General features: G+C 68.7%; 58 protein-coding genes and 1 tRNA gene (2 of these 59 only partly in view). 26 read left to right on the plus strand and 33 right to left on the minus strand.

What is annotated here, in order from left to right; all coding sequences use genetic code 11:
* From BM009_RS10965 to BM009_RS11000, 8 genes are all read right to left on the minus strand, one after another.
* On the minus strand, positions 1–1,293 hold the 5' portion of the coding sequence (locus BM009_RS10965) for a S41 family peptidase (protein WP_093296134.1). 36 nt of this gene lie to the left of the window's left edge; only the first 1,293 of its 1,329 coding nucleotides appear in the window; its start codon is at positions 1,291–1,293; the stop codon falls past the left edge of the window.
* Positions 1,294–1,358: 65 nt separating this feature from the next.
* Positions 1,359–2,519, minus strand: a complete 1,161-nt coding sequence (locus BM009_RS10970; protein ID WP_093296135.1) for a murein hydrolase activator EnvC family protein — start codon at positions 2,517–2,519, stop codon at positions 1,359–1,361.
* Positions 2,519–2,941: a 23S rRNA (pseudouridine(1915)-N(3))-methyltransferase RlmH gene (locus BM009_RS10975; protein ID WP_093296137.1), complete on the minus strand. Its 423-nt coding sequence runs from the start codon at positions 2,939–2,941 to the stop codon at positions 2,519–2,521. Before BM009_RS10975 ends, BM009_RS10970 begins: the two co-directional genes overlap by 1 nt.
* Before the next feature lie 24 nt (positions 2,942–2,965).
* A complete protein-coding gene (rsfS, locus tag BM009_RS10980) occupies positions 2,966–3,319 on the minus strand; it encodes a ribosome silencing factor (protein WP_093296138.1) in 354 nt (117 codons plus the stop codon).
* 26 nt (positions 3,320–3,345) lie between these two features.
* The gene (locus BM009_RS10985; protein ID WP_093296140.1) at positions 3,346–4,005 is read right to left on the minus strand and encodes a nicotinate-nucleotide adenylyltransferase; all 660 of its coding nucleotides are present in this window, start codon (positions 4,003–4,005) and stop codon (positions 3,346–3,348) included.
* On the minus strand, positions 4,002–4,286 hold the full coding sequence (locus BM009_RS10990; protein WP_093296141.1) for a type II toxin-antitoxin system RelE/ParE family toxin: 285 nt from the start codon (positions 4,284–4,286) through the stop codon (positions 4,002–4,004). Before BM009_RS10990 ends, BM009_RS10985 begins: the two co-directional genes overlap by 4 nt.
* Complete coding sequence (locus BM009_RS10995) at positions 4,287–4,538, minus strand: CopG family ribbon-helix-helix protein (RefSeq protein ID WP_093296143.1); 252 nt, start codon at positions 4,536–4,538, stop codon at positions 4,287–4,289. It abuts the gene before it with no gap.
* Positions 4,539–4,569: 31 nt separating this feature from the next.
* Entirely contained in the window at positions 4,570–5,838 is a 1,269-nt protein-coding gene (locus BM009_RS11000; protein WP_093296145.1) for a glutamate-5-semialdehyde dehydrogenase, read from the minus strand.
* 48 nt (positions 5,839–5,886) lie between these two features.
* Here BM009_RS11000 and BM009_RS11005 point away from each other — a divergent pair, with 48 nt between their 5' ends.
* Entirely contained in the window at positions 5,887–6,966 is a 1,080-nt protein-coding gene (locus tag BM009_RS11005; RefSeq protein WP_093296146.1) for a DUF3667 domain-containing protein, read from the plus strand.
* A gap of 155 nt (positions 6,967–7,121) precedes the next feature.
* Here BM009_RS11005 and cyoD read toward each other — a convergent pair whose 3' ends face one another.
* The 9 genes from cyoD to pdxH are packed head-to-tail and all read right to left on the minus strand — an operon-like array spanning position 7,122 to position 14,651.
* Positions 7,122–7,511, minus strand: a complete 390-nt coding sequence (gene cyoD / locus BM009_RS11010) for a cytochrome o ubiquinol oxidase subunit IV (RefSeq protein WP_093296148.1) — start codon at positions 7,509–7,511, stop codon at positions 7,122–7,124.
* Positions 7,508–8,155, minus strand: coding sequence for a cytochrome o ubiquinol oxidase subunit III (cyoC, locus tag BM009_RS11015; RefSeq protein WP_093296150.1), 648 nt, complete (start codon positions 8,153–8,155; stop codon positions 7,508–7,510). The genes cyoD and cyoC overlap by 4 nt, the downstream gene beginning before the upstream one ends.
* Positions 8,152–10,161 (minus strand): cbb3-type cytochrome c oxidase subunit I, encoded by a 2,010-nt coding sequence (locus BM009_RS11020; RefSeq protein WP_093296151.1) that lies wholly within the window; start codon positions 10,159–10,161, stop codon positions 8,152–8,154. Before BM009_RS11020 ends, cyoC begins: the two co-directional genes overlap by 4 nt.
* A 2-nt stretch (positions 10,162–10,163) precedes the next feature.
* Complete coding sequence (gene cyoA, locus BM009_RS11025) at positions 10,164–11,054, minus strand: ubiquinol oxidase subunit II (RefSeq protein WP_093296153.1); 891 nt, start codon at positions 11,052–11,054, stop codon at positions 10,164–10,166.
* Positions 11,047–11,658, minus strand: a complete 612-nt coding sequence (locus BM009_RS11030) for a cysteine hydrolase family protein (protein WP_093296154.1) — start codon at positions 11,656–11,658, stop codon at positions 11,047–11,049. The genes cyoA and BM009_RS11030 overlap by 8 nt, the downstream gene beginning before the upstream one ends.
* A 23-nt stretch (positions 11,659–11,681) precedes the next feature.
* Positions 11,682–11,861, minus strand: coding sequence for a hypothetical protein (locus BM009_RS11035; RefSeq protein WP_093296156.1), 180 nt, complete (start codon positions 11,859–11,861; stop codon positions 11,682–11,684).
* Positions 11,862–11,918: 57 nt separating this feature from the next.
* Positions 11,919–13,088: an MFS transporter gene (locus tag BM009_RS11040; protein WP_093296157.1), complete on the minus strand. Its 1,170-nt coding sequence runs from the start codon at positions 13,086–13,088 to the stop codon at positions 11,919–11,921.
* Positions 13,089–13,143: 55 nt separating this feature from the next.
* Positions 13,144–14,076: a cation diffusion facilitator family transporter gene (locus BM009_RS11045; protein WP_093296159.1), complete on the minus strand. Its 933-nt coding sequence runs from the start codon at positions 14,074–14,076 to the stop codon at positions 13,144–13,146.
* Positions 14,073–14,651, minus strand: coding sequence for a pyridoxamine 5'-phosphate oxidase (gene pdxH / locus BM009_RS11050; protein ID WP_093296160.1), 579 nt, complete (start codon positions 14,649–14,651; stop codon positions 14,073–14,075). The genes BM009_RS11045 and pdxH overlap by 4 nt, the downstream gene beginning before the upstream one ends.
* Before the next feature lie 97 nt (positions 14,652–14,748).
* On the opposite strand from pdxH, the gene BM009_RS11055 reads away from it, so the two are divergent.
* The 8 genes from BM009_RS11055 to BM009_RS11090 all read left to right on the plus strand — a co-directional run bounded on the left by BM009_RS11055 (position 14,749) and on the right by BM009_RS11090 (position 27,238).
* Positions 14,749–15,615, plus strand: a complete 867-nt coding sequence (locus BM009_RS11055; protein ID WP_093296162.1) for a non-homologous end joining protein Ku — start codon at positions 14,749–14,751, stop codon at positions 15,613–15,615.
* Positions 15,608–18,160 (plus strand): DNA ligase D, encoded by a 2,553-nt coding sequence (gene ligD / locus BM009_RS11060; RefSeq protein WP_093296164.1) that lies wholly within the window; start codon positions 15,608–15,610, stop codon positions 18,158–18,160. The genes BM009_RS11055 and ligD overlap by 8 nt, the downstream gene beginning before the upstream one ends.
* A 60-nt stretch (positions 18,161–18,220) precedes the next feature.
* Positions 18,221–18,796 (plus strand): RNA polymerase sigma factor, encoded by a 576-nt coding sequence (locus BM009_RS11065; RefSeq protein ID WP_254772252.1) that lies wholly within the window; start codon positions 18,221–18,223, stop codon positions 18,794–18,796.
* Positions 18,762–19,715 (plus strand): FecR family protein, encoded by a 954-nt coding sequence (locus BM009_RS11070; protein ID WP_254772253.1) that lies wholly within the window; start codon positions 18,762–18,764, stop codon positions 19,713–19,715. Before BM009_RS11065 ends, BM009_RS11070 begins: the two co-directional genes overlap by 35 nt.
* Positions 19,716–19,793: 78 nt before the next feature.
* Entirely contained in the window at positions 19,794–22,568 is a 2,775-nt protein-coding gene (locus BM009_RS11075; RefSeq protein WP_093296168.1) for a TonB-dependent receptor, read from the plus strand.
* 14 nt (positions 22,569–22,582) lie between these two features.
* Positions 22,583–23,791 carry a histidine-type phosphatase gene (locus BM009_RS11080; RefSeq protein WP_093296169.1) on the plus strand — a complete coding sequence of 403 codons (1,209 nt, stop codon included), beginning with the start codon at positions 22,583–22,585 and terminating at the stop codon, positions 23,789–23,791.
* 76 nt (positions 23,792–23,867) lie between these two features.
* The gene (locus BM009_RS11085) at positions 23,868–26,348 is read left to right on the plus strand and encodes a circularly permuted type 2 ATP-grasp protein (protein ID WP_093296171.1); all 2,481 of its coding nucleotides are present in this window, start codon (positions 23,868–23,870) and stop codon (positions 26,346–26,348) included.
* The gene (locus BM009_RS11090; protein ID WP_093296173.1) at positions 26,348–27,238 is read left to right on the plus strand and encodes a transglutaminase family protein; all 891 of its coding nucleotides are present in this window, start codon (positions 26,348–26,350) and stop codon (positions 27,236–27,238) included. The genes BM009_RS11085 and BM009_RS11090 overlap by 1 nt, the downstream gene beginning before the upstream one ends.
* A gap of 147 nt (positions 27,239–27,385) precedes the next feature.
* Here BM009_RS11090 and BM009_RS11095 read toward each other — a convergent pair whose 3' ends face one another.
* The gene (locus tag BM009_RS11095) at positions 27,386–28,618 is read right to left on the minus strand and encodes a phospholipase D-like domain-containing protein (RefSeq protein WP_175487984.1); all 1,233 of its coding nucleotides are present in this window, start codon (positions 28,616–28,618) and stop codon (positions 27,386–27,388) included.
* 150 nt (positions 28,619–28,768) lie between these two features.
* On the opposite strand from BM009_RS11095, the gene rpoZ reads away from it, so the two are divergent.
* Positions 28,769–29,113 (plus strand): DNA-directed RNA polymerase subunit omega, encoded by a 345-nt coding sequence (rpoZ, locus tag BM009_RS11100; RefSeq protein ID WP_093296175.1) that lies wholly within the window; start codon positions 28,769–28,771, stop codon positions 29,111–29,113.
* Positions 29,114–29,172: 59 nt separating this feature from the next.
* Here rpoZ and BM009_RS11105 read toward each other — a convergent pair whose 3' ends face one another.
* The 3 genes from BM009_RS11105 to BM009_RS11115 all read right to left on the minus strand — a co-directional run bounded on the left by BM009_RS11105 (position 29,173) and on the right by BM009_RS11115 (position 31,591).
* Positions 29,173–29,688 carry a DUF4269 domain-containing protein gene (locus BM009_RS11105; RefSeq protein ID WP_093296177.1) on the minus strand — a complete coding sequence of 172 codons (516 nt, stop codon included), beginning with the start codon at positions 29,686–29,688 and terminating at the stop codon, positions 29,173–29,175.
* A gap of 151 nt (positions 29,689–29,839) precedes the next feature.
* Entirely contained in the window at positions 29,840–30,532 is a 693-nt protein-coding gene (locus BM009_RS11110) for an RlmE family RNA methyltransferase (protein WP_093296179.1), read from the minus strand.
* An 18-nt stretch (positions 30,533–30,550) separates the two neighbouring features.
* The gene (locus BM009_RS11115) at positions 30,551–31,591 is read right to left on the minus strand and encodes a Ppx/GppA phosphatase family protein (RefSeq protein WP_093296180.1); all 1,041 of its coding nucleotides are present in this window, start codon (positions 31,589–31,591) and stop codon (positions 30,551–30,553) included.
* A 179-nt stretch (positions 31,592–31,770) separates the two neighbouring features.
* Between BM009_RS11115 and BM009_RS11120 the strand changes: the two genes are divergently transcribed.
* Positions 31,771–31,844 (plus strand) — tRNA-Gln (locus BM009_RS11120).
* Between the two features lie 81 nt (positions 31,845–31,925).
* Here the strand turns inward: BM009_RS11120 and BM009_RS11125 are convergent.
* Both BM009_RS11125 and BM009_RS11130 read right to left on the minus strand, forming a co-directional pair.
* Positions 31,926–33,215 carry an MFS transporter gene (locus BM009_RS11125; protein ID WP_093296569.1) on the minus strand — a complete coding sequence of 430 codons (1,290 nt, stop codon included), beginning with the start codon at positions 33,213–33,215 and terminating at the stop codon, positions 31,926–31,928.
* Entirely contained in the window at positions 33,212–33,535 is a 324-nt protein-coding gene (locus tag BM009_RS11130; RefSeq protein ID WP_093296182.1) for an antibiotic biosynthesis monooxygenase family protein, read from the minus strand. Before BM009_RS11130 ends, BM009_RS11125 begins: the two co-directional genes overlap by 4 nt.
* A gap of 64 nt (positions 33,536–33,599) precedes the next feature.
* On the opposite strand from BM009_RS11130, the gene BM009_RS11135 reads away from it, so the two are divergent.
* Positions 33,600–34,352 carry a sulfite exporter TauE/SafE family protein gene (locus BM009_RS11135; RefSeq protein WP_093296184.1) on the plus strand — a complete coding sequence of 251 codons (753 nt, stop codon included), beginning with the start codon at positions 33,600–33,602 and terminating at the stop codon, positions 34,350–34,352.
* Positions 34,353–34,534: 182 nt separating this feature from the next.
* Here BM009_RS11135 and BM009_RS11140 read toward each other — a convergent pair whose 3' ends face one another.
* Entirely contained in the window at positions 34,535–35,470 is a 936-nt protein-coding gene (locus tag BM009_RS11140) for a ribose-phosphate pyrophosphokinase (protein ID WP_093296186.1), read from the minus strand.
* A gap of 200 nt (positions 35,471–35,670) precedes the next feature.
* On the opposite strand from BM009_RS11140, the gene BM009_RS11145 reads away from it, so the two are divergent.
* The 8 genes from BM009_RS11145 to BM009_RS11180 all read left to right on the plus strand — a co-directional run bounded on the left by BM009_RS11145 (position 35,671) and on the right by BM009_RS11180 (position 41,188).
* Positions 35,671–36,342, plus strand: coding sequence for an energy transducer TonB (locus BM009_RS11145; protein ID WP_093296571.1), 672 nt, complete (start codon positions 35,671–35,673; stop codon positions 36,340–36,342).
* A 73-nt stretch (positions 36,343–36,415) separates the two neighbouring features.
* The gene (locus BM009_RS11150) at positions 36,416–36,763 is read left to right on the plus strand and encodes a hypothetical protein (RefSeq protein ID WP_093296188.1); all 348 of its coding nucleotides are present in this window, start codon (positions 36,416–36,418) and stop codon (positions 36,761–36,763) included.
* 229 nt (positions 36,764–36,992) lie between these two features.
* Complete coding sequence (gene ribD / locus BM009_RS11155) at positions 36,993–37,940, plus strand: bifunctional diaminohydroxyphosphoribosylaminopyrimidine deaminase/5-amino-6-(5-phosphoribosylamino)uracil reductase RibD (protein ID WP_093296189.1); 948 nt, start codon at positions 36,993–36,995, stop codon at positions 37,938–37,940.
* Complete coding sequence (locus tag BM009_RS11160) at positions 37,940–38,548, plus strand: riboflavin synthase (RefSeq protein ID WP_093296191.1); 609 nt, start codon at positions 37,940–37,942, stop codon at positions 38,546–38,548. Before ribD ends, BM009_RS11160 begins: the two co-directional genes overlap by 1 nt.
* The gene (gene ribB, locus BM009_RS11165; RefSeq protein ID WP_093296192.1) at positions 38,535–39,671 is read left to right on the plus strand and encodes a 3,4-dihydroxy-2-butanone-4-phosphate synthase; all 1,137 of its coding nucleotides are present in this window, start codon (positions 38,535–38,537) and stop codon (positions 39,669–39,671) included. Before BM009_RS11160 ends, ribB begins: the two co-directional genes overlap by 14 nt.
* Positions 39,671–40,090 carry a 6,7-dimethyl-8-ribityllumazine synthase gene (gene ribH, locus BM009_RS11170; protein ID WP_093296194.1) on the plus strand — a complete coding sequence of 140 codons (420 nt, stop codon included), beginning with the start codon at positions 39,671–39,673 and terminating at the stop codon, positions 40,088–40,090. Before ribB ends, ribH begins: the two co-directional genes overlap by 1 nt.
* A complete protein-coding gene (locus BM009_RS11175; protein ID WP_093296195.1) occupies positions 40,090–40,635 on the plus strand; it encodes a GNAT family N-acetyltransferase in 546 nt (181 codons plus the stop codon). The genes ribH and BM009_RS11175 overlap by 1 nt, the downstream gene beginning before the upstream one ends.
* A 181-nt stretch (positions 40,636–40,816) precedes the next feature.
* Positions 40,817–41,188 carry a hypothetical protein gene (locus BM009_RS11180; RefSeq protein ID WP_254772254.1) on the plus strand — a complete coding sequence of 124 codons (372 nt, stop codon included), beginning with the start codon at positions 40,817–40,819 and terminating at the stop codon, positions 41,186–41,188.
* On the opposite strand, the gene BM009_RS11185 is transcribed toward BM009_RS11180, so the two are convergent.
* Positions 41,176–42,291, minus strand: coding sequence for an alkene reductase (locus BM009_RS11185; protein ID WP_093296197.1), 1,116 nt, complete (start codon positions 42,289–42,291; stop codon positions 41,176–41,178). The genes BM009_RS11180 and BM009_RS11185 overlap by 13 nt on opposite strands.
* Before the next feature lie 54 nt (positions 42,292–42,345).
* On the opposite strand from BM009_RS11185, the gene BM009_RS11190 reads away from it, so the two are divergent.
* Together BM009_RS11190 and BM009_RS11195 are read left to right on the plus strand one after the other, a co-directional pair.
* Complete coding sequence (locus BM009_RS11190; RefSeq protein ID WP_093296198.1) at positions 42,346–43,251, plus strand: DMT family transporter; 906 nt, start codon at positions 42,346–42,348, stop codon at positions 43,249–43,251.
* A gap of 40 nt (positions 43,252–43,291) precedes the next feature.
* A complete protein-coding gene (locus BM009_RS11195; protein ID WP_093296199.1) occupies positions 43,292–43,948 on the plus strand; it encodes a COQ9 family protein in 657 nt (218 codons plus the stop codon).
* Here BM009_RS11195 and BM009_RS11200 read toward each other — a convergent pair.
* Genes BM009_RS11200 through hemC form a run of 6 tightly spaced genes read right to left on the minus strand, consistent with a single transcriptional unit; the run spans position 43,933 to position 49,239 of the window.
* The gene (locus tag BM009_RS11200) at positions 43,933–45,051 is read right to left on the minus strand and encodes a CaiB/BaiF CoA transferase family protein (RefSeq protein WP_093296200.1); all 1,119 of its coding nucleotides are present in this window, start codon (positions 45,049–45,051) and stop codon (positions 43,933–43,935) included. The two genes, BM009_RS11195 and BM009_RS11200, sit on opposite strands and share 16 nt — an antisense overlap.
* The gene (locus BM009_RS11205) at positions 45,048–45,566 is read right to left on the minus strand and encodes a GNAT family N-acetyltransferase (RefSeq protein ID WP_093296201.1); all 519 of its coding nucleotides are present in this window, start codon (positions 45,564–45,566) and stop codon (positions 45,048–45,050) included. Before BM009_RS11205 ends, BM009_RS11200 begins: the two co-directional genes overlap by 4 nt.
* The gene (locus BM009_RS11210) at positions 45,566–46,750 is read right to left on the minus strand and encodes an acyl-CoA dehydrogenase (RefSeq protein WP_093296203.1); all 1,185 of its coding nucleotides are present in this window, start codon (positions 46,748–46,750) and stop codon (positions 45,566–45,568) included. Before BM009_RS11210 ends, BM009_RS11205 begins: the two co-directional genes overlap by 1 nt.
* Before the next feature lies 1 nt (position 46,751).
* On the minus strand, positions 46,752–47,642 hold the full coding sequence (locus BM009_RS11215) for a hypothetical protein (RefSeq protein ID WP_093296204.1): 891 nt from the start codon (positions 47,640–47,642) through the stop codon (positions 46,752–46,754).
* A 32-nt stretch (positions 47,643–47,674) separates the two neighbouring features.
* Positions 47,675–48,337 carry a uroporphyrinogen-III synthase gene (locus tag BM009_RS11220; RefSeq protein WP_093296206.1) on the minus strand — a complete coding sequence of 221 codons (663 nt, stop codon included), beginning with the start codon at positions 48,335–48,337 and terminating at the stop codon, positions 47,675–47,677.
* Entirely contained in the window at positions 48,334–49,239 is a 906-nt protein-coding gene (hemC, locus tag BM009_RS11225; protein ID WP_093296207.1) for a hydroxymethylbilane synthase, read from the minus strand. Before hemC ends, BM009_RS11220 begins: the two co-directional genes overlap by 4 nt.
* A gap of 105 nt (positions 49,240–49,344) precedes the next feature.
* Here hemC and tsaD point away from each other — a divergent pair, with 105 nt between their 5' ends.
* Both tsaD and BM009_RS11235 read left to right on the plus strand, forming a co-directional pair.
* Entirely contained in the window at positions 49,345–50,370 is a 1,026-nt protein-coding gene (gene tsaD / locus BM009_RS11230) for a tRNA (adenosine(37)-N6)-threonylcarbamoyltransferase complex transferase subunit TsaD (protein WP_093296209.1), read from the plus strand.
* Complete coding sequence (locus BM009_RS11235; protein ID WP_093296211.1) at positions 50,367–51,344, plus strand: NAD(P)H-dependent glycerol-3-phosphate dehydrogenase; 978 nt, start codon at positions 50,367–50,369, stop codon at positions 51,342–51,344. The genes tsaD and BM009_RS11235 overlap by 4 nt, the downstream gene beginning before the upstream one ends.
* A 121-nt stretch (positions 51,345–51,465) precedes the next feature.
* Here the strand turns inward: BM009_RS11235 and BM009_RS11240 are convergent, their stop codons facing one another.
* Positions 51,466–51,867, minus strand: coding sequence for a DUF1489 family protein (locus BM009_RS11240; RefSeq protein ID WP_093296213.1), 402 nt, complete (start codon positions 51,865–51,867; stop codon positions 51,466–51,468).
* A gap of 36 nt (positions 51,868–51,903) precedes the next feature.
* Positions 51,904–53,307, minus strand: a complete 1,404-nt coding sequence (gene mgtE / locus BM009_RS11245; RefSeq protein WP_093296215.1) for a magnesium transporter — start codon at positions 53,305–53,307, stop codon at positions 51,904–51,906.
* Between the two features lie 117 nt (positions 53,308–53,424).
* On the opposite strand from mgtE, the gene BM009_RS11250 reads away from it, so the two are divergent.
* Positions 53,425–53,880, plus strand: coding sequence for a peptidylprolyl isomerase (locus BM009_RS11250; RefSeq protein ID WP_093296216.1), 456 nt, complete (start codon positions 53,425–53,427; stop codon positions 53,878–53,880).
* A 403-nt stretch (positions 53,881–54,283) separates the two neighbouring features.
* On the plus strand, positions 54,284–55,286 hold the 5' portion of the coding sequence (gene sucC, locus BM009_RS11255; RefSeq protein WP_093296218.1) for an ADP-forming succinate--CoA ligase subunit beta. It continues 197 nt past the right edge of the window; 1,003 of the gene's 1,200 nt are visible here — the first part of the coding sequence; the start codon lies at positions 54,284–54,286; its stop codon lies off the right edge, out of view.

Consider the following 55,286-nt stretch of genomic DNA (forward strand, 5'->3'; position numbering starts at 1 on the left):
GCGGGCGAGCGTCTGCACCGCATAGTTCAGCTGGAAGTCAGTGATGCCCTTCTTCTTCAGCTCGTCGGCGGTGGCGGTGAAGCGCGGATCGGGGGTGTCGTCCGACTCCAGCACGCCGTCGTCCACCTTCTCCATGTTGATCAGGTGGCGCCGCAGATCGGCCTCGCGCAGCTCGGGCCGCGACTTGTAGTCGGGATCGCTCAGCTGCGGCACGGCGATGTCGGGCTTGATGCCGCCTTCCTGCACCGAGTGGCCCGAAGGCGTGAAATAGCGCGCGGTGGTGAGGCGCAGCGCGGCGTGCGGGCCCATCGGCAGGATGGTCTGCACCGATCCCTTGCCGAAGCTGCGCACGCCCAGCACCAGCGCACGGTGATGGTCCTGCAGCGCGCCGGCGACGATCTCGGAGGCCGAGGCGGTGCCGGCATCGGTCAGCACGATCACCGGCAGCCCCTTGGCGAGATCGCCCGGGAACACGCTCTCGGCATAATAGCGCTCGATATCGGTCTTCTCGCGGCCGCGCTGCGAGACGATCTCGCCATGGTTGAGGAACACGTCCGAGACGCCGATCGCCTCGGTCAGCAGCCCGCCGCCATTGTTGCGCAGATCGAGGATATAGCCGAGCGGCTTGTGGCCCAGCTTCTTGTCGATCTCCTGGATCGCCAGCGCGGTGTCGCCGCCGGTATGCGCGGTGAAGGTGCTGATCCGGATGATGCCGATGCCGTCCTTGACGTCCGCCTTCACCGACTTCTGGGTGATGATCTCGCGCGTCAGGGTGAATTGCAGCGGCTTGTCGGCGCCGGGGCGCACGATGGTGAGCGCGATCTTGGTGCCCGGCTTGCCGCGCATCTGGGTGATCGCCTCGTCCAGGCTGCCGCCGACGATGAACTTGCCGTCAAGATGGGTGATATAGTCGCCCGCCTTGATGCCGGCGCGCGCGGCGGGGCCATCGTCGTTGGGAGCGATCACCTTCACCGCGCCGTCCTGCTGGGTGACGGTAAGGCCGAGGCCGCCGTAATTGCCCTCGGTCTGGATCTTGAGATTGTCGAAATCGAGCCCGTCGGCATAGCTGCTGTGCGGATCGAGCGCCGCGAGCATGCCTTCGATGGCGCCCTTCACCAGCGTCTTGTCGTCGACCTTCTCGACGTAATTCGCCTTCACGGTGTTGTAGACTTCCATGAAGGTGTCGAGCTCGCGATAGCTGCTGGTATCGACCCCCGCCATGGCCCCGGATGTGATGGGAATGATCGCAAGTGCGCCGACGGCGGCGGAAACCTGTAGAAACGAACGCAGCATCAAGAGACTTTCCGGAAGGGCGACCCTGGTAATGTAGGCGAGGATAACGGGATTTGCACGCGGTGTCAGTCGAGCAATTGGGTCAGGTCCAGCGGCTGCCCGCGTCGGCGGAGTTCGACCGTGATGCGGGGGCCGGCGGTGCCGAGGGTTGCGCCTTGTTCCACCTTCGCGCCGGGGCGGACGCTGAGCGTGGAAATGCCGGAGATCAGGCTGGTCCAGCCCTTGCCATGATCGACGATCACGACCTGGCCATAGCTGGCGAACGGCGCGGCATAGGCGATGGTGCCGGCGGCGGGCGCGACGACGGCCGATCCCGGCCGCACCGCGAAGCTGGGACCGCGGGCGCGAACGCCGGCGGGGGAAATCTCGCCGAAGCCGGTGACGAGTTGGCCGCTGACGGGGAGGCGATAGGGTCCGGGGCCGCTCGCGCGGTCGGCCGAGGTGCCGGGGCGGGGCAGTGGGCCGCTCAGGACCAGCAGGTCCGAGCGGATTTGGGCGGCACTCAGGCTTCGGTCCTGCTCGGCGGCGAGGTCGCGCGCCTTCTCGCCCAGCGCCAGCGCGCGATCCGATTCCACCAACGCGTCGCGGCCTAGCGACATGGCCCGCAGCCGATGTTCGGATTCGAGCTGGAGCGCGGCAAGGCGGCGGGATTCGAGGGCAGCGCGACGGGTCTGCAGTTCCGCGACAGCCTTGCCGGCAGCGACGCGCAGCGCACGCGAGCGGTCCAGATCCGCGCGCACGCCGGCGCTCCGGGCCTCGATTGCCGGCAGCAGGCTGGCCAGCGTCGCGCGAACATGGACGAGGTCCTGCGCCGATCCCGGCTGGGCGAGCGCCAGCACCGCCGGGCGCCGGGCCATCGCCTGCAGTGCGGCGACGAGTTCGATCGCGGGCCGCTGGCGTTCGGCAAAGGCGGTGCGCTGGCGGGCGAGCAGCCGGTCGAGCAGCGCCACGCGCGCCTCGGCGGCGGCCTGCTCGGCTTCGGCCGCCTTGATCCGCTGCGCCGCAGCTGCCTGCTCGGCACGCGCGCGGGATTCGCTGTCGCGTTCGCCGGCAGCGGCGCGGTCGAGTTCGGCCGCGCGTCGTTCCGCGGCCTGCGCTGCCTGGGACGCCTCCGTCACCGCGCGCGCGGATTGCTGGGTGGCATCGGGCTGCGGCTGGGCGAGCACGCCGGTCAAACCGATCGCGACCAGCGCCGCCGCGATGCCGAGGCCGCGCGCCGGGCCCATCAGCCTTCGCGGTGATAGGGATGGTTGGCGAGGATCGAGACGGCGCGCCAGAGCTGCTCGGCAAGCATCGCCCGTGCCATCATGTGCGGCCAGGTCGCCTTGCCGAAGCTGAGCAGCAGGTCCGCCGCCTGCCGATCGGCATCGTCGAAACCGTCCGCCGCGCCGATCAGGAAGCGCGTCTCGCGCACCCCATCGTCGCGCCAGGCACCGAGCCTTGTCGCGAAGGTCTTGGAGGGCAGGTTCTCGCCGAGTTCGTCTAGCATCACGACGCGGGTGCCGGGGTTCAGCACCGGCATCTTGCCGCCGGTATCGGGCAGTTCGGTGACGCGCGTCCCCCAGGTCACCCGCTTCAGATAGCGGTCGACCAGTTCGGCCTCGGGGCTGCGCCCGATCCGGCCGCGCGCGACGATGTGCAGCAGCATTGCGCGCAGACCTTCGGGATCAGATCAGGCCTGGCCCTCGAACGACCACATCCGCTCGAGATTGTAGAAGCTGCGCACTTCCGGGCGGAACAGGTGGACGATCACGTCGCCCGCATCGATCAGCACCCAGTCGGCGGCCGGCAGGCCCTCGACGCGGGGCGTGCGGCCCTGCTCGGCCTTGATCTTGTCGGCCAGCTTCATCGCCATCGAGGCGACCTGCCGGGTCGAGCGGCCCGATGCGATCACCATGTAATCGGCAATGCTGCTCTTGCCGGCGAGCGGGATCGAGACGGTTTCCACCGCCTGATCGTCCTCCAGCGAGGTGAGCACGAGCCTATGCAGCGCTTCGACGCTGTCGGCGTCGTTCGAACGCTGCATATTGGGGGAAGTGGCCAAGGTTGCTCCTAGTCTAGCGACGGTTTGTGCGAAGTGGGTGGAGACGGCGCCGGGCTCTCCTGTTCCAACTGCGGAGAAGACCCGAGGAATCGCCGGTGCCAGGCAGGATCGGCAGCCCGAAGGCGTGTTGCCGACGTCGGATCGGGGCGGAAGCGCAACAGCACAAGTGCCGGCAATCTCCATCGCGTCCAATGTTTCGCCTGGCCTGCGGGCCGCACAGCGCGCCGCAGCCAACCCATTGCAGGACTTGCATGGGCGCCCTTGTCATACCCCGGACGCGCGATAACCGCAATCGGAACCTGACGGGCGATGTGCCGCCACCGTTCCCAGCGGTGGAACTGCGCCAGATTGTCCGCGCCCATCAGCCAGATGAAGCGGTGATTCGGATAGAGCCGGGGCAGCTTGGTGAGCGTGTCGGCGGTATAGCGAGTCTTCATCCGCTTCTCGATCGCGGTGACCCGGATCGGCGCGTGCCGCGCTACCGCGCGGGCGGCGGCCATGCGCGCCTGGAACGGCGCCATGCCGGCCTTTTCCTTGAGCGGATTGCCGGGCGAAACCATCCACCACACTTCGTCCAGATCCAGCGCACGCAGGGCGTGCAGCGACAGCCGCCGGTGCCCGCGATGCGCCGGATTGAACGAGCCCCCGAGAAGTCCGATGCGTTTCATTGCCGTCCCGCGAGATCGCGCGCGCCATGCAGGACGCGGAGCACACGGATGTGATCGGGTGCGACCCGATAAAAAAGCAGATAGGGGGTCTTAGGCACGCGCCATTTGCGACGCCCGCGGATCGTGAGCGGCCCCGCCTCGGGCAACTGCGCAAGGAACGCGCCCGCGGCGACGATGCGTTCGACCAGTTCGACGCCCAGTGCCGGATCGCTGGCTTGATGATGGCGCACGATCGCGTCGAGATCCGCCAGGGCGAGGTTCGCCCATCGAAGGTCCGCCACTCAGGCCGCCGTACCGCGCCGCAGTTCGGCTACCCATTCCTCCATCTGCGCCTGCGTCCGGAATTCGCCGCGATCGATCTGCCGCTCGGCTTCGTCTAGCGAATCCAGCAACTGCGTCTCTGCGACGACGAATGCCTCGATCGCCTGCGAGACCACCCACGACCGCGAACGATCCATCCGCTCGGCCAGACGATCTAGCTGATCCGAAATCGCTTCCGGAACGCGGCCCGTGATGACGGCGGTCTTGCTCATGCTTCTAATGTATACAAGCGATACAGAGCCTTCAAGGCCGCGCCTGGCCGGTGCCGAGCACCAGCCACTTGTAGGTGGTGAGCCCCTCCAGCGCCACCGGGCCGCGCGCGTGCAGGCGGCCGGTGGAGATGCCGATCTCGGCCCCCAGCCCAAACTCCCCGCCATCAGCGAACTGGGTGGAGGCGTTCCACATCACGATCGCGCTATCGACGCCGTTCAGGAACCGCGCGGCCGTGTCGGCGTCCTCGGTGATGATCGCGTCGGTATGGTGCGAGCTGTGCGCGGCGATGTGCGCCATCGCCCCCTCGACGCCGTCGACCAGCTTCACGGAGAGGATCGCGTCGAGATATTCGGTGTCCCAATCTTCATCGGCCGCGGGCTGGACGCGGGGATCGAGCGCCTGCACCTCGGCATCCCCACGCAGTTCGCAGCCGGCATCGGCCAGCGCGGCGAGGATCGGGCTGGGATCGGCGAAGCCGCGATCGATCAGCAGCGTCTCGGTCGCCCCGCAGATGCCGGTGCGGCGCATCTTGGCGTTGACCACCAGCGCCTCTGCCATCGCCGGATCGGCGGCGCGGTCGACATAGCTGTGGTTGATCCCGTCGAGATGGGCGAGCACCGGCACGCGCGCCTCGGCCTGGACGCGCGCGACCAGGCTCTTGCCGCCGCGGGGCACGACCATGTCGATCAGCCCCTCGGCGGTGAGCATCGCGCCGACGGCCGCACGATCGGTCACCGGCACCAGCTGGATCGCGTCGGCGGGCAAGCCGGCCTGGGTGAGTCCCTGCACCAGTGCCGCATGGATCGCGCGGTTGCTGCGGATCGCCTCGGAGCCGCCGCGCAGGATCGCGGCGTTGCCCGACATCAGGCACAAGGCGCCGGCATCGGCGGTGACGTTGGGGCGGCTCTCGTAGATGATGCCGATCACCCCGATCGGCACGCGCACGCGCTTGAGAACCAGACCATTGGGTCGGCTCCGCTCGTCCAGCGTGCTGCCGACCGGATCCTCCAGCCCGGCGACCGCCTCGATGCCGCCCGCCATGCCTTCGATCCGCTTGGCATCGAGCAATAGCCGGTCGAGCATCGCATCGGACAGGCCGTTCGCCTTGCCTGCCGCCATGTCCTCGGCATTGGCAGCGAGGATCGCGTCCTGCAACGCGCGGATCGCTGCGGCGGCAGACCGCAGTGCCTGCGCCTTGGCCGGGCTTGGCAGCGCCGCCAGCACCGTGGCGGCGGCCCGGGCGCGGCGGCCCATGTCGGCGATCAGCATCTGGGTGTCGGGCGTGTCGATATCGGCCATGTTGCGGATGCTAGCATGCGGCTCGCGAAGCTGATAGCCTCAGGGCCCATGGGGGAAATCGACGCAGCCGGCGAACTGGTAATGGGGGGCTTGCTCGGCCGTGCGGTGGAGCCGCACACCGGGGAAAGCCATGGGCATGGGCATGGCACGATCTGCCTGAATTGCGGGACCGCACTGATCGGCCCGCATTGCCACGAATGCGGGCAATCGGGGCACGTCCACCGATCGCTGGGCGCGATCGGGCACGAGCTGCTCCACGGCGTCGCGCATTTCGAGGGCAAGATGTGGCGCACCCTGCCGCTGCTCGCCTGGCGGCCGGGCGACCTGACCCGCCGCTACATCGCGGGCGAGCGCGCGCGCTTCGTCTCGCCGATGGCGATGTTCCTGTTCTCGATCTTCACGATGTTCGCGATCTTCCAGATCCTCGGCATCTCGACACCGACGGACCTGGAGACGCCGACGGCGCGCCCGACCGCCGCCCTCCAACGCGCGCTGAAGCATAGCGAGGAAGGGCGTGCGAAGGACATTGCCAAGCGCGACAAGCTCGCCGCGGACGACAGCGATCGCGCCGATCTGGACAAGGATATCGCCAAGGCGGATCGCGAGATCGCAGCGATCAAGGCCGCCACCGCGCAAATCGCCCCGATCGAAGCCGTCGCGGGAGACGACGACTCCATCAAGCACGTCAACACCGGCTGGTACACGCTCGATCACGGCGTCGAGAAGTGGCAGAAGAACCCCGCCCTGATGCTCTACAAGCTGCAGTCGAGCATCTACAAATTCTCCTGGCTGCTGATCCCGCTCTCGATCCCGTTCGTATGGCTGCTGTTCTTCTGGAAACGGCAGTACAAGCTGTACGATCATGCGGTGTTCGTCACCTACTCGATCGCGGCGATGTCGATGCTGTTCATCGGCGTCACCCTGCTCGCCGCAATGCGCGTGCCCAGCGACGTTCTGGTCTGGATCGCCCTGCTCGTGCCGCCGATTCACATCTGCCGGCAGCTGAAGCAAGCCTATGGCCTGGGATGGCGCTCGGCGATCTTCCGGACCAGCCTGTTGCTGTGGTTCATCACCATCATCGCCACCCTGTTCCTGCTGATCCTGGCGCTGCTTGGAATCATGGGGTGAGCGATCCCTCCTCAATCCTCCCCCGCAAGGGGGAGGTGGCAGGCCGAAGGCCTGACGGAGGGGGAGGAAGCACGACGGTCTGGGAGGTTCTGGCATCCTCCCCCTCCGTCGCCTTCGGCGACACCTCCCCCTGGCGGGGGAGGATTATAGGGCACTTACGGAAACCCGTGCATCTGCCGGCCCATCGGCATCATGTTGTGGTCGAGGTGCCCCAGAATCCACACCGACCCGCCGATCAGCAGCAGCACGACCAGCGTCCCGAAGGCGAGCGCCAGCACGTTGTTGGTGTTGTCCGGTCCGCTCGACACATGCAGGAAGAAGACGAGGTGGATGCCCATCTGCGCGATGGCGAGCACCACCAAGGCCATCGGCACCGCCGGCCGCCAGACCACGGGCAGGTTGACCATCGCGAACGCTGCCGCCGTCAGCAGCGCGGCGAGGCCCAGCCCCACCACATAGCCGGTCGTGCCGCCGGCGAACTCCTCGCCTTCCGCGGCTTCGTCGCCGGGCGCGGTATCGCCGCTGTCGGTTTCGCGCTCGCTCATGGCGCCACTCCCATCAGATAGACCATGGTGAAGATGCCGACCCAGACGATGTCGAGCGCATGCCAGAACAGGTTGAAGCACATCAGCCGCCGCTGGATCTGCGGCCGGAAACCCTTCACCCATAGCTGCGCCATCATCGTGCCGAGCCAGAGCAGCCCCACCGCGATGTGCAGCCCGTGCAGCCCGACCAGCCCGTAAAAGGCGGACAGAAAGGCGCTGCGCTGCGGGCCGGCGCCCTTGCCGATCATCTCGGCGAATTCGGTCAACTCCAGCCCGAGGAACACCGCGCCGAGCAGCCCGGTGGCCAGCAGCCAGAGCTGCGCCGGCAGCAGCTTCCGCTTCTCCGCCGCGACCCCGGCAAGCCCGCAGGTGAAGCTGGAGAGGAGCAGCGCCGCCGTCTCCATCGCCACGCGGGCCTGCCCGAACAATTCATGCGGGGTCGGCCCGCCGGCGGTCTGCTTGGCGAGCACCGCATAGGCGGCGAAGAAGCCCGAGAAGAGGATGATGTCGCTGAGCAGGTAGATCCAGAAGCCATAGCCCACCGTGGTGCGCTTGCTCGCCGGACCGCCCTCGCCGCGGCCGGTATTGCTGTCGCCCCCGCCGCCGCGACCGATGCGATAGGGATCGTGCGCCTGGGCGGTCATGCCGGCTGCTCCCGATTCTCCTCAAGCCATTTCTGGCGCGAGGCGCGGCGGGCGCGGTCGATCCGCGCAACTTCCTCGGCGGGGATCTCCGTCTCCTCCTCGTCGCGCCAGGCGAAGACCACGAAGGTTGCATAGGCGCCGACAAAGCCGAGCGCCGCCAGCCACCAGATCATCCAGATCATCGCAAAGCCGATCAGCGTCGCGAAGAAGGCGGTGACGACCCCGGTGGCGCTGTTGCGGGGCATCTCGATCGCTTCATATTTCGGCTCGTCGGCAAGGCCCTGGCTCTCGATCGCCTGCTGTTTGATCGTCCAATAGGGCTCCTCGCCATGCACCTTGGGCAGCACCGCGAAGTTGAACGCGGGCGGCGGCGAGGTCGTCGCCCATTCCAGCGAGCGGCCGTCCCACGGGTCGCCGGTCTCGTCGCGCAGCGCCTCGCGGTTGCGGATGCTGACCACGATCTGGACGATCTGCGAGGCCACCCCGAGGATCATCACCCCGATCCCCGCCACCGAGACGTAGAGCCACGGCGCCCATTCGGTGAAATCGATATGCTGCAGGCGCCGGGTCATGCCCTCCAGCCCCAGCACGTAGAGCGCGCCGAACACGATCAGGAAGCCGGCGAGCGTCAGCCAGAACGCCATCTTCCCCCAGAACTCGTCGAGCCGGAAGCCGAACGCCTTGGGGAACCAGTAGGTGATGCCGGCGAACGCGCCGAAGATCACGCCCGAGTTGATCACGTTGTGGAAGTGCGCGACCAGGAACATCGAATTGTGCAGCATGAAGTCGGCCGGCGGCACCGCCAGCAGCACGCCGGTCATGCCGCCGATGATGAAGGTCATCATGAAGGCGAGCGACCACAGCATCGGCGTGGGGAAGCGCAGGCGGCCGCCATACATGGTGAACAGCCAGTTGTAGATCTTCACCCCGGTGCCGACCGCGATGATGCTGGTGGCGATGCCGAAGGCGGCGTTGACGTCCGCGCCCGCCCCCATGGTGAAGAAATGGTGCAGCCACACCGTGAAGGAGACGACGACGATGAACAGCGTCGCCGCGACCATCGAGCGATAGCCGAACAGCGGCTTGGACGAGAAGGTGGAGAAGATCTCGGAGAAGATGCCGAACGCCGGCAGGATGAGGATATAGACCTCCGGATGCCCCCAGGCCCAGATGAGGTTCACGAACATCATCATGTTGCCGCCGGCTTCGTTGGTGAAGAAGTGGAAGCCGAGATAGCGGTCCAGCGCCAGCATCCCCAGCGTGGCGGTGAGGATCGGGAAGGCGGCGACGATCAGCATGTTGGCGCCGAGCGCCGTCCAGCAGAACATCGGCATCCGCAGATAGCCCATGCCCGGCGCGCGCAGCTTGAGGATCGTCGTCACCAGGTTGATGCCCGACATCAGGGTGCCCACGCCCGAGATCTGGATCGCCCAGACATAGTAATCGACGCCGACGCCGGGCGAGTAGGTCGTCTCGCTCAAGGGCGCATAGGGCAGCCAGCCGGTGCGCGCGAACTCGCCGATCACCAGGCTCATGTTGACGAGAAGCGCGCCCGAGGCGGTGAGCCAGAAGCTGGTCGAGTTGAGCGTCGGGAAAGCCACGTCACGCACGCCGAGCTGGAGCGGCACGACGAAGTTCATCAGCCCGATCACCACCGGCATCGCGCCGAAGAAGATCATGATCGTGCCGTGCGCGGAGAAGATCTGGTCGTAATGCTCGGGCGGCAAATAGCCTTGGGCGTGGCCAATCGCGCTCGCCTGCTGGGTGCGCATCATGATCGCGTCGACGAAGCCGCGCAGCAGCATCACCAGTCCGAGCAGCACGTACATCACGCCGATCCGCTTGTGATCGACCGAGGTGATCCATTCCTTCCAGAGGTACGGCCAATGGCCCTTCACCGTGATCCAGCCGAGCACCGCGAACAGCGCCAGCGCCACCCCGCCAGCGGCAATCAGCGGGATCGGCTGGCTGAACGGAATCGCGGACCAGGTGAGCTTACCGAGCATCGTCACTCCGCCGTTCCGGGGGAAATCTGGGGTTGGCCGTCGCGGCCCTGTTCGGGGCCCGGCGCGGGCGGGAGGTGTTGCGCGACGATCATGTCGAACAGGCCCGGCTGCACCACACCCCAGTGCTTGGCGGGTTCGTGCTGGCTCTGGCGGGCGAGCACACGATAGGCGCGACCGTCGAGCAGCCCGCCGGCCGCCTTCACCCCCGCCACCCAGCGCGTGAAGTCCGCCACGGGAACGGCCTGAAGCCGGAAGTTCATGTCCGAAAAGCCGTCGCCGCTGAAATGCGCACTCTGGCCGTAATAGCTACCCGGCTGGTCGGCCTGCAGGTGCAGCGTCGTCGCCATGCCGTTCATCGTGTAGATCTGGCTGCCCAGCCGCGGCACGAAGAAGCTGTTCATCACGCTCGCGGACGTCAGCCGGAAGCGGATTGGCACGCCTGCTGGTACCACCGCGCCATTCAACGTGGCGATGCCCTGCGCGGGATAGACGAACAGCCATTTCCAATCGAGCGACACCACCTGCACCTCGAGCGGCGGCGTCTTCTCCGCGAGCGGCTTGGCGGGATCGAGCGCATGGCTGCCGATCCAGATCAGCCCGCTGAGGAACAGGATGGTCAGCAGCGGGATCGACCAGACGATCAGCTCGATGCGGCCCGAATAGACGAACTCGGGGCGATACTTCGCCTTGCCGTTGCCCGCGCGGAACCACCAGGCGAAGGCAAGCGTGGCGATCATCGTGGGGATGATGATCGCCAGCATGATCGCCAGCGAATCGAGCAGGATGGTGCGATTGTTCGCGCCGATCGGCCCGCCGGGACGCAGGATGCTCGCGCCGCTGCAGCCGCCGAGCAGCAGCAACAGCGGCAGGAGGCGCGCGCCGCGCTTAGCCATGCTGCGCCTCGGCGAGCCATTCATCGGGGGAATGGGCGGTGGTGGCGGCGATGTCGGCGCCCATGCTCTGGGCGATGATCTCCAGTGCCCAGCGGCCGCGATCGTCGTCCTGCGTCGCCACCGCGTCCTCGGGCACCCACAGCGCATAGTCGCGCATGTGCGCATCGCCCGCGGTGAACAGCACGCAGATGTCGGTCGCGACCCCGGTCAGCACCAGCCGCCGCACGCCCAGCTTGGGGAGCAGCACCGGCAGGTTGGTGGCGTAGAAGCCGGAGAATTGCGGCTTGAGCACGAAATAGTCGCAGTCGCGCGGCTTGATCCTGGCCAGGCCATCGGCGGCGCCATCGAACGCCTTCGCGATCAGCCGCGACTTTTCCGAATGCCATTCGCCGAAATTGTCGTTGACGTAGACCGTCGGCAGATCGGCGGCATCGAAGGCGTCGCGCAGCATGGCGATCGGTCCTGCGATCGCCTCGGCGCGGGTGCGCAGCGCGTCACCGCCTTCGAAATCGAAGGTGTTGATCATGTCGATGATCAGCAACGCGGCCGAAGCCCCGCCCTGGTCGCGCGCAGGTGCGGTGGCGCCCGTTTCGGGTTCTTCCACGGTCTCGTCCCCTGGCAGTTACGTCAGGATTGACCGCGATCGAGCGTGTCGCTGGGATGGGCGGCGTCGCCTTCCCGCTGATGCTCGGTCGAGATATTGGGCCGCGGCTGGGTGCTGGTGCCGCTCTCCTCGCCCTTCTCGCCGGGTTCGGTCGAGAGGTTGGGGCGGGGCTGGGTGCGGGTCTGGTCGTCCGGATCGGGCATCGCGCTTCTCCTGATGCCCGGGCTAACGACACGCAGCCGCGGCTGTTCCCCGCGATTTCAGCGCTTTTGGCGATTCATAACCTGGAGCAGTGCGGCGATCAGCGACAGGCCCCCGCCGAGCAGCGCCACGCCGGTCCAGCCGCCCGCGCCCCAGGCAAGCGTGGCGGTGGCCGAGCCGGCGGACGCGCCGAGGAACATCGAGCCCATCAGCACCGTGTTGAGCCGCGCCCGCGCCTCGGGCCGCAGCGCGAAGATGATGTGCTGGTTGGAGACGAGCGCGCTCTGCACCGCGAAGTCGAGCACGACGACGCCGATCACCAGCGCGGCGATGCTAACCCACAGCCCGAACAGCAGCCAGCTCGCCACCGCCAGCAGCGCGCCGAGCAGCACCACCCGGTGCGGCCCGCTCTTGTCGGCGATCCGCCCGGCGAGCGGCGCGCCGAGGATTCCCGCCGCGCCGACCACGCCGAACAGCCCTGCCACATCCGCGCCGAGCCGGAAGCGCGGCGTCTCCAGATACAGCGCGAGGATCGTCCAGAAAGCGGTGAAGCCGGCGAAGAGCAGCGCCTGGGTGATCGCCGCCAGCCGCAGCGCCGGGAATTCGCGCCACAGGCCGCCCAGCGAGCCGAGCAGCGCGCCATAGCCGAGCGTCGCCTCGGGCTCGCTGCGCGGCAGCCGCCATGCCATGACGCCGGCGGTACCGAGCGCCAGCGGCACGCCCAGCCAGAACATCTCGCGCCACCCCAGATGCGTGCCGACGAAGCCCGACAGCGTGCGGCTGAGCAGGATGCCGCAGAGCAGGCCCGCCATCACCGTCCCCACCGTCTGCCCGCGCCGCGCCGGATCGGCGAGATGCGCCGCGAAGGGCACGATCTGCTGCGCGACGCTCGCGGCGGCGCCCACCAGCAGCGACGCGCCGATCAGCATCCAGGCATTGGGCGCCAGCGCCGCGCCGACCAGCGCCGCCGCCAGCACCAGGAACTGGAGCACGATCAGCCGCTTGCGCTCGTGCAGGTCGCCCAGCGGCACGAGCAGGAACAGGCCGGCCGCATAGCCGAGCTGGGTCGCGGTGGGCACCAGCCCCGCCGGCTGGCCGGGCAGGTCGCGCTCGATGATGCCCAGCATCGGCTGGTTGTAATAGATATTGGCAACCGCGATGCCCGCCGCCGCCGCCATGGCGAAGGTCAGGCCGCTGCCGAGCCGGGCGGTAGGTTGGGGGGCATGCAAAATGGCGACTCCTCGGGCGTTCGGTCGCCCAGATGGGGAACGCACAATAGGGTTGTTACTGTCCGATGGTTTGTGGGCCGCTGTCATCGAGCAGATTGGTCTCGGCCATCGCATTGTCCGGCTCGTCGACATGGCCGTCCGGGTCGACATGGATCAGGATCTCTGTGTCCGGGAACGCCTCGCCCAGCGCGGCTTCCAGCCGCTCGACCACGTCATGCGCCTCGGCGATCGTCATGCAGGCGCGCATGGCGACGTGGAACTGGACGAAGTCGCGGTTGCCGCTGGTGCGGGTGCGCAGGTCGTGCAGGCTCTTGAGCTCGGGATGCGTGGCGGCGATCTCGACGAAGCGGCGGCGCTTCTCCTCAGGCCATTCGCGGTCCATCAGCTGGTCGATCGCGGCGACCGAGGCGCGCCACGCGCCCCAGAGCAGCCAGAGCGCGATGGCGATGCCGAATATCGGATCGGCGCCCGGCAGGCCGAGATAGCTCTCGCAGACCAGGGCCGCGATCACGGCGGCGTTGAGATACAGGTCCGAGCTGTAGTGGATGCTGTCCGTCGTGATCGCGATCGAGCCGGTCTGGCGGATCACCGAACGCTGATACTGGGTGAGCACCAGCGTCACGACGATCGCCACGACGGACACGACGATGCCCGCCTCGGGATCGGCGCTCAGCTGGTTCTGCATCAGCCGCTGCACCGCGCGCAGCAGGATGGCGAAGCCCGAAATGGCGATGATCACCACCTGGAACAAAGCCGCCAGCGCCTCGGCCTTGCCATGGCCGAAGCGATGCTCGTCGTCCGCCGGCTGCGACGCCCAGTGGACCCCGCCCAGCGTCACCAGCGAAGCGACGAGATCGAGCCCCGAATCGGCGAGGCTGGCGAGCACCGCGACGGAGCCGGTCTTCACCGCCGCATAGGATTTGAGCGCGCCCAGGAAGAGCGCGCTGCACACGCTGGCGATCGCCGCGCGGCGGGCGAGGTTGCTCATGGGTAGAGCATGCCTTCTTGCCAGCCCTCGCCGGTGCGGGTGAACACGCGGCGCTCGTGCAGGCGATGTTCGCGGTCGAGCCAGAACTCGATCCGCTCGGGCGTCACCCGGTAGCCGCCCCAGTGCGGCGGGCGCGGCACCGGCTGCCCCTCGAACCGCGCCTGGACCTCGGCGAAGCGCGCTTCGAAGGTGGCGCGGCTGTCGAGCGGGCGCGACTGGTCCGACGCCCAGGCGCCGAGCTGCGAATCGCGGCTGCGGCTGGCGAAATAGGCGTCCGATTCGGCGTCGCTGGCAAAGGCGATCGGCCCCTCGATGCGGATCTGGCGGCGCAGCGACTTCCAGTGGAAGAGCAACGCCACATGCGGGTTGGCAGCGAGGTCGCCGGCCTTGCGGCTCTCGCGGTTGGTGTAGAAGACGAAGCCGTTTTCGTCATAGCCCTTTAGCAGCACCATGCGTACCGAGGGATGCCCCTCGGCATCCGCCGTCGCCAGCGCCACCGCGTTGGAATCGTTGATCTCGGTGGTACGCGCCTCGGTGTACCAGTCGTGGAAAAGCGCGAAGGGGTCGGTGCTCATGGGGTCTGCCTCTACAGCCTAAACGCCGCCGTTGCGATGGGCGGAACAGACTGAACTTTGGGGAATTGAATCGGGCCTGCAACGAGGAGACTTCCGCATGGCCGCACGCGCCTATTGGCAGGGACAGATACGGTTGGCCCTCGTTTCCATTCCCGTCGAAATCTACACCGCCACCAAATCCGGGGCGCAGATCGCGTTCCATCAGATCCACGAGCCGAGCGGCCAGCGGATCAAGTACGAGAAGGTGGCGCCGGGCGTCGGGGCGGTCGAGCCCGAAGAGATCGTCAAGGGATACGAGGTCGAGAAGGGCGAGTATGTCCTGCTCGAACAGGACGAGATCGACGCGGTGAAGCTCGAATCGCGCAAGACGCTGGAGCTGACCCAGTTCGTCGACGCCGACGAGATCGATGTGCTCTATTACGAACGTCCCTATTTCGTGGTGCCCGCCGACGACCTTGCCGAGGAAGCGTTCATCGTGCTGCGCGAGGCGTTGCGGCGCGCGCGCAAGGTGGGCTTGGGCCAGCTGGCGATGCGCGGCCGCGAATATGTGGTAAGCCTGAAACCCTGCGGACGCGGCATGATCCTCGAGACGCTGCGCTATGCCGACGAGGTGCAGAAGGCGCAGGGCTATTTCCGCGAGATCCCGGACAGCGAGCCCGACCCCGAGCTGCTCGACCTGGCGCAGACGCTGATCGAGAAGAAGGCGAGCAAGTTCGATCCCAAGGGCTTCCACGACCGCTATGTCGACGCGCTGCGCGAGCTGATCGAGAAGAAGAAAAAGGCCAAGGGCGCCAAGATCCTGGAGGATCCGGACAAGCCGGACGAGCGCGGGTCGAACGTGGTGGACCTGATGGCGGCGCTGAAGAAGTCGCTGAACACCGGCGACGCCAAGGCGGCACCCAAGGCCAAGGCCGCGCCCAAGAAGGCACCGGCGAAGAAGCCGGCGGCGAAGAAGCGTGCCTGACGCCGACAGCCTCGCCCGCTACAACGCCAAGCGCGACTTCGCCAAGACCGCGGAGCCGGCCGGCAAGGTCGCCAAGACCGGCGGCAACCGCTTCCTCGTCCAGAAGCACGACGCGACCCGGCTCCACTGGGACTTCCGGCTGGAAGTGGACGGCGTGCTGAAAAGCTGGGCGGTGACGCGCGGCCCCAGCCTCGATCCCGACGAGAAGCGGCTGGCGGTTCGTACCGAGGACCATCCGCTCTCCTATGCCGATTTCGAGGGGACGATCCCCAAGGGCGAATATGGCGGCGGCACGGTGATGCTGTGGGATACCGGCAGCTGGGAGCCGGTGCCGGGCAAGAGCGCCAAGGATCTGGAGAAGGGCCATCTCCATTTCGTGCTCCACGGCGAGCGGATGAATGGCGAATGGCTGCTGATCCGCCTCAAGCCGCGCGGCAAGGAGAAGGCCGAGAACTGGCTGCTGCGGAAAATCAACGATGCGTATGCGGGCGCCACGGACGAGCTGGTCGAAACCGGGCTGACCAGCGTCACCACCGGCCGGACGATGCAGGAGATTGCCGAGGGCGCCAAACCCAAGCGCGTGCAGGGGCGGAAGCGACCCGCCCTCAATCGTCATCCCCGCGAAGGCGGGGATCCATTAGCAAATCGTTCAGCAGCAGGAGCCGAGACGCCTCCATCAATGGATTCCCGCCTTCGCGGGAATGACAAAGGTGAAATTGGCGCGCGGTCCCGTAAGGACTCCAAGGCACCCGCCTTCCAGTCCCCCCAGCTCGCCACGCTGGTCGACACCGTCCCCACCGGCAACCAGTGGCTCCACGAGATCAAGTACGACGGCTATCGCGCGCTGATCGCCACCGGCAGCGGCGGACCGAAAATCTACACCCGCTCGGGCCTCGACTGGACCGAGAAATTCCCCGGCATCGCCGAAGCCGCGGCCACGCTCCCGCCCGGCGCGCTGATCGACGGCGAGATCGTCGCGATGCAGGACGGCAAGCCCGATTTCTCCACGCTGCAGGAGGCAATCTCCGCAGGCGGCGAGGGGCTGCTCTGCTTCGCCTTCGACCTGCTCGCGGAAACCGGCGAGGACCTCACCGCCCTTCCCCAGATCGAGCGCAAGGAACGGCTGCGCGCGCTGCTCGACGGCGCCGACGATCGCATCCGCTTCTCCGAGCACATCATCGGCCAGGGCGAGAAGTTGTTCGAGAGCATGTGCCGCGAGGGCTTCGAGGGCGTCGTCTCGAAGCGCGCCGACGTCACCTATCGCGGTACCCGCAGCAAGGCCTGGCTCAAGATCAAGTGCACGCATCGCCAGGAATTCGTCATCCTCGGCTGGACCGCCTCCACCGCGCGCGGCCGCGGGTTCAAGTCGCTGCTGCTCGGGCTGAACGGCCCCGACGGACTCGTTTATGCGGGCAAGGTCGGCACCGGCTTCAACACCGAAACGCTGCTCTCGATGCGCGAACGCCTCGACAAGCTCGCCGCCGACAAGCCCGCCGCCAAGGTCCCCCGCCCAGAGGCGCGCGGCGCGCATTGGGTAAAGCCCGAGCTGGTCGCCGAGATCGCCTTCGCCGAGTTCACCGCCGAGAAGGTCGTCCGCCACGCCAGCTTCCTCGGCCTGCGCGAGGACAAGCCCGCCGATGCGGTGGTCGCCGAAGAACCCGCGGACCTGCCGGAGGCGACGCCCTCCACCATCAAGATCAGCAGCCGCGACCGGGTGATCTTCCCCGAATCGAAGCTCACCAAGGGTGACCTCGCCGACTATTATGCCGCGGTGGCGCCGATCGCGCTGCCCTGGCTGGCGGAACGCCCGATCAGCCTGGTCCGCTGTCCCCAGGGTCGCGCCAAGCAATGCTTCTTCCAGAAGCATGATGCCGGCAGCTTCGGCGAGCAGGTCCACCATGTCGATATCCGCGAGAAGGACGGATCGACCCAGCCCTATCTCTATGTCTCGGACGTCGACGGCATGCTCGCCTGCGTGCAGATGGGGTCGATAGAATTCCATGGCTGGGGATCGCGCGTCGCCGATGTCGAGAAACCCGACCGGCTGGTGTTCGACCTCGATCCCGACGAGGGCCTCGACTTCGAGGTCGTCAAGAAGGCCGCCGAGCATCTGAAGGAACAGCTCGCCGAGATCGGGCTCACCAGCTGGCCGATGCTCTCCGGCGGCAAGGGGGTGCACGTGGTGGTGCCGCTGGTGCCGCAGGCGGAATGGCCCGCGGCGAAGAGCTTCTGCGAGCGCTTCGCCCGCGCGCTCGCTCAGGCCGAGCCCGAGCGCTTCACCGCCAATCTCAAGAAGGCGAATCGCGTCGGCCGCATCTTCATCGACTATCTGCGCAACCAGCGCGGCGCGACGGCGGTGCTCCCCTATGTCGCCCGTGCGCGGGCGAATGCGCCGGTCGCGACTCCCGTCACCTGGACCGAATTGCGCGGCATCGACAGCGCCCATGCCTTCACGATCAAGGACGCGGCCACGCTGCTCGAACGCGCCGCCAGCCGGGCGCTGCGCGGCTGGGGCACCGCCGATCAGACGCTCCCCGATCTGTAACCCACGCGTCACGAGACTTTCGCATGGGCAGCGTAGCGCGACGCACGGGAAGGCAGGTCCGTGCGCACAGCTTCGTCCGAGATCATTCGCTGGGTGGCGCTGCACGTGGTGCCGCAGGAGCCGCAGGTGCGCGCCGCACTGCGCCGTGCCGGCGTCGCCGAGGCGGATATCGACGACCTGATCCAGGAAGCCTATTGCCGCTTCGCCGCGATGGACAGCGTCGCGCATGTCGATCGGCCCGGCGCCTATTTCATGCAGGTGGTGAAGAACCTCTGGCGCGACCAGCTGCGCCGCGCCCGCGTGGTACGCTTCGAGGAGATTACGGAAATCGCCCAGTGGCTCGTCGAGGCAGAGGAACTGGGCGTGGAAGCGGCGGTGGCGGCGCGCGAGCAGGTGCGGATGGTGGAAAAGCTCCTCGCCGACCTGCCCGAGCGATGCCGCACCATCTTCACGCTCAAGCGGATCGAAGGGCTGCCGCAAAGAGAGATTGCGCGGCGGCTCGGGGTACGGGAAAGCATCGTCGAGAACGATGTGCAGAAGGCGCTGCGAAGCATCCAGCGCGCGGTACGGACCGAGGGGTTCGAGAAGGAAGATCAGGGCGTTGGCGAACCGCGGCGACACCGCATCCCGGCTTGAAGACGAGGCTGCCCGCTGGGCGGCCCGCATCGACGCATCGCCCGATACCGCCCCGCCCGGCCTCGATCGCTGGCTGGCCGCGGACCCCGTGCATGCCGGTGCCCTACTCCGCGCCCAGGCCACGCTGGTGCTGCTGGGAGGCGCGGTGCCGGAAACGCTGGTCGCGGAGGATCCAGGCCGCTCGCGCCGGTTCTGGTGGCTGGGCGGGGCGAGTGCCTCCTTCGCCGCCGCGCTCGCCGCCGCCGCGCTGCTGCTCCCCGTCCGCGGCGAGGCGATCCGCACCGGCATCGGCGAGGTGCGATCGGTCGCGCTGCACGACGGCTCCTCGCTCGCGGTCGATGCGCGCAGCGACCTCGTCACCCGCATCGGCAGCTCCGCCCGCACCGTGGCGCTCAACGACGGCAAGGCGCTGTTCCGCGTCCGCCACGACGCCGCGGCGCCGTTCCGCGTCACCGTGGGCGACGTGACGATCACCGATATCGGCACCGTGTTCCAGGTCGACGCCGATCGCGCGGGCGGCACGGTCGAGGTGCTGGTGAGCGAAGGCGTGGTCGAGGTCGCCGCCGCCGGCCGCACGCTGCGCCTCGCAGCCGGCCAGCGCGCGCGCTTCGCGATCGACGGCGGCACGGCTGCAAAGGTCGAGCATGTCGACGCCCCCGCCATCGAGCGCGCGCTTGGCTGGACTAGCGGGCGGCTCGATCTCGACGGCGAAACGCTGGGCGAGGCGATCGCCGAGCTCAATCGCCACAACCAGCTGCAGATCACCCTCGCCACTCCCGCGCTCGCCCGCGAGAAGCTGTACGGCGCCTTCCGCATCGACGATCCCGCCGGCTTCGCGCAGAGCGCCGCGATCGGGCTGGGCACCCGCGCGCGCGTCGCCCCGGACGCGATCACGCTCGGCACGCCCGAAAAAAAGTAGCGCGCGGGTAAGGAAATCGCGTCGCCCGCCGTCAGGCAATCGAGAACCGCGCCATTCCGGCGCGATGGGGTGGAAGACATGATCTCGAACAATCGCTGGCTCGGCGCGACGGCTGTCGTGGCGATGAGCACGCTCGCCCAGCCGGCGCTGGCGCAGGTGCAGAGCTTCAACATTCCGGCGCAGGAAATCACCGGCGCGGTGCGGCTGTTCGCGCGCCAAGGCGGCGTGCAGATCATGGTCGCAGGCAGCGTCGGTGGGGGCCGGCGGATCAATGCGGTGTCGGGCAAGATGCCGGTCGACGAGGCACTGCAGCGGATGCTCGCGCACACCGGCCTCGCCGCGCGCAGCACCGGCCCCGGCCGCTATGTGATCATCGCCGAGGAGCGCCCGGCGCAGACCAGCCAGGCCGCGCCGGACACAGTGGAGGTCCCCGGCGACATCGTCGTCACCGGCTTCCGCGTGTCGCTGCGCGAAGCGGTGGCCGAGAAGCGCGCCGCGGACAATGTGATCGAGACACTCCACGCCAACGACGTGGGCAAGCTGCCCGACCAGAATGTGGCGGAGGCGATCAAGCGCCTGCCCGGCCTGTCGGTCGCCAACGACCAGGGCGAGGGCCGCTATGCGATCGTCCGCGGCATCGATCCCAGCCTGCTCAACGTGACGCTGAACGGCCAGACCCTGCCCGCGCCCGAGCCTGCCGGCCGCCAGGTGAAGCTGGACGACCTGCCCTCGGCGATGATCCAGTCGGTCGCGGTCACCAAGTCGCTGCTCGCCAGCCAGGACGCCAACGCCATCGCCGGCGAAGTCGCGATTCGCACCCGTACCGGGTTCGACAGCGTGAAGCCCTTCTTCCTCGACGCGCGCGCCGCACAGGGCTGGTATTCACTCAACCACAAGGTGCCGTACGAGCTGGACGCCACGCTGGGCGGCCGGTTCGGTGCGCGGGAACAGTTCGGCGCGGTGGTCTCGGTCAACTATTCCGAGCGGCCGATCCAGAGCGAGAATTACCAGGGCTCGACCGCCTTCAACGCCGCCGGCGTGCCCGACGGCAACGGCCTGCGCGAATACAACCTCTCCCGCAAGCGACTGGGCGTGGTCGGCAATTTCGACTGGCATGCCAGCGACACGGTGAAGCTGTACCTGCGCTCCAGCTATTCGAAGTTCGAGGACCACGAGACCCGCGACCAGAACCGGATCGCGATCACCAGCTTCGGCACGACGCTGAAGGGCACCGGCACGATCCTGGTCCGCCGCCGCAACGAGGACGACAACACCAAGTCGGTGACGCTGGGCGGCGAATTCGGCGACGTTGCCGGCGGCACGCTGGAAGCCTCGGGCAACTGGACCCGCGCCGAGAAGAAGGATCCGCTGCGCAGCGAGTTCACCTTCACCACCGCCAAGAGCGCGCTGACGGTCAACTATGATCCGTCCACCTACCCCTACACGCTGGCACCGACCACCGCGGCCTTCGCGACGCCGTCGCTGTTCACCTACAGCAAGGTCAATTTCGACCAGCGCAGCACCTACGAAGAACTGTGGCAGGGCCGGTTCGACTATACCCACGACCTCGCCATCGGCGACGGCTCGACCTTCAAGCTCGGCGGCAAATATCTCAGCCGCGAGAAGGTCAACGATCAGAACAAGACCAATTACAAGACCGGCAGCGCGAAGTGGACGCTGGCCAACCCGGTCGGCTATCCGGGCGACAGCGATTTCTACGACGGCATGTTCGGCTTCGGCACGCGGATCAACTATGACACGGCCAAGGCCTATTTCGACGCCAACCCGAATGCCGTCGCGATCGACAAGACATCGACGATCAGCGACACGCTGGCCAACGACTTCGCCGTGAAGGAAAAGATCGCCGCCGGCTATGTGATGGCGACGCTCACCTTCGGCGGCCTCACAGTGGTGCCGGGCGTGCGCGTCGAGCATACCGAGGACGACGTGCAGGCTAAGCTGGTCAACGCCGCCTCGACGCTGGCCGACGGCTATAACAGCTTCGGCCATACCAGCTATACCGACGTGTTCCCGGGTGTGAACGCCAAGTATGCGCTTGCCCGCAACCTGCTGCTGCGCGGGGCGGTGACCACCTCGATCGGTCGCCCCAACTACGCCAATCTCGCCCCCTATGTGGTGGTCGACACCAGCGACCCCTCGCTGGCAGCGATCTCGCTCGGCAATCCCGGCCTCAAGCCCTATCGCGCGGTGAACTATGACGCGGCGCTGGAATACTACCCGGCGCCCGGCTCGATCCTCTCGGCCGGATTCTTCCACAAGCAGATCGACAATCCGATCTACAGCAACACCAGCCGCCGGACCAACGTCACCGCCGCCAATGTCACCTATGCGGCAGCCAACGTCACCAGCCTGCTCAATGCGGATTCGGAGCAGGTCACCGGCGTCGAGGGTAATGTGCAGGTGCAGTTCACCTTCCTGCCCGGCGTGCTGAGCGGCTTCGGCGTGTCGGCGAACCTCACCCATGTCTGGGGCCATGCCAATGCCGCCGCGATCCGCGCGGGCGACGTGCCGCTCGCCTATCAATCGAAGAATGTCGGCAACGCGCAGATCTTCTTCGAGAAATACGGGCTGAACGCGCGCGTGGCGTTCAACTATCGCTCGTCGTACCTCGACACGATCGCGACCAGGGCCGCCGCGGACCAATATACCGACGGCAACGGCCAGCTCGACCTGCACCTCGGCTATCAGGTAACGCCACAGTTCACGCTGTTCGGCGACGCGATCAACCTCACGGATGCACCGTGGCGCCGGTACATCGGCACCCGCACCCAGCTGGTCGAGCGCGAGCGCTACGGCACCCAGCTGCGCGGCGGCGTGCAGATCCACTTCTGAGCGAGGAAAAGACGATGAAACTGCGGATCGGTCTGGGGCTGGCCCTCGCCTTCGGTTCCCCGGCGGTCGCCGGCACCCGCCCTGCCGATCCGCTGGTGGTGGACCGCGTCGTGATGCTGATGCGCCACGGCGTGCGTCCGCCCACAAAATTTCCGGCGATGCCGCCCGAGGTGACGCCAGAGCGCTGGCCCGACTGGCCGACCAAGCCGGGTTGGCTCACCCCGCATGGCACAGCAGCGGTGGCGCGGCTGGGCGCGGCCGACGGCACCGCGTGGCGCTTCCATCGCCTGCTTCCCGCCAAGGGCTGCCCCGTGCCCGCCACGATCCGCATCGTCGCCGATAGCGACCAGCGGACGATCGAGACTGCCAAGGCCTGGGCGGCGACACTGGCACCCGGCTGCACGCTCGCCATTGACCATCGCCCGCAGGACGCGCCCGATCCGCGCTTCAACGCGATCGAATCGGGCAGGGCGCCGCTCGACCCCGCCAGGGCCGATGCGGCGGTGGCGGCCGAGGTGGGGCCTGGCGGATTCGCCGCGCTCGACGCACGCTACCGGCCGCTGCTGGCGCGGCTCGACGCGATCCTGTGCGGCACCCCGCGCCCCGGCTGCGGCGTCTCCGGCACGCCGACCGGCCTCGCCCCCGCCCGTGCCGACAAGCGCCCCAAGCTGACCGGCGCGCTCGACCGTGCCTCCACCGCGGCGCAGATCCTGCTGCTGGAGGCGGCCGAGGGCATGCCGATGGCGCAGATCGGCTGGGGCCGCGCCACCCTGGCCGACGTCACCGCCCTGGGCGAATTCCACGCGCTCGAATTCCGCATCCTCGCCCGGCCCCGCGCGATCGCCGCGGCGAACTTCGCCGGGCTCGCCGAGATCGTCCGCGAGGGTCTCGCCGATGGCGGTGCGCGCGTGACGATGATCTCCGGCCACGACACCAATATCGCCAATCTCGGCGGGCTGTTCGACGTGCACTGGCAGGTGCCGGGCTTCGCGGCCGACGATCCCGTCCCCGGCGGCGCGCTGATCCTGGAGCGGCTGCACGATCGAACGGGCAAGCGCTACGTCCGGCTCCGCTACCGCGCGCAGACCCTCCAGCAGCTTCGCACTGCCGCACCGCTGGGCCTGCAGGGCCCGCACGACCGGATTCTTTCCGTCCCCGGGTGCAACGCACGCGGCGTGGCGGGGTTGTGTACCCTGGACGAGGCGCTCGCCAAGCTCGGCTGAGACAGTCCCGCACATCTCCCGTGTTGCATGGCACCATCGTTTCGCCCATCACCGCGGCCGAGAAAGGGAAGCAGCTGTGGCCAGCCTTGCCGAGGCGGGATTGTTCGATGCGGGGACGATCGCCGATCGTTGGATCGCCGACTATTGCGGCCATGCACCCGCCGGCGACGTGCTGTGCGCGGAATCCGGCCCCCCGTGGAGCGCCTTGTTCGAGGAGCTGGCGGGGCTTTCCGGCGACGGGCTGACGATCGCCCGCGAACGCGCGCATCGCCATGCGGAGGATATCGGCACCGGCTACCGCATCGGTGACGAGGGCGAAGAGCGCCCCTGGCCGCTCTCCCCCGTGCCGCTGCTGATCGACCAGCAGGAATGGCGCGGGATCGAGGCCGGCGTCGCCCAGCGCGCCGAGCTGATGGAGCGGCTGCTCCAGGACCTGTATGGCCCGACCCGGCTGATCGCCGACGGCCACCTGCCTGCCGCCCTGCTCACCGGCAGCCCGTTCTTCCTGCGTCCGCTGACCCACCTGACCCCGCCGGGCGAGCATCATCTCCACTTCGTCGCCTTCGACCTGTGCCGCAGCCCGGACGGCCATTGGCGCGTCCTCGCAGACCATCTCCGCGCCCCCGCTGGCGCTGGCTATGCGCTGGAGAACCGGCTGGCGATGGCGCGGACGCTGGGGGGATTGCAGGGCCGGCTCAACATCGAGCGCCACGCCCCCTTCTTCGCCGCCTTCCGCGACGGCATCGCCGCCGCCTGCCGCCGCGCCGAGCCGCGCATGGCGCTGCTCACCCCCGGCCGGTTCAATGCCAGCTATGCCGAGCAGGCGCATCTCGCCCGCTATCTCGGCTTCCTGCTGGTCGAGGGCGCCGATCTCGCGGTGCTCGACGACCGGGTCTATGTCCGCACCATCGCGGGCCTGAAGCGGGTGGATGCGCTGTGGCACCGCTTCGACCCGCGCTATCTCGATCCGCTCGCGCTCGATTCGCATTCGACCATCGGCGTCGCCGGGCTGATCGACGCGACGGTGGCGGGCAATGTCGTGATCGCCAACGCGCCGGGCGCGGGGCTGCTCGAGGCGCCGGCCTTCGCCGCCTTCCTGCCGCGGCTGAGCGAGGTGCTGCTCGGCGAACCGCTGCGCCTGCCCAATATCGCCACCTGGTGGTGCGGGCAGGCGACCGAGGCGGCGCATGTCGCCGCCAATCTCGATCATATGCTCGTCGCCCCCGCCTTCGGCACCCCGCCGCTGGGCCTGCCCGAGGGCAAGGCGGTGCTCGGCGCGCATCTGGACGACGCGGCGCGCGCGGCGCTGCGCGACGATCTCAGCCGCCGCCCGCAGGATTATGTCGGGCAGGAAGTCGTCTGCCTCTCGACCATGCCCTTCGTCGCCGAGGACCGGCTGGCGCCCCGCCCCTTTACCCTTCGCGTCTTCGCCGCGCGCGATGCCGATGGGCAATGGACGGTGCTGCCGGGCGGCTTCGCGCGGATCGGCGAACATGCCGATGCCCGCGCCGCGGTGATGGGCGAAGGCAGCTGGTCCGCCGATGTCTGCATCCACGGCCCCGATCCCGTGGCGCCGGTGTCGCTGCTCCCCTCGGGCGATTCGACCCAGTTGCGCCGCAATCCCGGCACGCTGCCCAGCCGGGTGGCGGACAACATGTTCTGGCTCGGCCGCTATCTGGAGCGCGGCGAGGCGCTGCTATCGCTGCTGCGCGTGCTGCTCGGCCACTCGATCAGCGCCGATACCGGCGCGGCGCTCTCGGCGGAGACGGTGGATCGCCTCGCCCAGCTGGTCGTTGGCGCCGATGCCGCCCCCGCTCCGCGTGGCCTCAAGCGGCAGGATCTCACCCAGCTTGTCCGTATCGCCCTGGAGTCGACCGACGGCTGGACCAGCGTCCGCGCGATCAACCGCCAGGCGCGCTCGATCGGCGCGGTCTCGCGCGACCGGCTTTCGGCCGACATGATCCGCCTGCTCGATGCCCCCTTCCCCGAACGCGGCGTGCTCCTCGATCGCGCCGGCTCGCTGCAGCGGCGCTATTCGGCGCTGGCGGGGCAGGCCGGCGAGCATATGGGCCGCACCGATGCCTGGCGCTTCCACGATCTCGGCCGCCGCATCGAGCGCGCGCTGGCGACGATCGGTTTCTTGCGCGCGCTGGGCGGCCCCCAGGCGACCGCGGACGATCTCTCGACCCTGCTCGACCTCGCCGACAGCCAGATCAGCTATCGCCAGCGCTATCTGACCGGCATCGCCCGGGTGCCGGTGCTCGACCTGCTCGCGCTCGATCCCGGCAACCCGCGCGGGCTCGCCTTCCAGGCGGCGGCGATCTCGGCGCACCTCAACACGCTGCCGGTGCTCTCCGACGACGGCCTCGCCGAGCCGCAGCAGGAACAGGCGCGGAGCATCGCCGCGACGCTGGTCACCGCGCGCGCCACCGCGATCGACGATGCCTGGCTCGCGGACGTGCAGTCGCGGCTGTGGGGCCTCTCCGAAGCGGTGGCGCGCCGCTATTTCCTCCACGGTGCCGAGCCGCTGCGCGCGGCGGGGCTCGTCCTCGCATGATGCTCTACCGCATCCGCCATGTGACGCGGTTCGATTATGCCCAGCCGGTCGCCTTCGCGCGCTGCAATCTGCGGCTGAAGCCGATCCTGTGGTCCGGCCAGCGGGTGGAGGAATATGCGCTGAGCGTGCAGCCCGGCGGCCGCACCTATCCCGCGCGGGCCGAAGCGGGCCTCGCCAATGTCGTGCGGCTGGTGGTGGAGCATGCCGCGAATAGCCTGACGATCGAGAGCAGCGCACAGGTGCGCGTCGACCGGCAGATCCCCATGCCCGCGCCCGGCGATCCCACGATCGCGCAGATCGCCGGCTGGGCGCGCGACAGCCGCGACCCGTCGCCCGCCGGGCCCGCCGCCTATCTGTTCCCCTCGCCGCTGATTCCGCTCGACCGCGACATCGCCGCCTGGTGCGCCGAGGAGCTCCACCCCGCTCGCGGTATCCTCGAGGCGGGGATCGCGCTGGCCCAGCGCATTCAGCGCGACTTCGCCTTCGATCCCACCGCCACGCTGGTCGACACGCCGCCGCACGAGGCGTTCGCCAAGCGCGGCGGTGTCTGCCAGGATTTCGCGCAGATCATGCTTTCCGGCCTGCGCGCCGCCGGGCTGCCCGCCGCCTATGTCTCGGGCTATCTGCGCACGCTGCCGCCGCCGGGCCAGCCGCGGCTGGTGGGGGCGGATGCCACGCACGCCTGGGTGCTGCTGTGGTGCGGGCCCGATCTCGGCTGGGTCGGCGTCGATCCCACCAACGGCATCTGGATGGCGGAGGATCACATCGTGATGGCGATCGGCCGCGACTATGCCGACATCGCGCCGATCGACGGCATCGTGCTGGGCTCGGGTGCGCAGGCGATGCACGTGTCGGTGGACGTGGAGCCGCTGGAAGTGGCGGCGGTGTGACATTTCCGTATCCTCCCCCGCCAGGGGGAGGTGGCAGGCGAAGCCTGACGGAGGGGGAGGATTCCAGAACCTCCCGGTCGTCGTGCTTCCTCCCCCTCCGACCCGCTATCGCGGCCCACCTCCTTGCGGGGGAGGATACACTCTATTTCAAGGCTCCACCGGGCCGCTGTCGCCGAAGTTCAGCCGGCGCGTGACGCGATAGTCGAGCACCGCCATCACGAAATAGGCCGCGAACTGCTTCACCCGCGTCCACCAGCCGGTGCGCGCCTTGTACAGCTCGGGGGTGATCCGCTCGGACTGGGCGATCTCGCCGTCGACATAGCTGCGGACATGCGCGGCGAAGGCCGGATCCTGCACGCGCAGCATCAGCTCGAGGTTGAGGAACATGCTGCGGATGTCGAAATTGGCCGAGCCGATATGGACGACATCGTCGATCACATAGAGCTTCGTGTGCAGCTTGGTCGGCTGATATTCGTAAATCTGCACCTGCTTGCGCAGCAGGCCGGCATAGGTGAAGCGCGCCGCCCAGATCGCCGCGGCATGGTCGAGCTTGGACGGCAGCACCAGCCGCACCCGCCCGCGCCGCCCCGCCTTGTCGAGCCGGCGCAGCATCGCCGGGCTCGGCGCGAAATAGGCGGCGATCAGGTCAAGCGTGTTGGCGCGCTCCATGTCATGCTTCACCACCCGGGCCCAGGGAGACAGCCGCCGCATCGGCCCGCCGAGCAGCCAGCGGGTCTTCCCCTCGGGCTCGCTCCAGGCTTTCAGGGTGCGCCCGAGCGAGCGCAGCGTCGCCCGCGGCCGCTTGGCCCAGGCGGCGAGTGCGTCGAAATAGCCGGTCAGCCGCTCGGCCGCCGGCCCCTCGACCAGCAGCCCCATGTCCCGCCACGCCTGTTCGGCGACGGTGCCGAAATAGCTCGATTCGATGTTGAACCCGCCGACGATCACCCGCGCCTCGTCGGCCAGCGCCAGCTTCTGGTGGTTGCGCAGCAGATAGCGCCGTCCCCAGCGCGGCACGAATCGGCAGACCTCTACGCCCGCGGCGTGGAGCGGATCGAAGAAATCGTTGCTCTCGGCATGCTCGCTGCCCAGCCCGTCAACGATAAGATAGACCCGCACGCCGCGCGCCGCCGCGTCGATCAGCGCCTGACGCACCGCCGCACCCGCCTCATCGTCGAGATAGATGTAGTAGAGCACTCGCAGCGTCCGCTCGGCGCCTGCGATCAGGCTGAGCAGCGCGCGCATCCGCTCCGGCCCCTCGGGCAGCAGCGTCAGGCGGTTGCCGTCGACGGTGAAGCTGGGCTGGGCGAGCGGCGGCATCGCCGGGGCATGCCCGGTGGCCAGCGCATCGGCAAGCGGTTCGGGGTCGGCATAGGGTGCCATCGCGCGGGAAGCCTCCGGTGGGTGAACCTGCGTAACGATCGAAGCCGCGTCGCGCTCCCTCGCACCGGTATGGCGGCTTTTCTTGACATTTGCGGGCTCGGCCCCTAACTGGCCGGTCTTTCCCGGCCCTGACATCTAAGGAAGAACAGGATGGCGCGCGTCACTGTCGAAGATTGCGTCGACAAGATTCCGAACCGGTTCGACCTGGTACTGTTCGCGGCCCAGCGCGCGCGGCAGATCTCCGGCGGTGCCGATCTGACGATCGATCGCGATCGCGACAAGAACCCGGTCGTTGCCCTGCGCGAGATCGCCGAAGAGACCGTGCGTCCCGATCACCTGCAGGAAGCCGTGGTGTCGAGCCTGCAGCGCGTCCGCGTCGACGACGAGGATGCGCCCGACGAGGTTGGCTCGATCCAGGCCCAGGCCGAGGCGCTCCGCCTCACCGCCGCAGCCCCGCCGCGCAACCAGAATCTGGGCGGCGACTACGAGGGCTGATCGCCTTCGGTCTCTACCGGAACAGCAAGGGGCTGGCGGAAACGCCGGCCCTTTTTGTTTCAGGCGCCGATCCGGGCGCGCAGCCTGGCATCGTCGAGGTGCTCCAGCGTGAGCAGCGCAGCATAGGGGTCGCCCGCCAGCCCCAGCACCTGCGCGAAGGCGGGCTCGGTCTTGGCGCCGGCATGCCTGCGCGCCATCACCGCCGTGCGCAGCGATTCGCCGCCCAGGGCGAGCAGCCGCCGCTCGATGGCGAAATGCCGCCAGCCGAGCTGTTCCGCGACCGGCCGCGCCTGGCCGAACAGCTCGAACAGCCAGCCGGCACCGTGGAAGCGCGCCACCACGGGGCGGTCGCTGCCCTGCCACTGCCACATCGCGAAGCCGGGCAGGTCGCGATAGGCTTCCCACACCGCCGCGGCGAAGGCGTGCGGGTCGGGCGTGTGGCAGAGGATGTCGATGTCGCTGTCGGGCAGGTCGAGGCCGAGCGGCGGCGTGCCCGCGACGTGCGGGTCGAAAGCGGCGAGGTGGGTCAGCACACCGCTTTGTGCGAGTGCTTCGGTGTACGCTGGCCTCGTCATGGCATTCCTCAACCGTATCCTCCCCCGCCAGGGGGAGGTGTCAGGCGCAGCCTGACGGAGGGGGAGGAAGCACACCGGTCGAGAGGTTCTGGCATCCTCCCCCTCCGTCGCCTACGGCGCCACCTCCCCCTGGCGGGGGAGGATACGCTATTTACTCGTGTTCGGGGTCGCCGGCGCTCTCCGCCCGCCCCTTGAACCCCTGCGCCACCACATACCATTCCACCGAGCCCTTGCGGCTGGCGGGCGGCTTGGCGTGCTTCACGGTGGTGAAGGCGCGCTTCATTTCGGCAATCAGCGCCGAATCAGCGCCGCCGGCGAACACCTTAGCGACGAAATCGCCGCCGGGTGCCAGCGTCTTGATCGCGAAGTCGAACGCGGTCTCGACCAGCGCCATCGTCCGCAGCGCATCGGTCTGCGGATGGCCGACGGTGTTCGCCGCCATGTCGGACAGGATCAGGTCCGGCGCGCCGCCCAGTTCCTCGAGCAGCCGATCGGGGGCGGCATCGTCCATGAAGTCCATCTGGAGCAAGGTCGCGCCTTCGATGGGATCGACCGGCAGCAGGTCGATGCCGACCACCGCGGCCTTGGGCAGTACGCGCCGCACCACCTGCGTCCAGCCGCCCGGCGCGACGCCGAGATCGACCACGCGCTTGGCGCCCTTGAGGAACCCGAACTTCTCGTCCAGCTCGGTCAGCTTGTAGGCCGCGCGGCTGCGATATCCCTCGGCCTTGGCGCGCCGGACATAGGGGTCGTTCAGCTGGCGCTCCAGCCAGCGCGTCGATTGCGCCGTACGGCCGCGCGCCGTGCGCACGCGGACATGGCCGCGGCCACCGCCCCTGCTCATCGCTACTTCCTCACAACCTTATAAGGGCGCGCCGCCGATCAGCCGCCGCAAGATGCCCTCGCGAATGCCGCGATCGGCGATGCCTAGCCGCTCGGCGGGCCAGATGTCGAGGATCGTCTCCAGGATCGCGCAGCCGGCCGAGACAAGATCGGCGCGCTCGCTGCCGATGCACGGCACCTGGGCGCGCTCCTTGACGCTCATCGCTGCGATTCGCGCGCTCACTTCGCGCATCGCCGCACTCGGCACGATCAGCCCGTCCACCGCCGAGCGATCGTACGAGGCGAGCCCGAGATGCACGCTGGCGAGCGTCGTCACCGTGCCGCTGGTGCCGAGCAGCCGCGGCGTGCCCTTGGGCGGCCGCAGCCGCGCGACGAACGGCGCGAAGCTCTCCCGCACCCGCGCGCGCATGTCGGCATAGGCCGCGGCGCGGGCATCGGCGCTCACCGCCTGGCTCTGCCCGGTCGCCTCGCTGAGCGACACCACGCCCCAGGGCGCGCTGTGCCAATCGAGGATGCGGGGAATCGGCGCATGCGAATCGACCAGCACCAGCTCGGTCGAGCCGCCGCCGATGTCGAACACCAGGGCGGGTCCATCGCCGGGCTCGAGCAGCGCGTGGCAGCCGAGCACCGCCAGCCGCGCCTCTTCCTCGGCGGTGATGATGTCCAGCGCGATACCGGTCTCGCGATAGGCGCGCTCGATGAATTCGGCGCCGTTCTCGGCCTGGCGGCAGGCCTGGGTCGCCACCGAGCGGGCGAGCGCCACGTTGCGGCGCCTGAGCTTGTCCGCGCAGATCCGCAGCGCCGCGAGCGTGCGCTCGATCGCCGCATCGGACAGGCGGCCGGTCGTCGCCAGCCCCTCGCCCAAGCGAACGATTCGCGAAAACGCATCGATCACCGCGAAGCCCGAGCCTTGCGGACGCGCGATCAGCAACCGGCAATTATTGGTACCCAGATCCAGCGCCGCATAATGGCGCGCTTCGGGCCAGCGCGGTGCCGGGCCTTTCGCGGCCGGCGGCGGCGGGGCATTGCGGGCGGCGGAAACGCGCCTCCCGCGGGGCATTCTGGCGGAGCCATCCCCCATACCATCAACTCACTTATCTTCTTCCGTCACCGAACCAAAACGGCCCGGCCGGTGCTTGGATGCGAGGCTAGACGAGCAAAGATGGCAGCGCAAGGCGAGCGCGCGATTGCGGCGTTGACAGGGCCGCTGCATCCCCCTATCTGGCGCGACCTGCCTGGTGCCCCGTCGTCTAAAGGTAAGACTACGGACTCTGACTCCGTCAATTGAGGTTCGAATCCTCACGGGGCATCCAAGCAGCTTCCGACATCGTGATACATGGGCATCCGGGCGGCGCGATCCGCGCTCCGCTGCAGAGAGACGTTCGTGATTCGAATCAGGCCAGGACAGGCCGCCGCGTCGCGATCCAGCCATAGCCGAACAGCAGCAGCAGCGCGCCGGCGGCGACCAGATAGGGCAGCGCGCCCCAAAACTCGTACATCGCCACGCCGATCGACGGACCCAGCACAAAGGCCGCGCCGTTGGTCGAGGTCACCCGCCCCGCCACCGAGCCCTGCGCATGCGGCCCCACCGCGAGCGAGGCGCCGGCGGTGAAACCGGGCCGGGCGAAGCCCATGCCCAGCGCGATCGTCGCATAGCCGAGCGCGATGCCGTACAGCGATCCCGCCATCGCGGTCATGCCGCAGCCGATCGCGCCCAGCGCGGCGCCCGCCAGGATCAGCGCGCGCGGCTTGAGCTCGAGTAGCGGAATCAGTCCCCATTGGACGAGCAGCGAGGCGCCTGCGCCGATCATCAGCACCAGCCCGGTGGGCTCCAGCGCGGCGGCGGGGGCGAGCGCCAGCCGGTCGATGATCAGGAAGCCGATCGCCTGGCCGGTCATCGCCTGCGCATGACCGGTGACCAGCCCCGCGATCATCCAGGGACGCACGCGCGGATCGAAGGTGCGGACATGCTCGACATGCTCGCCCATCGCCGCCGTCACATTGGCGCCGGTGCCCTGCCCGCCGATCGAAGGATAGCTGGGCGCGGCACCATGCTCGATCGCCCCCGAGGTGGCCGGCAGCAGCCGCAGCACCGCGACCATCAGCACCAGCCCGACTAGGCTCGCGGCAAAGGCGGGGCCGGACAGGCCGATCAGCGGCCCACCGGGCCAGAGATGGCCCATGACGAGATAGGGGGCGACCGCCGGCCCCAGGATCGTCCCCAGCCCGAAGGCGGAGGCGAGCAGGGTCAGCGCCTTGGTGCGCTCCTCGCGGCTGGTGCGCGCGGCGACGATCGCCTGCACCGCCGGCGGCGCCGCCGATCCGAACCCGCCATAGAGCATCCGCCCCACGACGAACGCGGCGAAGGTGGCGAAGGGGCTCAGCACGCCGTTGATGCCGAGCGCGAGGCACAGTCCGCACAGGCCCAGCGAGGCGGTGAACCCGGCGATACCGAGCAGCACCATCTTGCGCCGCCCGGCCCGCTCCGAGCGATTCGCCCAATAGGGCGCGGTGAGCATCCAGAGCAGCGCCGAGACGGAGAACACCGCCGCCACCGCGCTGTCTGCGGCATGCAGCTCGCGGCCGAGCGCGGGGAGGATAGACTGCAGCGCGGTGTTGCCCGCGGCGATCATCAGCATGACGCCAAACAGCAGCGCGAAATCGCGGTCGATCGCGCGGCTCATGCCCGGCGCCACCGATAGCCGCGCTCGACCCGGGTGACGATCACCTCATACCAGTCGTACCAGCGTTCGCGGCCTTGCGCGCGGATCGCGGCATGTTCGGGATGGTCGCGCCAGGCGATCGCGCTGGCATCATCGGCCCAATAGCTGATGGTGATGCCGACGCCCGCGTCCCCGCGCTGCGATTCGACGCCGCGATAGCCGGGCTGCTGCGCCGCGAGCACGTCCATGGCGGTTGCCGCCTCGGCATAGCCTGCGTCGTCGTCGGCGGTGCGCTTCGATACGAACAGCACCGCGATCTGGCCGGTACGATCCTCTCCCATGGGCGAATCGTAGAGGGGACTCAGCGCTTTGCAATCCGTACGAGCCCTGCGAGAGCATGGCCGGATGATCACCGACTGGCATTTCTACGCGCTCGCCGTGCCCGCCGTGCTGCTGCTCGGCCTGTCCAAGGGCGGGTTCGCCGGCATGGGGGCGCTGTCGCTGCCGCTGCTGGCGCTGGCGATCGATCCGGTGCGCGCCGCCGCGATCACGCTGCCGATCCTGATCCTGCAGGATGTGGTGAGCGTCTGGGCGTTCCGCCGCACCGTCGACTGGCGGCTGCTGGCCTGGATGCTGCCGGGATCGATGACGGGAATCGCGCTCGGCTATGGCTTCGCGGCGAGCGTATCGCCGGTGCTGGTGCTGGCGGCGGTGGGCGCGATCTCGATCCTGTTCGGCTGCTACCGGCTGTGGGCGAGCGGGCGCTCGACGCCGGCGGTTGCCGCGCGCTGGCCCGAGTGGGTGGGGAGCCTGTTCGGCGTCGCCTCGGGCTTCACCAGCCAAATCGCCCATGCCGGGCAGCCGCCGTTCCAGCTCTGGGTGCTGCCGCGCGGGCTGCCGCGCGACCGGCTGGTGGGGACCACCGCGCTCTTCTTCGCCGCGACCAACTGGATCAAGGTGCCGGCCTATTGGGCGCTGGGCCAGTTCACGAATGCGAACCTGCTGACCTCGGCGGCGCTGTTCCCGCTGGCGCTGGTCTCGACGCTGGCGGGCGTGTGGCTGGTGCGGCGGGTGTCGCCGGAGCGCTTCTACACCGCGATCTACGTGCTGATGATCGCGGTGGGGGGTGCGCTGGTCTGGGAGGCGGTGGGGAAATAGATCCTCCCCGGGCGAAGCTCGGGGAGGGAGACCATTCGCGAAAGCGAATGGTGGAGGGGCCGCCGCGGCACGCGGCGGGATCCTGCGCTGTCACCGGAGCCCCGCACCTGTCGGTGCGGCCCCTCCGCCACGCAGCGATGCCGCGCGGTCCCCCTCCCCTGCGTTGCAGGGGAGGATTTGTCTTAGTCGAACAGGCTCGACACCGAGCTTTCGTCCGCGATGCGGCGGATCGCCTCGGCGATCAGCGGCGCGATAGTCAGGTGGCGGACCTTCTCGCCGGCGGCGACGATCTCGTGGTTGCCGATCGAATCGGTGATCACCAGCTCGCGCAGCTCCGAGGCCGCCACGCGCGCCATCGCCGCGCCCGAGAGCACGCCGTGGGTACAATAAGCGACGACATCCTCGGCGCCCGCCGCCTTCAGCGCGGCAGCAGCGTTGCACAGCGTGCCGGCCGAATCGACGATGTCGTCGATCAGAATGCAGAAGCGGCCCTTCACCTCGCCGATGATGTTCATCACTTCCGATTCGCCGGGACGCTCGCGGCGCTTGTCGACGATCGCCAGCGGCGCATTGTCCAGTCGCTTGGCGAGCTGGCGCGCACGCACCACGCCGCCGACGTCCGGCGAGACGACCATCCACTGCTTGTCGATGAAGCGCGTCTGGATGTCGGCGGACATCACCGGCGCCGCGAACAGATTGTCCGTCGGGATGTCGAAAAAGCCCTGGATCTGACCGGCATGGAGGTCGACCGAGAGCACGCGGTTGGCGCCCGCGGTGGTGATCAGGTTGGCGACCAGCTTGGCCGAGATCGGCGTGCGGGGCCCGGGCTTCCGGTCCTGGCGGGCATAGCCGAAATAGGGGAGCACCGCGGTGATCCGCTTGGCCGACGCGCGGCGGAGCGCGTCGATCATGATCAGCAGCTCCATCAGATTGTCGTTCGCCGGATAGCTGGTCGACTGGAGCACGAACACGTCCTCGCCGCGGACATTCTCGAGAATCTCGACGAAGATCTCCTCGTCGGCGAAGCGGCGGACGTTCGCTTGGGTGAGCGGAATCTCCAGATAGTCTGCGATGGCGCTCGCCAGGGGCAGGTTCGAATTGCCGGCCATGAGTTTCATAGATGCGTGGCCTCCCGTGCCGCGTCGCGATGTCCCGATGCCCGCGCCCTTTAGTGCGACGTTTCCGTGACGCAAAGAGGGCATCGCCGCTTGCGGTGTACCAGCGCTGCACCGTTGGCGCTTTACGACCGTGATGTGACGTTGTACCATTACCTTCATCCGGCGTTCAGAGACCGGTGTTGGAGAAGGAGTGCAAGGTGATGCATGCCGATAGCCGCTATCATGCCAGTGCACCGCGTTCGGTCAGCTTCGGGGCCGCGCTTGCCATAAACGGAGCCATCCTCGCGGGGATGATCTTCGCCGCGCCGAACATCGTGGTGCTCAAGGACCCGCCGGTGGTGATGAAACCGATCGACGTGCGCGATCGTCCGCCGCCCCCGCCGGAGGACGAGACGAAACCAGTGGAGAAGTTCCAGCCGCACACGTCGACGCCGCCGGTCGCGCCGAAGCCGCTGGTGGATACCAACAGCACGACGAACATCGAAACCACGACGAAGATCCCCGATACGCTGCCGCCGATCGAGAAGCCGGCCGATCCTGGCCCGATCCGCACGATCGATCCGCCCACGCCCGTTCCCGCACTGATCGGCGCGACCACCGATCCGCGCTATGCGCAGGATTTCCAGCCCGAATATCCGGCGCAGGAGATGCGCGCGCAGCGCGACGGCCTGGTCACCCTGCGCGTGCTGATCGGCACCGATGGCCGCGTGAAGGCGGTGGAGCCGGTCAGCGCCACCAGCGATGCCTTCTTCGCCGTCACCAGGCGCCAGGCGCTCGGCAAATGGCGTTTCCGCCCCGCCAGCCGTGGCGGCGTCGCGGAGGAAAGCTGGAAGACCATGACCGTCCGCTTCCGGATCGAAGACGCCCGCTGATCGCCCTCCGATCCCAGCGGCGTGGACGCGGGGGCTGGCCCTGGAGCTCCCGCGTCCCTATCTTCGGCCACCGATGACCTTTCTCAAGAACATCTCGCCGCTCAAGGCACTGCGCGACCTTCGCGGCTATCTGGCGACGCGCAAGAAGCACGAACTGTGGTTCATGATGCTCGCGCTGGTGATCACCTTCGGCATCATCGTGGTGTTCGTGAAGGATTCGCACGTGCCGGTGCCGTACAAGAAGAACATCGTCTACGTGGACAGCTGGCCGATCACCCGCACCGAGGCGGAGATTCGCGAGAAGCAGAAGGTCGACGAGGCCAAGCGGCAGGAAGAGGAAGCCGCCTTCCAGGCGCGCCAGCAAAAGCGCGCGGCCGAGTTCAAGAAATATGACGACTGGCTGAAGAAGCACGGGATCTGATGCAAGCGGCGTCTCTTCCGATCCTCCCACAGCGCAAGCTGGGGGAGGGGGACCGCGCCGCGCAGCGGCGGGGTGGAGGGGCCGCCGCGGCACGCGGCGGGGTTCCGCAACCGCAATATCCACCGCGCCTGGCGGCACGGCCCCTCCACCCCGCGCCTGGCGGCGCGCGGTCCCCCTCCCCTGCAGTCGCAGGGGAGGAATGAGGACGACGTTGCACGACGCGCGCTGGATGGCGGGTGCGCTCGGGCTTGCCGAGCGGGGCATGGGCCGAACCGCGCCCAATCCCAATGTCGGCTGCGTGCTGGTCCGCGACGGTCGCGTTGTCGGGCGCGGGTGGACCCAGCCGGGCGGGCGTCCCCATGCCGAGGCGATGGCGCTGGCGGAAGCCGGCGAGGCCGCGCGCGGCGCCACCGCCTATGTCACGCTGGAGCCCTGCGCGCATGTTTCGCCGCGCGGCCCGGCTTGCGCGGACCTGCTGGTCGCGGCTGGTGTCGCTCGCGTCGTTGCCGCGTTGCGCGACCCGGATCCCCGTACCGACGGCACCGGCTTTGCCCGCCTGGAGGAAGCCGGCATCCGGGTCGACTCGGGCCTGATGGCGGCCGAAGCCCGGCGCAGCATGGCCGGCTTCCTCACCCGCCTCGCCAAGCGCCGTCCGCACGTCACGCTCAAGCTCGCCACCTCGCTCGACGGCCGAATCGCGCTGTCGACCGGCGAGAGCAAGTGGATCACTGGCCCCGCGGCCCGCGCGCATGTCCATCTGGAGCGCGCCCGCCACGACGGCATCCTGGTCGGCCGCGGCACCTTCCTGGCCGACGTGCCCAAGCTGGACGTGCGGCTGCCCGGGCTCGCCGATCGCGCGCCGCGCCGCATCCTGCTCTCCGCCACCGGCCCCACCCCGCCGGGCTGGGAGCGCATCGCCGACATCGCCGATATCCGCCACCTGTCGGGCATCGACACGCTGATGGTGGAAGGCGGGGCCAAGGCAGCGACCGCGTTCCTCCGTGCCGATCTGGTAGACCGGCTCCTCCTCTACCGCGCGCCGATCCTGCTCGGCGGCGGCAAACCCGCGGTTGAGGCGTTCGGCCTCGCCGCATTGTCCGAGGCGCATGATCGCTGGCGCCTGCTGGACTCTCGTATGCTTGGCAGCGATCGGTTCGAGGTCTACGAGCGCAACTGATGTTCACCGGAATCGTAAGCGATGTCGGCACGATCGACGCGGTACAGCGCCAGGGCGACCTGCGCGTGCGCGTGGCGACGGCCTATCCCACCCATGAGATCGACCTCGGCGCCTCGGTCGCCTGTTCGGGCGTGTGCCTGACGGTGGTCGACAAGGGGCCCGGCTGGCTCGACTTCGACGTGTCGGGCGAGACCGTCTCGCGCACCGCCGACGACCAGTGGACCGCCGGCCGGAAGCTCAACCTGGAGCGCGCGCTGCGCCTGGGCGACGAACTGGGCGGGCATATCGTCACCGGCCATGTCGACGGCATTGGACGGGTGAAACTGATCGAGGCGATCGACGGATCGCACCATGTGGTGATCGCCGCCGGGCCGGAGATCGCGCCCTATGTCGCCCCCAAGGGCTCGATCACCGTCGACGGCGTGTCGCTGACGGTCAACGCGGTGGACGACACGCCCGAGGGCGTCGAATTCCACCTCAACATCATTCCCCACACCGCCGCCGTCACCACCTTCGCCACGCTGGCGGAAGGCCAGGCGGTCAATCTGGAGATCGACGTGCTGGCGCGCTATCTTCAGCGCATGGAGGCATTGCGTGCCAAAGGCTGAACTCGCCGCGCTCAAGCACGGCTTCCTCTCCTCGCCCGAGGAACTGATCGACGAGGCCCGCAACGGCCGCATGTTCATCCTGGTCGATGACGAGGATCGCGAGAATGAAGGCGATCTGATCATCCCGGCGCAGATGGCGACGCCGGATGCGATCAACTTCATGGCCAAGTACGGCCGCGGGCTGATCTGCCTGGCGATGACCAAGGCGCGCGTCGACCAGCTCGGGCTCGAGCTGATGAGCCGCGCCAATGGCACGCGGCACGAAACCGCCTTCACCGTCTCGATCGAGGCCAAGGAAGGCGTGACCACCGGCATCTCCGCCGCCGACCGCGCCCGCACCATCTCGGTCGCGATCGACGCGAGCAAGGACCGGGCGGACATCGTCACGCCGGGCCACGTCTTCCCGCTGGTCGCGCGCGACGGCGGCGTGCTGGTCCGCGCCGGGCATACCGAGGCGGCGGTGGACGTCGCCCGCCTCGCCGGGCTCAACCCCGCCGGCGTGATCTGCGAGATCATGAAGGACGACGGCACGATGGCGCGGCTCGACGATCTCGTCGGCTTCGCCCAGCTCCACAACCTCAAGATCGGCACGATCCGCGACCTGATCGCCTATCGCCGCCGCCACGACCATCTCGTCGAGCAGCGCGCCGAGGCGAGCTTCACCAGCCCCTGGGGCGGCGACTGGCGCGCGCTGACCTTCTGGAACAAGGCGAGCGGCAGCGAACAGATCGCGCTGGTGAAGGGTCGCATCGATCCCGCCAAGCCGACGCTCGTCCGCATGCACGCGCTCTCGCCGTTCAGCGACATTTTCGGCGAGGACGGCCCGCGCGGCGGCATGCTGCGCAAGTCGATGGAAATCATCGGCAAGGAAGGCTCGGGCGTGATCGTGGTGATCAACAAGCCCCGGCCCGACCAGTTCACCCTCGCGCTGCAGGCGCGTGCCGGCGAGATCGCGCCCAAGGACATGGACGAGCTGCGCGATTACGGCGTGGGCGCGACCATCCTCACCGAACTCGGCGTGCAGGACATGATCCTGCTCACCAACACCCATCACACGCTGATCGGGCTCGACGGCTATGGCCTGTCGATCGTCGGCGAACGCCCCCTGGATCCGGAGCAATAATGGCCAACATCCTCATCGTCGAAGCGCGCTTCTACGAGCATCTCAACGACATGCTGATCGCCGGCGCCAAGGCCGCGATCGAGGCGGCCGGCCACAAGGCCGAGGTGATCACCGTGCCGGGCGCGCTGGAGATTCCGGGCGCGGTCGCGCTGGCCGCGGACAGCGGCCGCTACGACGCGTTCGTCGCGATCGGCGTGGTGATCCGCGGCGAGACCTATCATTTCGAGATCGTCGCGGGCGAGAGCGCGCGCGGGCTGATGGCGCTTTCGATGGACGGCGTCGCGATCGGCAACGGCATCCTGACGGTGGAGAACGAGGCGCAGGCACTGGTCCGCGCCGACCCCAAGCAGAAGGACAAGGGCGGCGAGGCCGCCAAGGCCGCGCTGGCGATGCTGGCGCTCAAGGCCAAGTTCGGCTGATGCAGGTGCCGGTGCTCGAAACCGAGCGCCTGATCCTGCGCCAGCATGAGGCTGGCGATTTCGAGGCATGGGCCGCCTTCCATGCCGACCCCGAGGTCATGCGGTTCCTGGGCGGCGTCCAGCCGTGCGGAACCGCCTGGCGTAGCCTGTGCGGCATGGCGGGGGCGTGGACGATCCGCGGCTTTTCGATGTTCGCCGTCATCGAGCGCGCGAGCGGGCGCTGGATCGGCCGCATCGGCCCGCATTCCCCGGAAGGCTGGCCCGGGCTGGAAGTCGGCTGGGGCCTGGCGCGCGAGGCGGCGGGCCAGGGCTATGCCCGTGAGGCTGCCATTGCCGCGATCGACTATGCGGTCGATGTGCTCGGTTGGGACGAGGTGATCCACACCATCGATCCCGAGAACGCGGCATCGATCCGCCTCGCCCAGGCGCTCGGCGCCGAGAATGGTGGGCCGACCCAACTGCCTGCGCCGCTGGAACATCTGCGGGTCGACCGCTGGGCGCAGACCGCCGACCAATGGCGCGCCCGCCGCGCGGCCCTGGGCTGACGCCATGGACATGCCCCCCTCTCGCTATCGCGTCGAAGAGCGGGGCCGGCGGCTGGTCGTCATCGATCGCAAGACCGGACGGGAGGTTTCCCACACCAAATCTCCCCTTCCGCCTGTGGGAGGGGATGGGAGCCGAAAGCGTTCCGGCCCGAGATCAGCCCCTTCCCCTGCCCAGCTTCGGGTGAACGACGCCCCGCGTCGTTCAGATCAGGCCGGGGGCCTGATCGGCCCGAAGCTCGCAAGCGGAAGGGGCGCGCCGGGCTGGAAGTTCGGCTTCAAGCAACCGCGCGCGACACCGGACAGCTTCGTCACCCGCAGCTGGTTCGATGCCAAGGCGCCGCGCACGATCAAGCTCAACTATACCGCCCATTCGCGGCTGGCGACGCTGCGCTTCGGCGGCGCGATCCTGATCGCGCTGCTGGTGACGGGCAGTTTCCTGTTCTGGCCCTGGTTCCCCGTCACGCTCGCCGCAGTGCTGGGCCCCGCGAAGACGCGCGCGCGTCTCCGCGAGGCCAGCACCCGCTGGATCGACGGGTTCGATCAGGCCGGCTGAAGCGCGGCCTCGTCGACGGTCGGATAGTCGGTGTAGCCTTCGGCCCCACCGACATAGAACAGCTCTTCCCGCTGCGGGTTGAGCGGCAGCCCTTCGCGCAGGCGGCGCGGCAGATCCGGATTGGCGAGGAAGGTCCGGCCGAAGGCGATGGCATCGGCCTCGCCCGCATCCAGCGCCGCCTGGGCGCTGGCCGCATCATAGTCCGAGTTGAGCGCAAGCACGCCGCGATAGACCTTGCGCATCACCGGATGGATCGGCGGCTGGTCGGGCACGCCACGGCTGCCGCCCGGACGCGGCTCGCGCATCTCCAGGAACGCCACGCCGATATCGTCGAGCGCTGCCGCAGCGGCTTCGAACAGCGGCGCCGGATTGCTGTCGTTGACGCCCTGCACTTCGCCATTGGGCGAGAGCCGCACGCCGGTACGATCGGCACCGATCGTGTCGACCACGCGCTGGCTCACCTCGCGCAGCAGGCGGATGCGGTTCTCGATCGAGCCGCCATATTCGTCCTCGCGGAAGTTCGAATTATCGCGGAGGAACTGGTCGATCAGATAGCCATTGGCGGCATGGATCTGCACCCCGTCGAAGCGGGCGCGGATCGCGTTTTCGGCGGCGCGGGCATAGTCGTCGAGAATGCCGGGAATCTCATCGGTGCGCAGCGGGCGGGCCTGGCTGTAGGGCCGCTTGATCTCACCGGCGTCCTCCGCCGGATAGGTGCGGACCTCGCCGGGCGCGGTGGTCGCCGAAGCGGAGACCGGTGGCTCACCGCCGAGAAAGTCCGAATGGACCAGCCGGCCCATGTGCCAGAGCTGCGAGACGATCTTGCCGCCGGCTTCATGGACGGCCGCGGTGATCGGCTTCCACGCCTCGACCTGCTCGTCGCTCCAGATGCCGGGCGCATAGGCCCAGCCGAGCCCCTGCTGGCTGATGCCGGTCGCCTCGGTGATGATCAGCCCGGCGCTCGCCCGCTGGCGGTAATAATCGACCATGACCGGGGTCGGCACATGGCCGCGCGTCGAACGGCCGCGGGTGAGCGGCGACATCCACACGCGATTGGCGGCGTGGATCGCGCCGAGCTGAATCGGATCGAACAGGCTGGGCATCGAAATTCCTTTTGCAGCTTGTGACTTCGCACAGATAGGGCGTTAGAGGACGCCATGCAGCGCAACGCACCGACAACAAAAACTACCCCGGCACGAAGCCATGTTGCGACCGCGCTCGTCGCAGCATTGATCGCAAACGCCGCGCTCGCCACCGGGCCGCTGTTCGTGCGGATGGCGGACGTGGGGCCGGTGTCGGCAGCGTTCTGGCGGCTGATCATCGCGACGCCGATCCTCTTCGCCGCCGCCACCGCGCTGGGGGAAAAGCCGCTCGCGCTGGCGCGCGGGCGCTGGTGGATCCTCAGCATCGCTGGCGTGGTGTTCGCGCTGGACCTGGCGAGCTGGCATATCGGCATCGTCAGAACGACTCTCGCCAACTCGACGCTGTTCGGCAATTCGGCGTCGCTGATCTTCCCGATCTACGGCTTCGTCGTCGCGCGCGCCTGGCCGAGCAAGATGCAAGGGGCGGCGCTGCTGCTGGCGGCGATCGGCGGCGCGCTGCTGCTCGGGCGCTCGGCCGAGCTTTCCTCGCGGCATCTGGCGGGTGACCTGTTCTGCCTCGCCGCCGGCGTGTTCTACGCAGTCTATTTCGCGCTGGTGGCGCGGGTGCGGGTGTCGCTCGGCCCAGTGCCGGCGCTGGCGCTGTCCTCACTCGCCACCATCCCGCCGCTGCTGGTGATCGCGCTGGCGATGGGCGAGCAGATCGTGCCGCACCTCTGGTGGCCGCTGCTCGCGCTCGCCATCGTCAGCCAGCTGATCGGGCAGGGGTGCATGATCTACGCGCTCGGCCATCTCTCGCCGCTGGTGATCGGCATCGCGCTGCTGGTGCAGCCGGCGGTGGGCGCGGCGCTGGGCTGGATCATCTTCGACGAGACGCTCGGCACCGCCGATCTGTTCGGCGCGGCACTGGTCGCGGCGGCGCTGGTACTGGTGCGGCAAGGCGCGGTACGGCCCAAGGGGTAAGCGGTTGCCGGGGCGCGGCTTCGCGCCTAGATCAGCAGCCATGGATCTCGCCGACGCCACCCTCGACGAACTGCGCGCGGCGCTTGCGTCGTCGCTTGCCGCCAACGCCGCCTTCGACGGCTGGAACCAGCGCGCGCTCGACGCCACCGCCGACGGCATGGGCGTCGACCGCGACGTGGCGCGACTCGCCTTCTCTGATGGCCCGCTGGCGATGATTGACGCCTGGTTCGCGCATGTCGACCGCGCGATGCTCGACGAGCTTTCGCCCGAAACGCTGGCGGGCTTGAAGATCCGCGCGCGCATCATCGCATTGGTCGAGGCGCGGCTGGCGCTGCTCGCCCCCTATCGCGACGCGCTGCGCCGGGCGCTGGCGATCCTCGCCATGCCGCAGAATTTGGCTCGGGCGAGCAGGCTCGGCTGGCGCGCGGCGGATGCGATGTGGCGCGCCGCGGGCGACACGGCGACCGATTACAACCACTACACCAAGCGGATGACGCTCGGCAGCGTCTATGCCGCGACCATCGCCGTGTTCGTGCAGGACGAGAGCGAGGAATGGGAAGACACCCGCGCCTTTCTCGCCCGCCGGATCGAGGGGATCATGCGCTTCGAAAAGGCCAAGGCCGGGCTCGTGAGCCGCACGACCAATCGCCCGAGCCTCTCCCGCTTCATCGGCCGGCTGCGCTACCCGGCGATCTGAGGTCGGGCCGGGCTGCCGCGCTCGGCGACCATGCGTTCGCCGTCGATCGTGATCGGGCTGGCGAGGCCCGGCAGCCCGTCGCGTATGACCGCCATGCCGCGCGCGATCACCTGCGGATCGGCGAACACCTCGTCGACGCAGTTGATCGGCCCCGCCGGAACCCCCTGCGCCTCCAGCGCCTCATAGAGATCGGCCTTGGCCCAATCGAGGATGGCGCGGGCGAGCTGCGGGATTAGCGCATCGCGATTCGTCACGCGCGCCGGGTTGGTGGCGAACCGCGGATCGTCCGCCAGCTCGAGCCCGAGGATCGCGCAGAGCTTTGCGAACTGCGAGTCGTTGCCCACCGCGACGATCAGCTCGCCGTCGCGGCAGGCGAACGCCTGGTAGGGCACCAGATTCGCATGGCCGTTGCCCATGCGGTGCGGCACCTTCCCGCTCGCCATCCAGTTGAGCGCTTGGTTGGCCAGCACCGCCACCTGGGTGTCGAGCAGCGCCATGTCGATATGCGCGCCCACGCCCTCGACATCGCGGCGGCGGAGCGCGGCGAGGATCGCCACCGCCGAATAGACCCCGGTGAAGATATCGGCATAGGCGACCCCCGCCTTTTGCGGCGCGCCATCGGGCTCACCGGTGAGGCTCATCGCCCCGCCCATGCCCTGGATGATGAAATCATAGCCGGCGCGGGCCGCATAGGGGCCGGTCTGCCCGAAGCCGGTGATCGAGCAGACGATCAGGCGCGGGTTCGCCGCCCGCAGGCTCGCCGCATCGAGCCCGTACTTCATCAAACCGCCGACCTTGTAGTTCTCGATCACCACATCGGCGTCCGCAATCAGCGCGCGGGCGGCCGCCTGTCCCTCAGGCGTCGCGATGTCGATGCCCACGCTGGTCTTGCCCCGGTTGCACGCGTGGAAATAGGCGGCATCGCGGTTCGCGCCTTCGGCATCGTGGAGGAAGGGCGGGCCCCAATGGCGGGTATCGTCCCCAGCCCCCGGCCGCTCGACCTTCGCCACCTCGGCGCCCAGATCGGCGAGCAGCTGTCCGCACCACGGCCCGGCCAAGATGCGGGCGAGCTCGACGACCTTGATGCCGGCGAGCGGCTTCACGGGCGCCGAATCGCGTAGACGACGTGATCGGCGAAGACCTGCCCGTCACCGCGATGGCTGCGCCCCGGAATCAACTCCCCACCGATCTTCGCCATAGCCCCGCGCGAGCGGACGTTGTGCTCGCCGACCAGGAACACGACCGTGCCCACATAGCGATGGATATGGTCGAGCATCAGCCGCTTTACCTCGCCGTTGTAGGTGCCGCCCCAATTGGCACGGGCGAGAAAGGTCCAGCCGATCTCGATCTCGTCCGCGTCGGGCACATGATAGTCGTACCGGCTGGAACCGATGATCGCGCCGGTTGTCTTGTCCTCGATCGCCAGCCCGCCGCCGCAGGCCAGCGCCTCGGCGAAGAACTGGCGGAACACCGGCTCCTGCCAGCGGTCCGGCCGCGGATGGACTTCCCAGATCAGCGGATCGGAGGCGACGGCGTAGAGCGCCTCCCAATCCTCCGCGACCAGCGGCCGGATGCGGACGAGATCGCCCTCCAGCACCGGCTGCCGATCCGGCGCCATCAGAACGCCGCGATGCCGGTGATCGCCCGGCCGAGGATCAGCCCGTGCACGTCGTGCGTGCCCTCATAGGTGTTCACCGTCTCGAGATTGATCGCGTGGCGGATCACATGGAATTCGGCCGAGATGCCGTTGCCGCCATGCATGTCGCGCGCGACGCGGGCGATAGCCAGCGCCTTGCCGCAATTGTTGCGCTTGATGATGCTGATCGCCTCGGGGCTGAGCGTGCCGGCATCGAACATCCGCCCGCAGCGCAGCGCCGCCTGCAGGCCGAGCGCGATCTCAGTCTCCATGTTCGCCAGCTTGAGCTGCACCAGCTGGGTCGCGGCGAGCGGCCGGCCGAACTGATGGCGGTCGAGCGTGTACTGCCGCGCGGCATGGAAGCAGGCCTCGGCCGCGCCCATCGTGCCCCAGGCGATGCCGTAGCGCGCGCGGTTGAGGCAGCCGAACGGACCCTTCAACCCCTGGACGTTGGGGAGCAGCGCGTCTTCGCCGACTTCCACCCCGTCCATCACGATCTCGCCGGTGACCGACGCGCGCAAGCTCAGCTTGCCCTCGATCTTGGGGCTGGTGAGCCCCTTCATGCCGCGTTCGAGCACGAAGCCGCGGATCGCGCCGTCATGCGCATCGCTCTTCGCCCAGACGACGAACACGTCGGCGATCGGCGAGTTGGTGATCCACATCTTGGCGCCGGTGATCCGGTAGCCGCCGTCGATCTTCTCGGCGCGGGTGCGCATGCCGGCGGGGTCGGAGCCCGCATCGGGCTCGGTCAGGCCGAAGCAGCCGACCCATTCACCGCTCGCCAGCTTGGGCAGGTACTTCCGCCGCTGCTCCTCGCTGCCATAGGCATGGATGGGGTGCATGACGAGCGAGCTCTGCACGCTCATCGCCGAGCGATAGCCCGAATCGACGCGCTCCACCTCGCGCGCGACCAGGCCATAGGCGACATAGCCGAGCCCGGCCCCGCCATAGGTCTCCGGGATCGTCGGGCCGAGCAGGCCCAGCGTGCCCATCTCGGCCATGATCTCGCGGTCGAACCGCTCTTCGAGATATGCGGAGGTGACGCGCGGGAGCAGCTCGCCCTGCGCATAATCGCGTGCGGCATCGCGCACCATCCGCTCTTCGTCGGTCAGCTCGCCGTCGAGCCCGAACGGATCCTGCCAGTCGAACCGGCCCATCTCTGCCATTTCAGTCGTTCCTCGGTGTCTCCGGTGCCGGGGCGGGGGCGGCTGCCTGCGCCACGACCGGGGGTTTGGGCGGCGTTGCAGCTGCCGCCTTCTCTATTTCGTCCAGTGCCTTGCGGGCATTCACGTAGCGCGAGGCCGCGCTGGTCCAGCCCTCCGCTATCGACGCGCCGGGCATGTGCATCACTTCGGCAATCGCCGTCTCGACATTACCGGCGACCAGCGCACTGCGGGCGCGGCGCAGCCGCTCGGCCGGGCGCGGGCTCGGCATGCCGGCCTGGTGCAACACGAACAGGTCGCCGACGAAGCTGCGGAACCGCACCCAGAGGCTGTCGTCCGGTCCGGTGCCGAGGCGCGGCGCGATCGTATCGAGCGCGATCCGCAGATCCTCGATCGTCAGCGGATCACCGGCAGCGGTGACGATCGCCGCCACCGCCTGCGGGTGCAGCTCGCCGAAGCGGGCGCGGAGCTGCTGCTCCAGGCTGCCGAGCGGCTGGCCGCGCTCTACCGCGCGGCGCACCGCCGCGGCGACCATCAGCCGTTCGGCCTGGGTGGAATATTGCGCAGCATTGCGTGCGCTCGCGTCCGCCTGGCGCAACTCCAGCTCCAGCGCATCGAGCCGGGCGGCGAGCTGGCTTTCACGCGCATCGAGCGTCGCTACGTCGGTCGCCGGCGCGAGCACCGGCGGCGGTACCTTGAGCGGCTCGACGGCCGGCGATGCCGAGGCGGCCGGCTTGGTCGTGTCGTTCGTAGTCTTGAGATGCGGGCCGGCCAGCTCGATCGCGCCCGCGGTGAGCGCGACGCCGGCAAGGAAGCCCAGCCCAACGGGGATCATTCGATTACGGCGCGGACTCAGGGTTCGGACCGGCTCGGGCGCCAGGGGCTCGTCGCTCATGGGCGCCCTTTTCGCCGCGCCGGCCTCGCGGGTCAATCGGCGAGCGCGATGGCAAGGTCGATCAGTGCCTCGGTTTCGGGCCGTGGGGCGATAGCGGTCGCACGCCAGCCCAGCCCCGCCCCCTTCGCGGCCGCCTCGCTGATCGCCGCCAGGATGACGGCGCGCCGATCGTCCACGATCTCCGCCAGCCGCGCACCCGCGCGTGCCGACTGGACCAGCGCGACGCAGCCGTCGAGCGCCGCGACCTGCTCGGCGGTGATCGGCAGAAGCTCGCTGGCATAGACCGGGAGCACCGCAGCGACGATACCACCGGCCTGAATCGTCCGCTCGCGGCCGGCGAGGTGCAGGGCGCGGCGGATACCCATTACCTCGGCCTGCACAACCAGCGCCGCAGCACCGGCGTCGCCCACCGCGACGACATCGAAATGTGCGCGGCGGGCGGCAGAGGCGGTGGCTTCGCCCACGGCGTGGACGGGCAGGCCGCGCAGCGGCCCCAGCCCCTCGCCTGCCCAGCGCACCGCGTTGGCGCTGGTCAGGATCAGCGCGTCGAAATCGCGCGGATCCGGCACCTCCCATGCCAGCGGCCGTGTCTCGAACAGCGGCACCCGGATTGCGGTGCGCCCGCGTCCTTCAATGGCGGCAGCGGTGATGCGGTTGCCGGGTTCGGGGCGCAGCACCGCGATGGGACGGCTCATCCGGCGAACAGCGCGCGCACCGCCTCGGGCGCGCGGTCGAGCAGGTCGCGCGCGAGCGTCGCGGGCAGCATCGCGTCCTCGGGCGCGCCTTCGATCATGCCATGGACATGCGCGCTGCCGTCGGCGGCGTAGAGCTCGGCCTCGATGGTGAGGATCGCGCCTTCGATCGTCGCCAGCGCTGCCACCGGGGAGTGGCAATCTGCCATCAGCGCAGCGAGCAGCGCGCGCTCGGCGAGCACACAGGCGCGGGTCTTCGGGTGGTCGATCGCCGCCAGCAGTCCGAGCATCCGCGAATCATCGGCGCGCGCCTCGATCCCCACTGCGCCCTGCGCCGGCGCGGGCAGCATCACGTTGGTGGGGAGGATGTGGCCGACATCGAATCGCCCGAGGCGCTCCAGCCCCGCCGAAGCGAGCAGCGTCGCATCCGCCTCGCCTGCCGCCAGCTTGGCGAGCCGCGTATCGACATTGCCGCGGAACAGCACGGTGGTCACGTCGGGCCGGTGGCGCTTCACCTGCGCGGCGCGTCGCGGCGAGGCGGTGCCGATCACCGCGCCGGGCCTGAGAGCGGCGAGCGATTCGGCACCGACCAGCCGGTCGCGCACATCGGCGCGGGGCAGCATCGCGGCGATCGCGATCGCTTCGGGGCGGACGGTCTCGACATCCTTCATCGAGTGCACCGCGCAGTCGATATCGCCTTCGAGCAGCGCGCGATCGAGCTCCTTGGTCCACAGCGCCTTGCCGCCGATCTCGGCAAGCGCGCGATCCTGCACCTTGTCGCCGGTGGTGCGGACGATAACGATCTCGCCCTCGATGCCGTACGCGGCCTTGAGCGCGTCGCGCACCATATGCGCCTGGGTAAGAGCGAGCGGCGAGCCGCGCGTGCCGATGCGAAGTGCAGTCATGGGCCCGGTGCTAGGGTCGCGCGAAAGCGAGAGCAATGGGGGTCTTCGCGGATCCAAACGCCCTCGGCCTCTGGACCCTGCCGCCAAGCGGCTTAGATGGGAAGCATGGCACTCATCCTCGGACTTGAATCGAGCTGCGACGAAACCGCGGCGGCCCTAGTGGAAAGCGACGGCACGATCCGCGCGCACAAGCTGGCGCGCCAGGAAGAGGCGCACCGGCCCTATGGCGGTGTCGTGCCCGAGATCGCCGCGCGCGCGCATGTCGAGATGCTGGGGCCGCTGGTCGAGGCGGCGCTGGAGGAAGCCGGCGTGACGCTGGCCGAGGTCGACGCGATCGCCGCCACGGCGGGGCCGGGGCTGATCGGCGGGGTGATGGTGGGTCTCGTCACCGGCAAGGCGCTGGCGCTCGCCGCCGGCAAGCCGCTGGTGGCGGTGAATCATCTGGAGGGCCATGCGCTGTCGCCCCGGCTCGGCGACAGCAGCCTGGAATTCCCGTACCTGCTGCTGCTCGTCTCGGGCGGGCACTGCCAGCTGCTGCTGGTCGAGCGTGTCGGCCGCTATCGCCGCCTCGCCACCACGATCGACGATGCCGCGGGCGAGGCGTTCGACAAGACCGCCAAGCTGCTCGGCCTCGGCTTTCCCGGCGGCCCGGCGGTGGAGAAGGCCGCCGCGCGCGGCAACCCCAAGGCAGTGCCGCTGCCGCGCCCGCTGGTCGGATCGGGCGAGCCGCATTTCTCGTTCGCGGGCCTCAAGAGCGCGGTCGCACGCGCGGTGAACGACTATAGCGCCGAGGATCTCGCCGCGTCGTTCCAGCAGGCGGTGGTCGATTGCCTGGTCGATCGGACCCGGCTGGCGCTGGCGGTCACCCGCCCGACGGCGCTGGTCGTTGCGGGCGGCGTCGCGGCCAACACCGCGGTGCGGACGGCGCTGGAGGCGCTGGCCACCGCGCACGACCTGCCCTTCGTCGCGCCGCCGCTGTGGCTTTGTACCGACAATGCGGCGATGATCGCCTGGGCCGGCGCCGAGCGCTTCGCCCAAGGCCTCACCGATCCGCTCGACGTGCCGGCCCGGCCGCGCTGGCCGCTCGATCCGAACGCGGAAAAGGTACGCGGCGCGGGGGTGAAGGCATGAAGATCGGTGTGATCGGCGGCGGCGCGTGGGGCACCGCGCTCGCGCAAGTGGCGGCACGCGGCGATGCGCCAGTGCTGCTCTGGGCGCGCGAGCCCGAGGTGGTGGCGAGCATCAACGCGGACCACGAGAATCGCCAGTTTCTAGCGGGGGTGCCCCTCTCGCCGTGTATCCGCGCGACGGGCAGCCTGGGCGATCTCGCCGGCTGCGAAGCGCTGCTGGTGGTGGCGCCGGCACAGCATGTCCGCTCGGTGCTGGCCGAGATGACGGTCGGCGCGACGCCGCTCGTGCTGTGCGCCAAGGGGATCGAGGCGGGCACCCGGCTGCTGGTCGGCGAAGTCGCCCGCAGCGTTGCGCCTGACGCGCCGATCGCGGTCCTGTCCGGGCCGACCTTCGCGCATGAAGTGGCGGCGGGGAAGCCGACCGCGGTGACGCTGGCCTGCGAAGATGCGGACCTGCGCACGCGGCTGAGCGACCGGCTCGGTGCGCCTGCCTTCCGCCCCTATGCCTCCGCCGATGTGATCGGGGCGGAGATCGGCGGGGCGGTGAAGAACGTGCTCGCCATCGCCTGCGGCGTGGTGGAAGGCGCCGGACTCGGGCTCAACGCCCGTGCAGCGCTGATCGCGCGGGGCTTTGCCGAGATGACGCGCTTCGGCTTGGCGCGCGGCGCGCAGGCGGAGACGCTGACCGGGCTTTCGGGGCTGGGCGACCTGGTGCTGACCTGCTCCTCGACCAATTCACGCAACTTCTCGCTGGGGGTGGGGCTTGGCCAAGGGCGCAGCGCCGCCGAGCTGCTCTCGGACCGCAAGACCGTCGCGGAGGGCGCCTTCACCGCACCGGTGCTGCGCGAAGCCGCGGCGGAAGCGGGGGTGGAGATGCCGGTGACGCTGGCAGTCAACGCACTGCTCGAAGGTGCGCCGGTGGCCGAGGTGATCGACGCGCTGCTCAGCCGGCCGCTAAGGGCCGAGGCCTTCTAAGCCCCTCCCCTTCAGGGGAGGGGTTGGGGTGGGGCAGTTTCTCGCAGAGACCAACAACTGGTCTGGAATCCCTCCACCCCCAAACCCCTCCTCCAAGGAAGAGGGGCTTAAGAAAGGGAGATCAGAGCAACCCCAGCCCGGCCAGCTCGCCCATCAGCGACGGCGGCAACTCGTCGGCGCCGCCCTCCAGGTCGCTCAGATCCCGCGGCGCATCGGCATCTTCCAGATAGCGCCAGCCCTGGTGCGCGCGCTTGGGCCGCGCCTGGACCAGCACCAGCTTCGGCTCGAGCAGGATCGCCGTGCGCCCGCCCTCGGCCTCGCCGAAGCCGAGGATCGGCGAGCGGCCGACCAGCTGGTGCTTGAGGATCCAGAACAGCGAGCCGCCGTCGATCTCCGCGTGGCGCTTGGGCAGATAGCGCGTGGTCAGCGCGACGCCGCCCGCGGCAGCGCGTGCCTCGAGCCGAGACCGCAGGAAATCGACGCTGTCGCAGGCAAAGGCGACCTTGGTGAGATGGAGTGGCACGGATCCGATTTGGGCGGTCCGTGCCCCGCGATCAAGTCAGCCGCCCAGGCCGACCAGAGTCGCGAGGCCGAGGAACGAGAAGAACCCCATCACATCGGTCATCATCGTCACGAACACCGCCGAGGACACCGCCGGATCGACCCGCAGCCGATCCAGCGTCACCGGGATCAGCACGCCTGCCAGGCCGGCGATCAGGTTGTTGATCACCATCGCCATTGCGATCACCGCGGCCAGCCACGGAATGCCGTAGATCAGCATCGTGCCTGCGCCGATCGCCAGTCCCAAGGAGAGGCCGTTGGCCGCCGCGATGCGCAGCTCGCGCAGGATCATCCGGACCGTGTTCGATTCGGTCAGCTGGTTGGTCGCGATCGCGCGGACCACCACCGCCAGCGTCTGGGTGCCGGCATTGCCGCCCATGCCCGAGACGATCGGCATCAGCACCGCGAGCAGCGCGAACTTGGCGATCTCGCCCTGGAACAGCCCGACCACCGACGCTGCGAGGATCGCAGTGCCCAGGTTGACGAACAGCCAGGTCAGCCGCGTCTTCACGGTGAGCAGCACCGGCTCGTTGATGTCACCCTCGCCCGCGCCGGACAGGCGGAGGATGTCCTCGCCGGCTTCCTGCGAGATGATGTGGACGATGTCGTCCACGGTGATCATGCCGACCAGCCGGCCGCTGAGATCCACCACCGCAGCCGAGATCAGCGCGTATTTCTGGAAGCGCAGCGCCACTTCCTCCTGGTCCATGTCGACCGGGATCAGCGTCTGCTCGCGCTTCATCACGTCGCTCATCGTGATCCCGCGCGGGGTGCGCAGGATCCAGGAGAGCTCGCAGGTGCCGATCGGCTTGTGCGACGGATCGACGACGAAGATTTCCCAGAAATCGGTGGTCAGCTCGTCATTGCCGCGCAGATAGTCGAGCACGTGGCCGACGGTCCAATGCTCGGGCACCGCGATCAGCTCGCGCTGCATCAGGCGGCCGGCGGACTCCTCGGGGTAGGACAGCGCTTCCTCGATCGCGGCGCGATCGTCGGGGTCGAGCGCGCGGAGCACCTCGCGCTGGTCCTCGACGTCCATGTCCTCGATGATCGCGACCGCGTCGTCGGTATCGAGCTCGGCGGCGATGTCCGCCACCTGGTGCGGCTCGAGCGCGTCGACCAGCGCCTCGCGCACCCAGTCGTTCATCTCGGCCAGCACATCGCCGTCGATCAGGTCGGAAATCGCGGTGACCACGTCGGCGCGCCGCTCGGAGGGCACGAGCTCGATCAGGTCGGCGATGTCGGCGGGGTGAAGCGGCGCGACCAGCATGTGCGCGGTCTCGGCATCGCCCTCGTCCACCGCCTCCAGCACGGCGCTGACGAATTCGGGCTTGAGCCGATCGTCCTCGTCGAGCTGACTCTCGGGCGCGACGGCCTCTTCGTGCAGTTCGGTCTCGCTCACCGTCCGACCTCCCGTGCTGCGGCCTCGTTGGGGGGTCGCTGCCACCCTCAGCCCGGATTTGCAAGTCGACAGCGCACCGCTTAGGGCTTCGTTCCAGTTTTAGAGAAGAGGTGCCCCATGGCCGAACCCACTACCCTCGTACTCACGCTCGACACCGGCGACGTCCGCATCCGCCTGCGCCCCGATCTGGCGCCGAACCATGTCGAACGCATCGCCGGGCTGGCCGACGAAGGTTTCTACGACGGCGTGATCTTCCACCGCGTGATCAACGGCTTCATGGCGCAGGGCGGCGATCCCTCGGGCACCGGCATGGGCGGTTCGGACAAGCCGGACCTGGCGCAGGAATTCTCGAAGGAGCCGCATGTCCGCGGCGTCTGCTCGATGGCGCGCACCAACAATCCGAACAGCGCCAACTCGCAGTTCTTCATCTGCCTCGACGATGCGACGTTCCTCGACGGCCAGTACACCGTCTGGGGCGAAGTGATCGACGGCATGGACCATGTCGACGCGCTGCCCAAGGGCGAGCCGCCCGCGAACCCGGGCAAGATCGTCAAGGCTCGCACCGAGGCATAATGCTTGTTCTCCCTCCCGCTCCGCTGGGGCGGGAGGGGCTGACGCGGCGGTCGGGCGATGAGGCCCACGGGGGATTGCTCCGCCACCCTCACCACTCCCCGTCATCCCCGCGAAGGCGGGGATCTATTGGCCTGAATCGTCGGTTCTTTCCCCCAGCGTCCTGACAAATGGATTCCCGCCTTCGCGGGAATGACGATGGGTGTGAGGAAGGCGAATGCCCTCTTCCCGTTTCACGAGATGGTAAGCCCGCCAAGCCTATGGCTTCGCTCCCCACCCGGATGCCACGCCATGTTGCAAACCATTCGCAATCGCATTAATCCCTAAAAGGGTGGATTTCGCGCGCGCGCTGTGCTTAGGCGGGCGCGATCCTTTCCCCGTTCCCTTGAAAAGGCGGACTGCTCCCATGAACATCCACGAATATCAGGCCAAGGAACTGCTCGCGAAGTACGGCGTGCCCGTGCCGGCCGGCTTTGCCGCGATGAGCGTCGAAGAGGCCGTCGAAGCCTCCAAGAAGCTGCCTGGGCCGCTCTATGTCGTGAAGGCGCAGATCCATGCCGGCGGCCGCGGCAAGGGCAAGTTCAAGGAACTGCCGGCCGAAGCCAAGGGCGGCGTCCGCCTCGCCAAGACCGAGGACGAAGTCCGTCACGCCGCGACCGAGATGCTCGGCAACACGCTGGTGACGATCCAGACCGGCGAAGCCGGCAAGCAGGTCAACCGCCTGTACGTGACCGACGGCGTCGACATCGCCAAGGAATTCTATCTCGCGCTGCTGGTCGATCGCGCCACCGGCCGCGTCGCCTTCGTCGTCTCGACCGAGGGCGGCATGGACATCGAAACCGTCGCGCATGACACGCCGGAGAAGATCCACACCTTCGATGTCGATCCCGCGACCGGCTATATGCCGCACCACGGCCGCGCCGTCGCCAAGGCGCTCGGCCTGGAGGGCGATCTCGCCAAGCAGGCGCAGAGCCTGGCCGGCAAGGTGTACGACACCTTCCTCGGCACCGACGCCTCGCAGATCGAGATCAACCCGCTCGCCGTCACCGACGACAACAAGCTGATGGTGCTCGACGCCAAGGTCGGCTTCGATTCGAACTCGATGTTCCGTCACAAGGACCTTTTGGCCCTGCGCGACGAGACCGAAGAGGATCCGATGGAGCTCGAGGCGTCGAAGTACGACCTCGCCTATATCAAGCTCGACGGTGACATCGGCTGCATGGTCAACGGCGCCGGCCTGGCAATGGCGACGATGGACATCATCAAGCTCAACGGCATGTTCCCGGCCAACTTCCTCGACGTCGGCGGCGGCGCCAACAAGGAGAAGGTCACTGCGGCGTTCAAGATCATCCTGAGCGACCCGGCGGTGAAGGGCATCCTGGTCAACATCTTCGGCGGCATCATGCGCT

Origin of the sequence: Sphingomonas sp. NFR04, assembly GCF_900114095.1 — a bacterium.
Taxonomy (GTDB): Bacteria; Pseudomonadota; Alphaproteobacteria; order Sphingomonadales; family Sphingomonadaceae; genus Sphingomonas.

Bases quoted from the DNA above. Each gene is read 5' to 3' on its own strand.
- BM009_RS10970 (WP_093296135.1), bottom strand. From the start codon at position 2,519: ATGGGCCCGGCGCGCGGCCTCGGCATCGCGGCGGCGCTGGTCGCGATC.
- BM009_RS10975 (WP_093296137.1), bottom strand. From the start codon at position 2,941: ATGCTGCTGCACATCGTCGCGCGCGGCCGGATCGGGCGCAGCCCCGAG.
- rsfS (WP_093296138.1), bottom strand. From the start codon at position 3,319: ATGCAGCGTTCGAACGACGCCGACAGCGTCGAAGCGCTGCATAGGCTC.
- BM009_RS10985 (WP_093296140.1), bottom strand. From the start codon at position 4,005: ATGAAACGCATCGGACTTCTCGGGGGCTCGTTCAATCCGGCGCATCGC.
- BM009_RS10995 (WP_093296143.1), bottom strand. From the start codon at position 4,538: ATGAGCAAGACCGCCGTCATCACGGGCCGCGTTCCGGAAGCGATTTCG.
- BM009_RS11000 (WP_093296145.1), bottom strand. From the start codon at position 5,838: ATGGCCGATATCGACACGCCCGACACCCAGATGCTGATCGCCGACATG.
- BM009_RS11005 (WP_093296146.1), top strand. From the start codon at position 5,887: ATGGGGGAAATCGACGCAGCCGGCGAACTGGTAATGGGGGGCTTGCTC.
- cyoD (WP_093296148.1), bottom strand. From the start codon at position 7,511: ATGAGCGAGCGCGAAACCGACAGCGGCGATACCGCGCCCGGCGACGAA.
- cyoC (WP_093296150.1), bottom strand. From the start codon at position 8,155: ATGACCGCCCAGGCGCACGATCCCTATCGCATCGGTCGCGGCGGCGGG.
- BM009_RS11020 (WP_093296151.1), bottom strand. From the start codon at position 10,161: ATGCTCGGTAAGCTCACCTGGTCCGCGATTCCGTTCAGCCAGCCGATC.
- cyoA (WP_093296153.1), bottom strand. From the start codon at position 11,054: ATGGCTAAGCGCGGCGCGCGCCTCCTGCCGCTGTTGCTGCTGCTCGGC.
- BM009_RS11035 (WP_093296156.1), bottom strand. From the start codon at position 11,861: ATGCCCGATCCGGACGACCAGACCCGCACCCAGCCCCGCCCCAACCTC.
- BM009_RS11045 (WP_093296159.1), bottom strand. From the start codon at position 14,076: ATGAGCAACCTCGCCCGCCGCGCGGCGATCGCCAGCGTGTGCAGCGCG.
- pdxH (WP_093296160.1), bottom strand. From the start codon at position 14,651: ATGAGCACCGACCCCTTCGCGCTTTTCCACGACTGGTACACCGAGGCG.
- BM009_RS11055 (WP_093296162.1), top strand. From the start codon at position 14,749: ATGGCCGCACGCGCCTATTGGCAGGGACAGATACGGTTGGCCCTCGTT.
- BM009_RS11075 (WP_093296168.1), top strand. From the start codon at position 19,794: ATGATCTCGAACAATCGCTGGCTCGGCGCGACGGCTGTCGTGGCGATG.
- BM009_RS11080 (WP_093296169.1), top strand. From the start codon at position 22,583: ATGAAACTGCGGATCGGTCTGGGGCTGGCCCTCGCCTTCGGTTCCCCG.
- BM009_RS11090 (WP_093296173.1), top strand. From the start codon at position 26,348: ATGCTCTACCGCATCCGCCATGTGACGCGGTTCGATTATGCCCAGCCG.
- BM009_RS11095 (WP_175487984.1), bottom strand. From the start codon at position 28,618: ATGGCACCCTATGCCGACCCCGAACCGCTTGCCGATGCGCTGGCCACC.
- rpoZ (WP_093296175.1), top strand. From the start codon at position 28,769: ATGGCGCGCGTCACTGTCGAAGATTGCGTCGACAAGATTCCGAACCGG.
- BM009_RS11105 (WP_093296177.1), bottom strand. From the start codon at position 29,688: ATGACGAGGCCAGCGTACACCGAAGCACTCGCACAAAGCGGTGTGCTG.
- BM009_RS11110 (WP_093296179.1), bottom strand. From the start codon at position 30,532: ATGAGCAGGGGCGGTGGCCGCGGCCATGTCCGCGTGCGCACGGCGCGC.
- BM009_RS11115 (WP_093296180.1), bottom strand. From the start codon at position 31,591: ATGCCCCGCGGGAGGCGCGTTTCCGCCGCCCGCAATGCCCCGCCGCCG.
- BM009_RS11125 (WP_093296569.1), bottom strand. From the start codon at position 33,215: ATGAGCCGCGCGATCGACCGCGATTTCGCGCTGCTGTTTGGCGTCATG.
- BM009_RS11130 (WP_093296182.1), bottom strand. From the start codon at position 33,535: ATGGGAGAGGATCGTACCGGCCAGATCGCGGTGCTGTTCGTATCGAAG.
- BM009_RS11135 (WP_093296184.1), top strand. From the start codon at position 33,600: ATGATCACCGACTGGCATTTCTACGCGCTCGCCGTGCCCGCCGTGCTG.
- BM009_RS11140 (WP_093296186.1), bottom strand. From the start codon at position 35,470: ATGAAACTCATGGCCGGCAATTCGAACCTGCCCCTGGCGAGCGCCATC.
- BM009_RS11145 (WP_093296571.1), top strand. From the start codon at position 35,671: ATGCATGCCGATAGCCGCTATCATGCCAGTGCACCGCGTTCGGTCAGC.
- BM009_RS11150 (WP_093296188.1), top strand. From the start codon at position 36,416: ATGACCTTTCTCAAGAACATCTCGCCGCTCAAGGCACTGCGCGACCTT.
- ribD (WP_093296189.1), top strand. From the start codon at position 36,993: ATGGCGGGTGCGCTCGGGCTTGCCGAGCGGGGCATGGGCCGAACCGCG.
- BM009_RS11160 (WP_093296191.1), top strand. From the start codon at position 37,940: ATGTTCACCGGAATCGTAAGCGATGTCGGCACGATCGACGCGGTACAG.
- ribH (WP_093296194.1), top strand. From the start codon at position 39,671: ATGGCCAACATCCTCATCGTCGAAGCGCGCTTCTACGAGCATCTCAAC.
- BM009_RS11175 (WP_093296195.1), top strand. From the start codon at position 40,090: ATGCAGGTGCCGGTGCTCGAAACCGAGCGCCTGATCCTGCGCCAGCAT.
- BM009_RS11185 (WP_093296197.1), bottom strand. From the start codon at position 42,291: ATGCCCAGCCTGTTCGATCCGATTCAGCTCGGCGCGATCCACGCCGCC.
- BM009_RS11190 (WP_093296198.1), top strand. From the start codon at position 42,346: ATGCAGCGCAACGCACCGACAACAAAAACTACCCCGGCACGAAGCCAT.
- BM009_RS11195 (WP_093296199.1), top strand. From the start codon at position 43,292: ATGGATCTCGCCGACGCCACCCTCGACGAACTGCGCGCGGCGCTTGCG.
- BM009_RS11205 (WP_093296201.1), bottom strand. From the start codon at position 45,566: ATGGCGCCGGATCGGCAGCCGGTGCTGGAGGGCGATCTCGTCCGCATC.
- BM009_RS11210 (WP_093296203.1), bottom strand. From the start codon at position 46,750: ATGGCAGAGATGGGCCGGTTCGACTGGCAGGATCCGTTCGGGCTCGAC.
- BM009_RS11215 (WP_093296204.1), bottom strand. From the start codon at position 47,642: ATGAGCGACGAGCCCCTGGCGCCCGAGCCGGTCCGAACCCTGAGTCCG.
- BM009_RS11220 (WP_093296206.1), bottom strand. From the start codon at position 48,337: ATGAGCCGTCCCATCGCGGTGCTGCGCCCCGAACCCGGCAACCGCATC.
- hemC (WP_093296207.1), bottom strand. From the start codon at position 49,239: ATGACTGCACTTCGCATCGGCACGCGCGGCTCGCCGCTCGCTCTTACC.
- tsaD (WP_093296209.1), top strand. From the start codon at position 49,345: ATGGCACTCATCCTCGGACTTGAATCGAGCTGCGACGAAACCGCGGCG.
- BM009_RS11235 (WP_093296211.1), top strand. From the start codon at position 50,367: ATGAAGATCGGTGTGATCGGCGGCGGCGCGTGGGGCACCGCGCTCGCG.
- BM009_RS11250 (WP_093296216.1), top strand. From the start codon at position 53,425: ATGGCCGAACCCACTACCCTCGTACTCACGCTCGACACCGGCGACGTC.